Source organism: Streptomyces sp. NPDC012827 (assembly GCF_042900905.1).
Taxonomy (GTDB): domain Bacteria; phylum Actinomycetota; class Actinomycetes; order Streptomycetales; family Streptomycetaceae; genus Streptomyces; species Streptomyces gulbargensis.
On record NZ_JBIBBY010000013.1, the window covers coordinates 167,388 to 224,003 of the forward strand.

Annotated in this window: 49 protein-coding genes (2 of these 49 running past the window's edge); 13 read left to right on the forward strand and 36 right to left on the reverse strand. The window is 74.7% G+C overall.

Annotation, left to right across the window (positions count from 1 at the left end):
• On the forward strand, nt 1-1,572 hold the 3' portion of the coding sequence (locus ACFY60_RS26940; protein ID WP_388613890.1) for a PHB depolymerase family esterase. 48 nt of this gene lie to the left of the window's left edge; the window shows 1,572 of its 1,620 coding nt (coding positions 49-1,620); the start codon falls outside the window, past its left edge; its stop codon occupies nt 1,570-1,572.
• 28 nt (nt 1,573-1,600) lie between these two features.
• Here ACFY60_RS26940 and ACFY60_RS26945 read toward each other — a convergent pair whose 3' ends face one another.
• Complete coding sequence (locus tag ACFY60_RS26945; protein ID WP_388613893.1) at nt 1,601-1,915, reverse strand: CU044_2847 family protein; 315 nt, start codon at nt 1,913-1,915, stop codon at nt 1,601-1,603.
• Nucleotides 1,916-1,953: 38 nt separating this feature from the next.
• A complete protein-coding gene (locus ACFY60_RS26950; protein WP_388613896.1) occupies nt 1,954-2,439 on the reverse strand; it encodes an SRPBCC family protein in 486 nt (161 codons plus the stop codon).
• A gap of 191 nt (nt 2,440-2,630) precedes the next feature.
• Here ACFY60_RS26950 and ACFY60_RS26955 point away from each other — a divergent pair, with 191 nt between their 5' ends.
• The 4 genes from ACFY60_RS26955 (at nt 2,631) to ACFY60_RS26970 (ending at nt 5,497) form a co-directional block, all read left to right on the forward strand.
• Nucleotides 2,631-3,224, forward strand: coding sequence for a PadR family transcriptional regulator (locus tag ACFY60_RS26955; RefSeq protein ID WP_388613898.1), 594 nt, complete (start codon nt 2,631-2,633; stop codon nt 3,222-3,224).
• A gap of 61 nt (nt 3,225-3,285) precedes the next feature.
• Nucleotides 3,286-3,735 (forward strand): peroxiredoxin, encoded by a 450-nt coding sequence (locus ACFY60_RS26960; RefSeq protein WP_388613901.1) that lies wholly within the window; start codon nt 3,286-3,288, stop codon nt 3,733-3,735.
• A 44-nt stretch (nt 3,736-3,779) separates the two neighbouring features.
• Nucleotides 3,780-4,220, forward strand: coding sequence for an RrF2 family transcriptional regulator (locus ACFY60_RS26965; RefSeq protein WP_388613903.1), 441 nt, complete (start codon nt 3,780-3,782; stop codon nt 4,218-4,220).
• Nucleotides 4,221-4,309: 89 nt separating this feature from the next.
• Nucleotides 4,310-5,497, forward strand: coding sequence for a globin domain-containing protein (locus ACFY60_RS26970; protein ID WP_388613906.1), 1,188 nt, complete (start codon nt 4,310-4,312; stop codon nt 5,495-5,497).
• Between the two features lie 21 nt (nt 5,498-5,518).
• On the opposite strand, the gene ACFY60_RS26975 is transcribed toward ACFY60_RS26970, so the two are convergent.
• From ACFY60_RS26975 to ACFY60_RS27025, 11 genes are all read right to left on the reverse strand, one after another.
• Nucleotides 5,519-7,114, reverse strand: coding sequence for a helix-turn-helix domain-containing protein (locus ACFY60_RS26975; RefSeq protein ID WP_388614150.1), 1,596 nt, complete (start codon nt 7,112-7,114; stop codon nt 5,519-5,521).
• Between the two features lie 912 nt (nt 7,115-8,026).
• Complete coding sequence (locus ACFY60_RS26980) at nt 8,027-8,821, reverse strand: polysaccharide deacetylase family protein (RefSeq protein ID WP_388613909.1); 795 nt, start codon at nt 8,819-8,821, stop codon at nt 8,027-8,029.
• A 385-nt stretch (nt 8,822-9,206) separates the two neighbouring features.
• Nucleotides 9,207-9,575, reverse strand: a complete 369-nt coding sequence (locus tag ACFY60_RS26985) for a hypothetical protein (RefSeq protein ID WP_388613911.1) — start codon at nt 9,573-9,575, stop codon at nt 9,207-9,209.
• A 109-nt stretch (nt 9,576-9,684) separates the two neighbouring features.
• Nucleotides 9,685-11,232: an ATP-dependent DNA ligase gene (locus ACFY60_RS26990; protein WP_388613914.1), complete on the reverse strand. Its 1,548-nt coding sequence runs from the start codon at nt 11,230-11,232 to the stop codon at nt 9,685-9,687.
• 115 nt (nt 11,233-11,347) lie between these two features.
• Complete coding sequence (locus tag ACFY60_RS26995; protein ID WP_388613916.1) at nt 11,348-12,553, reverse strand: DUF6397 family protein; 1,206 nt, start codon at nt 12,551-12,553, stop codon at nt 11,348-11,350.
• A 165-nt stretch (nt 12,554-12,718) separates the two neighbouring features.
• Nucleotides 12,719-13,132 carry a roadblock/LC7 domain-containing protein gene (locus ACFY60_RS27000; protein ID WP_388613918.1) on the reverse strand — a complete coding sequence of 138 codons (414 nt, stop codon included), beginning with the start codon at nt 13,130-13,132 and terminating at the stop codon, nt 12,719-12,721.
• A 188-nt stretch (nt 13,133-13,320) separates the two neighbouring features.
• Nucleotides 13,321-13,935, reverse strand: coding sequence for an ATP/GTP-binding protein (locus tag ACFY60_RS27005; RefSeq protein ID WP_388613921.1), 615 nt, complete (start codon nt 13,933-13,935; stop codon nt 13,321-13,323).
• On the reverse strand, nt 13,916-14,362 hold the full coding sequence (locus ACFY60_RS27010; RefSeq protein ID WP_388613923.1) for a DUF742 domain-containing protein: 447 nt from the start codon (nt 14,360-14,362) through the stop codon (nt 13,916-13,918). The genes ACFY60_RS27005 and ACFY60_RS27010 overlap by 20 nt, the downstream gene beginning before the upstream one ends.
• A gap of 11 nt (nt 14,363-14,373) precedes the next feature.
• On the reverse strand, nt 14,374-14,811 hold the full coding sequence (locus ACFY60_RS27015; protein ID WP_388613925.1) for a roadblock/LC7 domain-containing protein: 438 nt from the start codon (nt 14,809-14,811) through the stop codon (nt 14,374-14,376).
• Nucleotides 14,808-17,894: a nitrate- and nitrite sensing domain-containing protein gene (locus tag ACFY60_RS27020; protein WP_388613928.1), complete on the reverse strand. Its 3,087-nt coding sequence runs from the start codon at nt 17,892-17,894 to the stop codon at nt 14,808-14,810. Before ACFY60_RS27020 ends, ACFY60_RS27015 begins: the two co-directional genes overlap by 4 nt.
• A 208-nt stretch (nt 17,895-18,102) precedes the next feature.
• Nucleotides 18,103-18,951 carry an MHYT domain-containing protein gene (locus ACFY60_RS27025; protein ID WP_388613929.1) on the reverse strand — a complete coding sequence of 283 codons (849 nt, stop codon included), beginning with the start codon at nt 18,949-18,951 and terminating at the stop codon, nt 18,103-18,105.
• Between the two features lie 151 nt (nt 18,952-19,102).
• Between ACFY60_RS27025 and ACFY60_RS27030 the strand changes: the two genes are divergently transcribed.
• The 3 genes from ACFY60_RS27030 (at nt 19,103) to ACFY60_RS27040 (ending at nt 21,457) form a co-directional block, all read left to right on the forward strand.
• The gene (locus ACFY60_RS27030) at nt 19,103-19,735 is read left to right on the forward strand and encodes a class I SAM-dependent methyltransferase (protein ID WP_388613932.1); all 633 of its coding nucleotides are present in this window, start codon (nt 19,103-19,105) and stop codon (nt 19,733-19,735) included.
• 350 nt (nt 19,736-20,085) lie between these two features.
• Nucleotides 20,086-20,403 carry a hypothetical protein gene (locus tag ACFY60_RS27035; protein ID WP_388614152.1) on the forward strand — a complete coding sequence of 106 codons (318 nt, stop codon included), beginning with the start codon at nt 20,086-20,088 and terminating at the stop codon, nt 20,401-20,403.
• A 145-nt stretch (nt 20,404-20,548) separates the two neighbouring features.
• Nucleotides 20,549-21,457 carry a hypothetical protein gene (locus ACFY60_RS27040; protein WP_388613934.1) on the forward strand — a complete coding sequence of 303 codons (909 nt, stop codon included), beginning with the start codon at nt 20,549-20,551 and terminating at the stop codon, nt 21,455-21,457.
• 15 nt (nt 21,458-21,472) lie between these two features.
• On the opposite strand, the gene ACFY60_RS27045 is transcribed toward ACFY60_RS27040, so the two are convergent.
• Entirely contained in the window at nt 21,473-22,018 is a 546-nt protein-coding gene (locus ACFY60_RS27045; RefSeq protein ID WP_388613936.1) for an MOSC domain-containing protein, read from the reverse strand.
• Nucleotides 22,019-22,108: 90 nt separating this feature from the next.
• On the reverse strand, nt 22,109-23,236 hold the full coding sequence (locus ACFY60_RS27050; RefSeq protein ID WP_388613938.1) for an acyl-CoA desaturase: 1,128 nt from the start codon (nt 23,234-23,236) through the stop codon (nt 22,109-22,111).
• 260 nt (nt 23,237-23,496) lie between these two features.
• Here ACFY60_RS27050 and ACFY60_RS27055 point away from each other — a divergent pair, with 260 nt between their 5' ends.
• Both ACFY60_RS27055 and ACFY60_RS27060 read left to right on the forward strand, forming a co-directional pair.
• On the forward strand, nt 23,497-26,517 hold the full coding sequence (locus ACFY60_RS27055; protein ID WP_388613941.1) for an SNF2-related protein: 3,021 nt from the start codon (nt 23,497-23,499) through the stop codon (nt 26,515-26,517).
• Entirely contained in the window at nt 26,514-27,830 is a 1,317-nt protein-coding gene (locus tag ACFY60_RS27060) for an SWF or SNF family helicase (RefSeq protein ID WP_388613943.1), read from the forward strand. The genes ACFY60_RS27055 and ACFY60_RS27060 overlap by 4 nt, the downstream gene beginning before the upstream one ends.
• A gap of 47 nt (nt 27,831-27,877) precedes the next feature.
• Here the strand turns inward: ACFY60_RS27060 and ACFY60_RS27065 are convergent, their stop codons facing one another.
• The 10 genes from ACFY60_RS27065 to ACFY60_RS27110 all read right to left on the reverse strand — a co-directional run bounded on the left by ACFY60_RS27065 (nt 27,878) and on the right by ACFY60_RS27110 (nt 39,570).
• On the reverse strand, nt 27,878-28,681 hold the full coding sequence (locus ACFY60_RS27065) for a hypothetical protein (protein ID WP_388613946.1): 804 nt from the start codon (nt 28,679-28,681) through the stop codon (nt 27,878-27,880).
• A 332-nt stretch (nt 28,682-29,013) separates the two neighbouring features.
• The gene (locus ACFY60_RS27070) at nt 29,014-29,160 is read right to left on the reverse strand and encodes a hypothetical protein (RefSeq protein ID WP_388614153.1); all 147 of its coding nucleotides are present in this window, start codon (nt 29,158-29,160) and stop codon (nt 29,014-29,016) included.
• Nucleotides 29,115-29,861 carry a pyridoxamine 5'-phosphate oxidase family protein gene (locus ACFY60_RS27075; RefSeq protein ID WP_388614155.1) on the reverse strand — a complete coding sequence of 249 codons (747 nt, stop codon included), beginning with the start codon at nt 29,859-29,861 and terminating at the stop codon, nt 29,115-29,117. Before ACFY60_RS27075 ends, ACFY60_RS27070 begins: the two co-directional genes overlap by 46 nt.
• An 89-nt stretch (nt 29,862-29,950) precedes the next feature.
• Complete coding sequence (locus ACFY60_RS27080) at nt 29,951-31,351, reverse strand: globin domain-containing protein (RefSeq protein WP_388613948.1); 1,401 nt, start codon at nt 31,349-31,351, stop codon at nt 29,951-29,953.
• A gap of 387 nt (nt 31,352-31,738) precedes the next feature.
• Nucleotides 31,739-33,154, reverse strand: coding sequence for an amidase (locus ACFY60_RS27085; protein ID WP_388613951.1), 1,416 nt, complete (start codon nt 33,152-33,154; stop codon nt 31,739-31,741).
• 108 nt (nt 33,155-33,262) lie between these two features.
• Complete coding sequence (locus ACFY60_RS27090; RefSeq protein WP_388613954.1) at nt 33,263-34,435, reverse strand: aromatic acid exporter family protein; 1,173 nt, start codon at nt 34,433-34,435, stop codon at nt 33,263-33,265.
• A gap of 212 nt (nt 34,436-34,647) precedes the next feature.
• Nucleotides 34,648-36,369 (reverse strand): PP2C family protein-serine/threonine phosphatase, encoded by a 1,722-nt coding sequence (locus tag ACFY60_RS27095; protein ID WP_388613957.1) that lies wholly within the window; start codon nt 36,367-36,369, stop codon nt 34,648-34,650.
• Nucleotides 36,370-36,519: 150 nt separating this feature from the next.
• Entirely contained in the window at nt 36,520-36,810 is a 291-nt protein-coding gene (locus ACFY60_RS27100; RefSeq protein WP_388613959.1) for a helix-turn-helix domain-containing protein, read from the reverse strand.
• Nucleotides 36,810-37,307 carry a DUF2975 domain-containing protein gene (locus ACFY60_RS27105; RefSeq protein ID WP_388613962.1) on the reverse strand — a complete coding sequence of 166 codons (498 nt, stop codon included), beginning with the start codon at nt 37,305-37,307 and terminating at the stop codon, nt 36,810-36,812. Before ACFY60_RS27105 ends, ACFY60_RS27100 begins: the two co-directional genes overlap by 1 nt.
• Nucleotides 37,308-37,398: 91 nt before the next feature.
• Nucleotides 37,399-39,570 (reverse strand): SpoIIE family protein phosphatase, encoded by a 2,172-nt coding sequence (locus tag ACFY60_RS27110; RefSeq protein WP_388614157.1) that lies wholly within the window; start codon nt 39,568-39,570, stop codon nt 37,399-37,401.
• A gap of 575 nt (nt 39,571-40,145) precedes the next feature.
• On the opposite strand from ACFY60_RS27110, the gene katG reads away from it, so the two are divergent.
• Together katG and ACFY60_RS27120 are read left to right on the forward strand one after the other, a co-directional pair.
• Nucleotides 40,146-42,335 carry a catalase/peroxidase HPI gene (gene katG, locus ACFY60_RS27115; RefSeq protein WP_388613964.1) on the forward strand — a complete coding sequence of 730 codons (2,190 nt, stop codon included), beginning with the start codon at nt 40,146-40,148 and terminating at the stop codon, nt 42,333-42,335.
• Between the two features lie 201 nt (nt 42,336-42,536).
• The gene (locus ACFY60_RS27120) at nt 42,537-43,508 is read left to right on the forward strand and encodes an adenosine kinase (protein ID WP_388613966.1); all 972 of its coding nucleotides are present in this window, start codon (nt 42,537-42,539) and stop codon (nt 43,506-43,508) included.
• On the opposite strand, the gene ACFY60_RS27125 is transcribed toward ACFY60_RS27120, so the two are convergent.
• From ACFY60_RS27125 to ACFY60_RS27160, 8 genes are all read right to left on the reverse strand, one after another.
• Complete coding sequence (locus tag ACFY60_RS27125; protein WP_388613968.1) at nt 43,489-45,012, reverse strand: SulP family inorganic anion transporter; 1,524 nt, start codon at nt 45,010-45,012, stop codon at nt 43,489-43,491. The two genes, ACFY60_RS27120 and ACFY60_RS27125, sit on opposite strands and share 20 nt — an antisense overlap.
• Before the next feature lie 14 nt (nt 45,013-45,026).
• Nucleotides 45,027-45,608: a carbonic anhydrase gene (locus ACFY60_RS27130; protein WP_388613971.1), complete on the reverse strand. Its 582-nt coding sequence runs from the start codon at nt 45,606-45,608 to the stop codon at nt 45,027-45,029.
• Nucleotides 45,609-45,678: 70 nt separating this feature from the next.
• Nucleotides 45,679-46,086, reverse strand: coding sequence for a hypothetical protein (locus ACFY60_RS27135; protein ID WP_388613973.1), 408 nt, complete (start codon nt 46,084-46,086; stop codon nt 45,679-45,681).
• Nucleotides 46,087-46,295: 209 nt separating this feature from the next.
• Complete coding sequence (locus ACFY60_RS27140; protein WP_388613975.1) at nt 46,296-47,174, reverse strand: oxygenase MpaB family protein; 879 nt, start codon at nt 47,172-47,174, stop codon at nt 46,296-46,298.
• Nucleotides 47,175-47,342: 168 nt separating this feature from the next.
• Nucleotides 47,343-47,588, reverse strand: a complete 246-nt coding sequence (locus tag ACFY60_RS27145) for a hypothetical protein (protein WP_388613978.1) — start codon at nt 47,586-47,588, stop codon at nt 47,343-47,345.
• 141 nt (nt 47,589-47,729) lie between these two features.
• A complete protein-coding gene (locus ACFY60_RS27150) occupies nt 47,730-48,830 on the reverse strand; it encodes a glutamate--cysteine ligase (RefSeq protein WP_388613981.1) in 1,101 nt (366 codons plus the stop codon).
• Between the two features lie 197 nt (nt 48,831-49,027).
• Entirely contained in the window at nt 49,028-49,855 is an 828-nt protein-coding gene (locus tag ACFY60_RS27155) for an SDR family oxidoreductase (RefSeq protein WP_388613983.1), read from the reverse strand.
• Nucleotides 49,856-49,933: 78 nt separating this feature from the next.
• Nucleotides 49,934-52,132 (reverse strand): catalase, encoded by a 2,199-nt coding sequence (locus ACFY60_RS27160; protein ID WP_388613986.1) that lies wholly within the window; start codon nt 52,130-52,132, stop codon nt 49,934-49,936.
• A gap of 306 nt (nt 52,133-52,438) precedes the next feature.
• Here ACFY60_RS27160 and ACFY60_RS27165 point away from each other — a divergent pair, with 306 nt between their 5' ends.
• Nucleotides 52,439-53,065 (forward strand): LysE family translocator, encoded by a 627-nt coding sequence (locus tag ACFY60_RS27165; RefSeq protein WP_388613988.1) that lies wholly within the window; start codon nt 52,439-52,441, stop codon nt 53,063-53,065.
• A 153-nt stretch (nt 53,066-53,218) separates the two neighbouring features.
• Here ACFY60_RS27165 and ACFY60_RS27170 read toward each other — a convergent pair whose 3' ends face one another.
• The 3 genes from ACFY60_RS27170 to ACFY60_RS27180 form a co-directional block, all read right to left on the reverse strand.
• Nucleotides 53,219-54,085, reverse strand: a complete 867-nt coding sequence (locus ACFY60_RS27170) for an RNA polymerase sigma factor SigF (RefSeq protein WP_388613991.1) — start codon at nt 54,083-54,085, stop codon at nt 53,219-53,221.
• A gap of 177 nt (nt 54,086-54,262) precedes the next feature.
• A complete protein-coding gene (locus ACFY60_RS27175; protein WP_388613994.1) occupies nt 54,263-55,987 on the reverse strand; it encodes an acyl-CoA dehydrogenase family protein in 1,725 nt (574 codons plus the stop codon).
• Between the two features lie 69 nt (nt 55,988-56,056).
• Nucleotides 56,057-56,616, reverse strand: the 3' portion of a protein-coding gene (locus ACFY60_RS27180; protein WP_388613995.1) for a PadR family transcriptional regulator. It continues 19 nt past the right edge of the window; the window shows 560 of its 579 coding nt (coding positions 20-579); the start codon falls outside the window, past its right edge; its stop codon occupies nt 56,057-56,059.

A 56,616-nucleotide genomic window follows, 5' to 3' on the forward strand; every position in this document is an offset into this window, starting at 1 on the left:
GCGCTGCTGCTGAGCGTGGCGGCCGTCCTCGCGCCGTCCGCCGGAACGGCGGGGGCCGCCGCTCCCCCGCCGGTGCCCGGCACCCTGCGGGCGTACGACGTCGGCGCCGTGTTCAGCGCGGGCGTGTCGTCCGGCGGCTACATGGCCACACAACTGCACGTGGCGTACTCCGGTACGTTCGAGGGTTCGGCGTCCTTCGCCTCGGGGCCGTACGACTGCGCGCGTGGCTCGCTGTCCACCGCGCTCAACGCCTGCATGGACACCACGCAGCCGCTGGATCCCGCGGCCCTGGAGCGGCTGACGCGGGAACGCTCGGCGCAGGGGCTGATCGATCCGGTGGAGCAGCTGGCCGGGGACCCGGTGTACGTCTTCGGCGGTGCGAACGACACGACGGTGAAGCGGCCGGTGGTGGACGCGCTGGCGGACCACTTCGGGCGGTTCGGCGCCCGCGTGCGCCACGACCGGTCCTCGGCGGCCGGGCACGCGTGGGTCACGCCGCTCGGCCCCAACGCGTGCGCGGTGACGGCGAGTCCGTACCTCAACGACTGCGGGATCGACGCGCCGGGCGCGCTGCTCGGGCATCTGCTCGGTCCGGTGGCCGCGCCGGGGTCGGGGACGGGTGGTTCGCTCATCCGGTTCGACCAGAACGCGTACGCCCCCGGTGGTTCGGCGGCGGCCCTGTCCATGGGTGCGGAAGGGTTCGCGTACGTGCCGTCGTCCTGCGCGGCCGGGGCCCGCTGCCGGCTGCTGGTCGCCCTGCACGGCTGCAAGCAGGGGTACGCGTACCAGGGGTTCGGGACGCGGTTCGTGGAGGGCGCCTACCTCAACGAGTACGCCGACACCAACGACCTGATCGTGCTCTACCCGCAGGCGGCGCCGACCGCGACCCTGGAGAACCCCAACGGGTGCTGGAACTGGTGGGGTTACCTCGGTGACCGGGCGTACGCGCGGCACGGTGGGAAGCAGATCGAGGCCGTGATGGCGATGGTGCGGGCGCTGCGCGGCGTGGGCACGCCGCCGCCCGCGCCGGGGCGGGCCGTCCTGTCCAGCGCGGACGCCGAGGACGGGTACGTGAAGGCGGCGGCCGACGGGTCGGGCGCGGTGGTCGGCACGTTGGAGGATTCGTACGGGCTCGCGGTGGGGCGGGGCGCGGACGGCCGCGTGAACCGGTCGGTGGTCTCCTTCGACACCTCCCGGATTCCGGCGGGGGCGGAGGTCGCCCGGGCCTGGCTGACGGTCGCGCGCAGCGGTGGCTCGGGCGACCCGTGGGCCTCGCCGGCGGGGAACCGGCTGCTGGTGGACGTCCGGTCGGGCTGCTTCGGCGGCTGCGCGGTCGAGGCCACGGACTGGTCGGCGCCGGCGACGGTCGCGGGCGGGGCGGAGGTGCCGGCCTTCTTCTCGGGGAGCGCGGTGTCGTCGGAGCTGTCGGCCGCGGCGGTCGCGGCGCTGAACCGGGGCGGGACCACCCAGATGCGGCTCGGGTTCGCGGCGGCTCCGGCCGGGACGGCGTACCTCTTCGTGAACCGGGACGCGCCGGTGACGCTGACGGTGGAGTACCGGACGAGCCCGTGAGGAAGTGATCCGCGGGTGGGCCGGGGGTTCAGCGGCCGGTCCTGTCCCATTCGAGGGTGACGCGGAGGCTGGCCTGGGCACTGCCCTGGACGACGAGCGCGGTGAGGCGGCCGGCGTCCAGGCAGAGCTGGCAGCCGAACTCGACGGTGGCCCGGTCGGGGGCCGCCCGGTCGAGGGCCTGTCCGATCTGTTCGGCGAAGGCGGACAGGGCCTCGGTGACGGCGGAGAGGTCGGGCAGCCGGCCGCCGAACCCCTCCAGGCCCTCGTCGGGGGCGAGGCGCCGCGCTTCCACCCGGAGCGTGGCGCCACCCGCGCCGACCTCGACCTCGGTGACGTCCGGCACGGCGACTCCTTCGGGTGGCGGGGGTGGTGAGGGGGCTGTCAGCGTGGGGGCTGCGGGAGTTCCTCGCCGGTCTCCAGGAGCGACTTCAGGCTGGAGATCAGGGCCGGCCAGCCCTCGCCGATCAGTTCGCGGATCGTGCCGCCGGGTTCCAGGTCGTCGTGGGTGACGGTGAGCCGGACCATGTCCCCCGCGGGTTCGAGGGCGAAGGTGACCTTGGACCGGCGTTCCGCCGCGAGCCGCGCGTAGACCTCGTCACCTATGCCGACGGCCTCGGCCCAGGCGGGGGTGATGGTGTGCCAGGTGTAGGAGAGGAGGCGGCCCGGCACGGCCTCGAGGACCATCTGCTCGGGGTCGGAGGTCCGCCGGCCGCCCTCGTCCCAGACCATGGCGGCGCCCGGCGTCCACTCCGTCTCGAAGGCGACGCCCCAGTACCGGCGGGTGAGCTCGGGTTCGGTGAGGGCCTTCCAGAGGTCGTCGGGCGTGGTCCGGATGTACGTGGTGTAGACGAAGGCGTCGCTGTCCATCGTGCCGTTCCTCCGGGTCTGCCCCCGCGCGCTCTGGCCTCTCCTCCCTCCTCCACAGTAGGCGGGCCCCGCCGCACGCTGCCAGCGAAGCGCCCCCGCCCGGGGGAGCGGCCGTCACCCCGGCTCCCGGGGTGGGGCCTGCGTTGAATAGGTGCGGAGGAAACTATTCAACGGACTGCTAGCGTGTCGGGATGTCGCTCAAGCACGCCGTTCTCGCCGCTCTCCTGGAGGGTGAGGCATCCGGGTACGACCTCGCCAAGATCTTCGACGTGTCCGTCGCCAACTTCTGGGCGTCGACCCCGCAGCAGCTCTACCGCGAACTGGACCGGCTCTCCGAGGCCGGACTCATCACGGCCCGGGTGGTCGAGCAGGAACGGCGTCCCAACAAGCGGATGTTCCGCCTCACGGAGGCCGGACGCGCGGACCTGTACGCGTACACGACGACGGCGCCGCGCCCGACCGCCGTCCGTGACGAGCTGATGGTGCAGGTCCAGGCGTGCGACAGCGGGGACACGGAGGCGGTCCGGGGTTTCGTGGCGGACCGGATGGAGACCGCGCGGGGCAAGCTGGCGCGGTACGAACGGCTGCGGGAGTGGCTGCTGGACGGCAGGGACGAGGAGACGTACCTGCGGGAGGCGGAGCGGGTCGGACCGTATCTGACGCTCCTGCGGGGCCGGCTCCTGGAGGAGGAGAACCTGCGGTGGGGCGAGCGGGTGCTCGCCGTCCTGGACGCCCGCGCCGCCGGCGCCCCGGCCGGGGTCCCCACCGAACGTACTCTGCGGTAACGTCTCCGGCCGGCCACCGGACTCACCGGTGCGCGGCGGGCACGGATCGGGGACGGACTGCATGAACATCGGTGACCTCGTCGAGGACTTCACCCTTCCGGACGAGACGGGGACGCCCCGTTCCCTGACGGGGCTGCTGGCCGGCGGGCCGGTCGTCCTCTTCTTCTACCCGGCGGCGCTCACTCCGGGCTGCACCGCCGAGGCCTGCCACTTCCGGGATCTGGCGGCCGAGTTCCACGCGGTGGGGGCGCGACCGGTCGGCGTCAGCGCCGACGAGGTCGACCGGCAGCGGGAGTTCGCCGAACGGCACTCGCTCGGATTCCCCCTGCTCTCCGACCCGGACGGCGCTCTGCGCGCCCGGTTCGGGGTGAAGCGCGGCTTCTCCCTCGCACCGACGAAGCGGGTGACCTTCGTGATCGGACAGGACCGGCGGGTGCGGGAAGCCGTGCGCAGCGAGCTGCGGATGAGCGCACACGCCGACCGGGCGCTCGCCGCGCTCCGCCGCCCCTGACCCAAATACGTCACCCACATTCGCCTTTGGTACGGTCGGCCCCCGTGAGGCTGACCAAATTCACCGACCTGGCGCTGCGTGCCGTGATGCGCCTGGCGGTCACCGGGCCCGAGGAGTCCGTCACCACGCGCGCGGTCGCGGAGGCGATGGACGTCCCGCACGCCCACATGGCGAAGGTGGTCACGCGCCTTCAGCATCTGGGGGTGGTGGAGGCCCGGCGCGGGCGGGGCGGCGGTCTGCTGCTGACCGAGTCCGGCCGTCGTTCGTCGGTGGGCTGGCTCGTCCGGACCCTGGAGGGCGAGGAGGAGGTCGTGGCCTGTGAGGCCGATCCGCCGTGCCCGCTGCGCGCCGCCTGCCGGCTGCGCGGAGCGTTGCGCGAGGCGCAGGAGGCCTTCCACCGGACGCTCGACCCGCTGACGGTGGCGGACCTCGTGGAATCCCCGACGGGACCCCTTCTTCTCTCCGTGACCCGCCGCCCCCTCTGAGAGCGCCGGCCCGACGCGCACCTCCTGTCCCCCTCGTCGGCGAGTGCACTCCTCAAAACACGTAGATCATCTACCTGATAGGAAGTCCGATGCTGTCCGAGCAGGCCGTCCCGGTCGTCCGCGCCACCCTGCCCGCCGTCGGCGGAGCGCTCGACCGGATCACCGAGCGGTTCTACGCGCGCCTCTTCGACGCCCACCCCGAACTGCTGCGGGACCTCTTCAACCGGGGCAACCAGGCCAACGGCGAACAGCGCCGCGCCCTCGCCGGCTCCATCGCCGCCTTCGCCGTGGCGCTGCTCGACCGGCCGGACACGCGCCCCGACGCGCTGTTGGGCCGCATCGCGCACAAGCACGCCTCGCTGGGCGTCACCTCGGAGCAGTACAAGACCGTTCACGAGCACCTCTTCGCCGCGATCGCCGAGGTCCTCGGCGACGCGGTCACCCCGGAGGTGGCCCGCGCGTGGGACGAGGTGTACTGGCTCATGGCCAACGCGCTCGTCGCCGTGGAGAGCCGGCTGTACCAGGAGGCGGGGACCACCGAGGGCGAGGTGTGGCGCACCCAGCGGATCGCCGCGCGCCGGGAGGAGACCGCCGACACCGTCTCCTTCTTCCTGGAACACCCCGACGGCTCGGCCCCGGGGGCCTTCCGTCCGGGGCAGTACGTCGGCGTGCGGGTGGCGCTTCCCGACGGCGCCCGGCAGATACGGCAGTACAGCCTCTCCTCGGCGCCCGGCCTGCCGCGGTGGCGGATCACGGTGAAGCGGGCCGGCGGCGACCCGGCGGGCGAGGTCTCCTCGTGGCTGCACGCCCACGCGCGGGCCGGTGACTCGCTGGAGGTGTCGGTTCCGTTCGGCGACCTGGTCCTGCCTGAGGGCGACGGGCCCCTGCTGTTCGCCTCCGCCGGCATCGGCAGCACCCCCTTCCTCGCGATGCTCGGCCGGCTCGCGGCCACGGGATCGACCCGGCGGGTGGTGGTCGTGCACGCGGACCGCTCCCCCGCGGCGCACGCGCACGCGGGGGAACTGCGCCGCCACGTCGGCGCGCTCCCGCACGGCTCGCTGCACCTCTGGTACGAGGAGCCGGGCGGGTCCGGGGCCCGTGCGGGCCGGGCCGACGTGCGGGCGCTGGACCTTCCGGGCGGGCTCACCGCCTACCTGTGCGGGCCGCTGCCCTTCCTGCGCGCGGTCCGCGGGGACCTGCTGGCGCTCGGCACGGCCCCGGCCGACGTGCACTACGAGGTCTTCGGCCCTGACCTGTGGCTCGGCGCGGAAGGCTGACGGCGGGAGCCGGCGCGGGTGTCAGCCCTCGTCGTCCTGGGCCGTGTACACGTCCTTGACCTTGACCTCGGTGACGCCCCGTCCCTCCGGGAAGACCCGCCGCCAGTCCCCGATGACGTGCAGCTCGTCGGTGCCCATGGCCCGCACCACGGTCAGACCCGACTCGTACGCCTTGTAGGCCTTCGTCCACAGGTTGGCGAAGGCCTGGGACCGGATGATGTGCATCCAGTCCGGGCGGTACAGCTCCCGGTTGTAGTTGGACTCGCCCATGGTGGCGACGAACTTGGAGTACATCGCCTTCACGTATTCGAGGGTGATGTCGTCCCCGGCCTCCAGGGCCTCGGCCCGGGCCTCGCGCAGTGTGGTGCGGAACTTCTCCAGGAGGTTCTCGGTCGAGCCCGAGGTGAAGGACTCGTGGATGACGGGCGGTTCGCACAGCCCGTACGCGGGCGAGGAGAGCCGCAGGAGCAATCGGAGAGTCGGCTCGGTGACCCAGAGCGGTCCCGGTTCGTCGCGGGAGCCGAGGGGGTTGGGCAGCTCGTGCTCGTGGTGCCACTCGGGCGGGGTGATGAGATGGACGCCCGCCCGGCGCCGGTCGTGGGCGCCGCCGGTGTGGTGCTCCAGCGCGCCGAGCGGCAGATGGGTCTTGAGGGCGCTGAGGTAGGCCCCGTTGATGTCGAGGGCCGTGACCTCCTGCGGTCCCGGGGGCAGGGCGGGGCGCGTCCACTTGGGTCGCGCCTCCCAGATCTCGTCCGCCCCGCGCGAGGTCTTCTTGCGGAGGATGCCGGGGAGCGGCGGGTGGGCGACGATCTCGTAGCGCGCTCCGGTGCGGCACTGGTCGAGCAGCGCCATGGCGTCCGGGATGGCGGTGCGGACGAGGTCGGCGGTGGCGGCCTCGGTGTCGCCGCCGTGCCGCTCCAGGGCGGCGCGGACGGAGTCCTGGAGGGTACCGAGCGGGGTGGGCGCCGGCTCCTGGAACGCGCGCTTGCTCGGCGTCCGGCCCGCCGCCTTTCCCGCGCGAGGGGCGGGTGCGGTCGTGGCGGTTCCGGCGGACGCGGCCGGGTTACGGCGCGGTGCCGGCCCGGCCGGGCGCGCCGGCGGGGCCGCCGGGGCGGTGGATCGCGGTCCCGCGGGGGACGCGGTGGCCGGGGCGGGGACGGCCCGGGGGGCCGACGCGGCCTCGCAGTCGGCGGGGTCGAGGTGCTGGGCGAAGCCGGCGACCTCATGGTGGGCGGGGTGTCCGCACAGGACGCACGGACGGGGCTCGGCGAGCCGTTCGCCGTCGTCCGCGGCGGGCGCCCGTTCCGGCGAGGGCCCTCCCGCCGGGGCGGGGTCGCGTTCCGGGGCGGGCGGGGCGGGGGCCGGTGCGGCGGGGATGTCCAGCTTGGCGCGGAGTCCGTCGAGCAGGTAGGCGTAGCGGGTGCGGGTCTCCCCGGAGGGTTCGCGGCCCGCTTCCCAGCCGGCGAGGGTGGTGGGGCTCACGCCGAGGGCACGCGCCACCTGGGCCTTGGTGAGCCGGGCGCTCTCCCTCAGCCGGATGCGTTCCTCGGGGGCGGGCAGCTCCGCCTCGGGGGCGACTGCCGCGAGAAGCGCGTCGACCGCGTCGAAGTCCGTCACTGCCGCCCTGCCTTCCCAACCCGCTCCACGCCGCCACCCTATCCAATGCCGCGTGCCGTGCAGGGTTGCGTCGGGGGCCTGCCGGGAGGGGTGGCGGCGTGGAGCGGTGGAGCCCGGCGGGCGAGGCCCGGACGGGGGCGTCCGGGCCTCGGCGTGGGCGGTGTCGACGGCACCACCGGCCCCGGGCCGGTGGTGCCGGTCGCCGGGGAGCGGGTCGCGGGCGACAGCGGGGCAGCCGTCGCCGTGGGCGCGGAAGGTCGCGCCCGTGGCGAGCGCGGGAGACGGCTCGCCGGGGCCGGCGCCGAGGCGGCCGGCCGGGAGGATCGGGTCTTCGCCCGGCGCACGGGCCCTGACCGGGAAGGTGAGGGGCCGCCGGGCCGGCCGCTCGGCCACGGGGCGGTGTGCGGCGGCCTTGAGGAGACGGTCCCCGGCGGTCCGGCCGGCAAAGTCCGCCGGCACGCCGGGGCCGGCGGGGGTCACGGAGGCGCAGCGGGCGGGGATCAGCGCGGAGGCGGCGGTCAGGAGGGCCCGGCGGGTGGGCGGGGTGGGGTGGTGCATGGACGCCCCTACGGTCGTGCCTGGTCAGAGGGGCCGGCGGGAGTTCTTCGCCGACCCGGGTGATCACTGCCCGAGGGAGGGTCCGTCATGCGGGGAGTCACCCGAAGGTGTCCCATGCGCCGTCGTGCGCGCCGTTCGTGCGCCGTGTGAGCCGACGGAAAAGGCCGAGCCCCGGGTGGACGGGGGGTTCCAACCGGGACTCGGCGGTGTGACGCGAGGGCGGTCACCTCGAGGGGGGACCTGGGGACCGGACCCCTTCGCAGTCACATACAGATGAACGATAAACCTTTTCCGGGTGTTCCGCGTACCGGCCACGCCCGGTGTGAGTCACCTCACGCCTTTTCGGTGGGTCTGTCAGTCCTTCTCGGGCCGGTAGACGGTGCCCGGCTCCGCGGTGCCGGGGGCCAGCAGTTCGGGCACCGTCACGAACGTGAAGCCCCGCTTCTTGAGTTCGTCGATGATGCCGGGGACAGCGGGGACGGTGCCGTCGTAGATGTCGTGCAGGAGGATGATGCCGTCCCCGTGGGCCTGGTCGAGCACCCGCTGACGTATGAGCGCGGTGTCGGTCGTCGCGTAGTCCTTGGCGGTGATGCTCCAGAGGATCTGGGCGAGCCCGAGCTCCCGGCTGACCTCGGAGACCGTGTCGTCGGTACGGCCCTGGGGCGGGCGCATGAGGGTGGGCTTGCGGCCGGTGATCCGCTCGACGGCGTCCTGGGTGCGGGACAGCTCCTCGCGCACCTCGGCCTCGTCGAGGTCGGTGAGGATCCGGTGGGTCCAGGTGTGGTTGGCGACCTCGTGACCCTCGTCCGCGATGCGCTTGACCACCTTGGGGTAGCGGTCCACGTGCTTCCTGCCGAGGAGGAAGAAGGTGGCGGGAACGTCCTTCTCCTTGAGGATGTCGAGGAGCCGGGGGGTGTCCTTGCCGGGGCCCGCGTCGAAGGTGAGGGCGATGCACTTCACCTTCTCGCAGTCGACGCGGCGCGCCGCCGAGCCCGCCTTGCCGTCCGCTCCGGCCGATTCCCGCGCGTCCTCCCGCGCGTCCTGGGGCGTGACGGCGTCGACGCCGCAGCCGCCGAGCGTCAGCATCAGTGACGCCGCGGCGAGCGCGGCGAGAGCGCCCCTGCGACGGCCCGTCCTGGATCGGAACATGTGGTACCCGCTTTCCCCGGTGGTGGCTTCGCCGGCGGCTGCCCACCGCCTGGTCAGGGCGGTGCCGTCCGGCCGCTCCCGGCACTCTACACACGGTGTATACCGGGGGCGCGGGCGGGGTGCGCCGGGGGCGCGCGAGGCGCTGTGGGGATGCGCGGGGCTGTGGTCCGGCCCGTGAGGCACACGGGCCGGGACGCGTGCGGGACTGGGGCGCGCGTGCGGGCCGGGGGCGGGGGGCGGGGCGCGTGCGGGCCGGGGAGTCGGAGACGGTCGGGGGCAGGGGCCGGACGCGTGCGGGGCCGGGGAGCGGGCCGGGGTCGGGGCGGGCGTGGAGGACCCCGGGCGGGGCCCGTCCGCTCCGCCCGGGGGCCGGGGCGCCTTCCGCTCAGCGGGAGGCGAGCAGGAGTCTGGCCTCGGTCTCCTGGTCTCCGGAGACCGACTGCAGGGACTGGATGTCGAAGCCTTCGGCGAGGACCTTCTCGACCTCGGCGACGGCGTGGTAGCCACCGGTGAGGACCGCCCCCACCTTGTCCGTGAGGTGGGGAGGCCGTACCTCCTGGCGCCGGCCGCCCGCCGTGTCGAAGGTGGCGGTCCAGACGGTCGGGACGGGTCCGGGCGCGTCGCCGGAGCCGGGAACCGTCACGTCCTCGAGCTGGTAGAAGCGGTCGAGGACGTCCAGGACCGCCTTGGCGTCCTCCCGGCAGCAGTCGCTCAGCTGCACGGTGACGTCGGTGTCGATGTGCAAGTCGTACACGGTCGCTCATCTCCTCGTGTCCCGAGGTCGCTCGTCGTGCCACGCGCCGGTCGGGGCACGTATCCAGCATCCTCCCTGACGCCCGGTCCCGCGATGTCCGGTGACCGCTTCAGCCGGTACCGGCGATCCGCTCGACGGTGTCGGCCTCGGCCGCCGGCTTGTCGGGGCGGTGGCGGACGACCCGTGCGAAGCGGAGCGTGATGCCCGCCGGATAGCGGGGGGACCGCTGCAGTCCGTCGTACGCGATCTCCACGACGAGTTCGGGCCGCACCCGCACGGTGAAGCCGTCGTCGGAGACGGCGAGTTCCCGCAGCCGCTCGGTCTGCCAGCGCAGCATCTCGTCGGTGAGCCCCTTGAACGTCTTGCCCAGCATGACGAAGCCGCCGTCCGCGTCACGGGCGCCCAGGTGGAGGTTGGAGAGCGTTCCGGTCCTGCGCCCGTGGCCTCGTTCGGCGGCGAGGACGACGAGGTCGACGGTGTGGACGGGCTTCACCTTCAGCCATGCCCGGCCGCGCCGCCCCGCCACGTAGGGGGCGTCGAGTCCTTTGACGAGGACGCCCTCGTGCCCGCGGTCGAGGGTCTCGGTGGAGAACCGCTCGGCCGCCTCGATCTGTGCGGGGTCGTCGGGGTCCGTGACCAGGATCCGCCGGACCCGCCGGGCCTCGGGGAGGAGCCGGGTGAGGACGGTGTGCCGTTCACGGCCGGGCCGGTCGATCAGGGGCTCGCCGTCCACGGCGAGGACGTCGAAGAAGACCGGCGTGAGGGGCAGCGCGGCGTGAGCGGTGGCCACGTCGGTGCGGGAACCGACGCGGGCGGCGGTGACCTGGAAGGGAAGCGGGCGGCCGGTGTCCGGATCCAGGGCGAGCACCTCCCCGTCGAGGACGAACGCGTCGGCCGGAACGGACCTGGCCGCCGCGACCACCTCGGGGAGCCGGTCGGTGATGTCGTCGAGCGAACGGGTGTGGACGCGGACCTCCTCCCCGAGCCGGTGCACCTGGATACGGACGCCGTCGAGCTTCTCCTCGACGGCGCAGGGGCCGAGCGCCGCGATCGCCGCGGCGACGGTGCCCGCGCTGTGGGCCAGCATGGGCTGGACGGGGCTGCCGACCCGCAGAGTGAACCGGGCGAGGGCTTCCGCTCCCTCCGCGAGAACGGCCTGGGCGACCAGCGGCAGGGCACCCGCGAGCATGACGGCACGCCGCAACTCGGTCGCCGGCACTCCGGCCGCCTTCGCCACCCCTTCCAGCGCGATGGCGTCGAGGGCACCCTGGCGGACCTCTCCGGAGAGGAGCCGCAGCAGGAGCTGCTGCTCGTCCAGGGTGGCGGCGGCGAAGAGGGCGCGGAGACGGCGGGTCCGCTCGGCCTGCGCCCCCGCTCCCCCGACCGCCGCAAGGCCGGTCATCGCCCGGTCCACCTCTTCGAGGGTGAGCGCGGGTTCCGCCGCGGGCGGGACGGAAGGTGGAGCGACCTCCTTGAGGGTGCTCCACCCGACGCCGATCCGTCCCTGCGGGAGCCGGCCCGACAGGTAGGCGATGACGAGCGGGCTCTCCTCGGGGCCGGCCTCGGCGAAGAGGCCCGCGAGCAGAGCCGTCTTCCGCGACCGCGCGGACGCGGCCGTCACCTCCTGGGAGACCTCGGCGACACGGGCGAGCAGCATGCGCCCATCCTGCCCGCGCCGCACCCGTGCCGCACCCCGACCGGCGCATCGCGGGGGCCGGCGGGTACGCGCCCCCCGGGACCGTCACTCCGGACCCGGGTCGCGGGTCCCGTCGTCAGGGCCAGGCCGAGGGCCGCCCCCACCCCCGCTCTCCCACCCGGGCCCTCGTCCCCCGGCGGCGCAGCAGTTCACGCAGCCGGTTTCCGGCCCGGCGCCCCGGCGGGCGGGTGCGGTCGCTCCGGCGACCCGTCGGCGATGACGCGGGAGGGGGCGGGTGGACCGGCGGGGCGCCATGGGGTTCGGCTCCCGGCCGGGCCATCGCCCGGACGGGTTCGGGCGTGGCCCCGGGCGGAGGCACGGTCCGGGGGACCGCGCCCGGGACGAGCCGCCTCGGAGGCGTCGTCGGAACCCGATCGGTCGCCGCCCACGGCAGGGACTCCGCCGGGAGCGGATCGTGCGGGCCCGCCCGCAGGGGCCCCGGCGAGGGCACCGGCCCGGGCGCGGCGGGGCCTGCGAGGGGAGCGACGGCGCGGGCCTCCGCCAGGGCGTCGGTCAGGGCGCCTCGAAGCCACAAAATCTCGTCCGCCTCGTCGGCGAGGGACAGGTGCCGCACGATGTCGCGGGCGGCCGGGGAGGCGGGGAGACCGGAGGACGACGGGGAAGGGCGCAGCCGGTCCAGGTGGGAGCGCTCGTACGGGTCGGCGACGAGCACGGGCAGCTCGTCCGGGTCGAGCAGCGAGGCGACGGCCGCGGCCCGCCCCCACGCGTCGGTGGTGGTCCGCAGGAGGAGGGAGAGCCGCCGGGACCGACAGTTCCTCGCGCGGGTGTCCTGGCCCGCCGCCAGCCGCTCACGGACGTCCGGCGGCAGCCGTCCGGTGAGCAGCTCCGGGTGGGCGCGGGCGAACTCGCCCACCTCACCGGCGAGATAGAGCCACACGACGGCGCGGTAGCGGTTCAGGTAGAAACGCACCGGACTCACATGCCCGGTCCTGGCCAGCTTGGTGAACCGCTCGGGTGTGACCGACAGGAGGGTGGCGGCCTCCCTCGTCCCCACCGCCCGGACGCGCTCCCGCAGGCCGTCCGGGAAGTCCGGGGCGCCTTTCAGCCGGTCGAGCTCGCTCATCTCGACCCTCCCGCGCTCCGGCGGCCCGGCCCCGACCGCCGCCCCGCCGCCCGCTCCCCTACCGGCGGCGGCACCTGGCGCCACCGTCCGTACCAGACCCAGTTGTGTCGCGAGGCGGAACTCGTCGCGCCTCAGCTCCAGGTGCCGTGCGGCCTGTGCCGCCGTCACCGTGCGGCTACCGCTTTCCTCACCGGCCATCGTCCCGGTCCTCCCCCGTGCGTCCGTATGTCTCGGTGGAGGGCTCCGGGCCCGATCGGCCCTTCAACCCTCCACCGGGACAGTAACGCAGCGTGACAATTCGGGGGGCGCCCTGTGGACAACCGCCTGTGGACAACCGCCGAGGCGGCGATCCGCCCGGGCCGGTCAGAACAGGTCGTCGGCCGGCCCGCCGGGATGCCGGGCGGCCACGCCGAGGTGCTCACCGACGCGGTTGACCAGGAGCGTCATCTCGTACGCCACCTGGCCGACATCCGCCTCGGCGGCGCTCAGCACGCAGAGGCAGCTGCCCTCGCCCGCCGCCGTCACGAACAGCAGCGCGTCGTCGAACTCCACCATCGTCTGCCGGGCCCGGCCCGCCTTGAAGTGCCGGCCCGCCCCGCGGGCGAGGCTGTGGAGTCCGGAGGACACGGCCGCGAGGTGCTCGGCGTCCTCCCTCGGGAGTGCACTGCTCGCGCCCGTCACCAGGCCGTCGTTGGACAGCACGAGCGCGTGCCGTATGGAGCCGACCCGCTGGGTCAGGTCGTCCAGGAGCCAGTCGAGTTCCTTGTCCAGCGCCATGTTGGTCCTCCCCCTCGATGGTGCGTCCCCCGAAGGCCGTCGACCAAGAGCCCCGTGCTCCGTGCCGTGTGCGGCGTGTCGCCCGTACCGTCGCGGTCCGCGTGTCGCGGCAAGCCTTACGCACTGTCGTGGACAGGGCAAGCATCCGGTCGGCCCCGCGCGCCACGCGGGGCGCGGGGGCCGCCGGCTCAGCCGACGCTGTTGAGGAGCCGCGCGGTGTAGGTCCGCCCCGCGTGTTCGACGAGCCGGATCAGCACCTCCTTCCCGGAGTCCCGGTCACGGGCGTCGCAGAGCACCACCGGGGTGCCCGGATCCAGGTCGAGCGCGCGGGAGACGTCGTGCGCGCCGTACGCGCGTGCGCCCGCGAAGCAGTTGACGGCCACGACGAAGGGGATGTCGCGGTGCTCGAAGTAGTCGACCGCCGGGAAACAGTGCTCCAGGCGCCGGGTGTCCGCGAGGACGACGGCCCCCAGGGCCCCGTGGGAGAGTTCGTCCCAGAGGAACCAGAAGCGGTCCTGGCCGGGGGTCCCGAAGAGGTAGAGGGAGAGGCCGGAGCGGATGGTGATGCGGCCGAAGTCCATGGCGACGGTCGTGGTGCTCTTGCGGTCCACTCCCCCGGTGTCGTCGACGAGTTCCCCGGCCCGGCTGAGCCGCTCCTCCGTGCGGAGCGGCCGGATCTCGCTCACCGCGCCCACCAGCGTGGTCTTTCCGACGCCGAAGCCTCCGGCGACCAGGATCTTCAGGGCGAGAGCGGTGGTGTCGGCGCTGCCGTCCCCGGTGCTCTCAGAGCGCTCGTAGGCCATCGATGACTTCTCTCAGGATGCGTTCGTCGGGGAGCTGCGCGGGGGGTACGGGCCTGCTGACGCGGACGAAGCCCGACTCGAGGAGGTCGCCGAGGAGGACCCGGACGACGCCGACGGGCAGGTCGGCGTCGGCGGCGAGCTCGGCGACGGACTGGGTCTCGGCCCGGCAGCGGGCGAGCAGGGACCGGTGTTCGGGGCCGAGGAGGGACTCCTCGGCGGGGCCGGGCGGGTCGTCGTCGAAGACGACCAGCGCGATGAGGTCGAACCGTACGTTGCTGGGTCCCGGTTTGGTCCGGCCCCCGGTCATCGCGTACGGGCGGACGAGCGGGCCCGCCTCGGAGTCGTACCAGTGGCGGCCCGGCGCGGCGGTGCCCTCGCCCGGCCTGTCGGCGCCGGGCGTGTCCTCGCCGGTGATGTCCTCGTTCACGGGGTCTCCGCTCAGCCGGCGGCGGGCGGTGCCGCGGTGACCCGCGGCGGGGTGTGGAGGTGCTCGCCGACGCGTTTGACGAGGCGGGCCATCTCGTAGGCGACGAGGCCGATGTCGGCGCCCGCGGAGCTGAGGACGGCGAGGCAGGAGCCGTCGCCCGCCGCGGCGACGAAGAGGAAGCCGTCGTCCATCTCGACCATGGTCTGCCGGACGCCGCCGGTCCCGAAGTGGCGTCCGGCGCCCTTGGCGAGGCTGTGGAATCCGGAGGCGATGGCGGCCAGGTGCTCGGCGTCCTCCCTGCTGAGCCCGCTGGAGGTGCCGACGGCCAGGCCGTCGCCGGAGAGGACCACGGTGTGGTGGACCTCCCTCACGCGCGTGACCAGGTCGTCGAGGAGCCAGTCGAGTTCGCCGGAGCGGTGCGGGGTGGCGGTCGTCTGATGGTCGATCATGCGTCGTCTCCTTCGGGTCGCGCGGATCGCGGGTGGGGGGCGGAGGCGCTGCCGGTCACCCGGCCGCCCGGCCGGCCGCGGTTTGCCGGGGTGTCGAGGGCGGGGGCGAGGCCGTCGCGCGGGGTGGAATCCGTGCTTCCGTGCGCGCCGGGGTTGACACCCTCGGACGGGGCGGAGGCGGGGCCCGCGTACGGGGCCGGGGCCGCGTCCCCGTAGGGGTCGGAGTACCGGTTCACGTACGGGTCGCGGCCCGGCCTCTCGTACGGGTCGGGGTCCGGGCTCTCGTACGGGTCGGGGTCCGGGCTCTCGTACGGGTCGGGGTCGGCGGCCGGAGGGCGGCTGCTGCCCGGGGTGGGGCCGCCGCCGCGCCGCCAGCCGTGGTGGTAGGCGGTCATCCGCTCCCTGACCCGTTCCGGTGTGCGCTCGAGCGCCACCGTCGCCGGGGGGACGGGCGGAGCGGCCGGGACGGGGGCCTCCCGCAGCTGCGGGACGAGGCTCGCCTGCCGTACGCGTCGGGGCAGTTCCGTTTCGGCGTCGGAGGGAGCCACCGCGGCGGGCGGGTGCTCCGGAGGCGCCGGGACGGAGGAGCCGGGCCGGCGCAGGGCCGTGACCCCGGCCGTGGCGTTCGGCCGGGCGGGGCGCGGGGAGGCGGGTTCCGGTGCGGGTGGTGCGGGGACGGCGGCGGGCCGCGGCAGGGGCCGGGGGCCCGTCCGGGGCGGCGGGGCGTCGGACGTCCCGAGGGACGGTGCCGGGTCCTGCGCGCGGGCGAAGCGGCGCGCCCCGGCGCGGCGGGCCTCCGCGTGTTCCTGTGCGGCGCGCCGGGCCTGCCCCGTACCGCCGCCCGGCTCTCCGACCCCTCCGCGGTCCGTACGCGCGCCGGCGCGGAGGCCGGCGGCCCCTTCGGGTCCCGGGGCGGGCTCGCCGGCGGTTCGGGTGGCGTCGGTGCGCCGGGCGTCGTCGCCCTCGGGCGGGACGCTCTGGAGCAGGTCCGTGGGGAGCAGGACGACGGCCGTGGTGCCGCCGTAGGGCGAGGCCCGCAGGTGGACCCTGATGTCGTGCCGGGCGGAGAGGCGGCTGACGACGAAGAGGCCGAGCCGGTCGCTGTCGAAGAGGTCGAGCGCCTCCGCCCGGGCGATGCGGGCGTTGGCCTCGGCGAGGGACGCGCCGCCCATGCCGAGTCCCCGGTCCTCGATCTCCAGGGCGTAGCCGTTGCCGACGGGTTCGCCGCTGACGCGGACCTTGGTGTGCGGCGGGGAGAACTGGGCGGCGTTCTCGATCAGTTCGGCGAGGAGGTGGGTCAGGTCGGCGACGGCGCCGCCGACGACTGCCGTCTCGGGCAGCCGGCGCACCTCCACGCGCGCGTAGTCCTCGATTTCGGAGACGGCGGCGCGGACGACGTCGGTGAGCGGGACCGGCATGCGCCAGGCGCGGCCGGGCGCGGCGCCGGACAGGATGATGAGGCTCTCGGCGTGGCGGCGCATGCGGGTGGTGAGGTGGTCCAGCCGGAACAGATCGCCGAGTTCGTCGGGATCGTCGACGCGTCGTTCCATGCTGTCGAGGAGGTTCAGCTGGCGGTGGACGAGGACCTGGCTGCGGCGGGCGAGGTTCACGAACACGCCGGAGATGCCGTCGGCGAGTTCGGCGCGTTCCACGGCCGCTTCGAGGGCGGCGCGGTGGACGGTGGTGAGGGCCTCGTGGACCTGGCCGACCTCGTCCGGGGAGTCCGGCCCGGCGGGTGCCTCGGACCTGATGTCGATCTCCTCGCCGGCGCGCAGTCGGCGTATCGCGTCGGGGAGTTCGCGTCGGGCGATGCGGAGGGCGGTGTTGCGGAGGCCGACGAGTTCCACGACGAGGCCGCGGCCGACGCGGACGGAGATGACGAGGGAGGAGGCGACGGCCACGAGACCGAGGACGACGGCCGCTCCGCCCGTGGTGAGGGCTCCTCCGGCGAACGGATCGGTGCGGTCGGCCGCGGCGGCACGCGCGTCGGACTCCACGGTGGCGAGACCGCCGCGTACGGCCGTCACGGCCGCGTCCCATTCGGCGGCGGGGACCGCCAGGGCGGCCGGGCGGCCCGGGGCGGCGGTGAGGATCCGGTCCTCGGCCCGGGTCAGTGCGGCGAGTTCGCCCCCGGCGGCGAACCGCTCCCAGACGGCCCTCTCGGCGGCGGGCAGATCGGTGGTGGCCGAGGCCGTGAGGGCACGGCGGGTATCGGCGGCGGCCGCGAAGGCACGGAGGTGCTCCGGGGCGAGGCGGCCGGTGAGCCGCGCCGCGCCGAGGAGGGCGTCCTCGCGGGCCAGCATCTCCCCGGCCCGGCCGAGCTCCAGGAGCACCCGGGCCTGCGCGCCCTGCCGGGCGTCCTGCATGCCGGTGAGGGCGCCGTGGACGGCGAACGCGGCGGAGACGGTGTCGGTGTAGGCCGCGTGGACCTGGTCCGCGTCCGCGCGGCCTGCGACGGTGGCGGCGCGAAGACGGGTGAGGCCCTCGACCGAGCCGACGAATCCGTTCACCCGGGCGGCGAGGTCGCCGGGGAGGTGGCCGGTGTCGGCGACGGTGTGCGTGGCGTCGAGCCGGAGGCGGTCGACGGCTTCGTCCGTGTGCCGGATCCGCTCCTCGAGGGCGGCGGCCCGCGCAGTCGCGGGGGCGGCCGCCTGGTGGGCGGCGGCGCGCCGTTCCGTCTGGAGCGCGGTCAGGGCGGCGGTCACCGGTTCGCGGATCTCGGCGTCGACCCGCTGGAGGCGGCGGAGGTGGGCGACGTCCTGGGCGGTGGTGACGGTGGCGAAGCCCCACAGGGCGAGGAGCGAGACGACCGGGACCATCAGGAGCGAAACGATCTTGGCACGGACGGTACGGGGCCGCAGGCGCAAGAGCCGTGGGACGCGGGGCCGGGCGACGGGGCCGGGGCCGGGGCCGGGGCCGGGGCCGGGGCCGGCGGAGGATTCCGTGGAAGCCGGGCCTCCGGAGGGCCGCTCGCGTGGTTCCCCGGCGGGCGGCCCGGCGTGGGCGCGCCGCCCGCGCGCGGCCGCCGCCGGCGGTACGGGCGGTGGCGCCCCGGCGTCCTGGGGTGTGCGCGGAGTTCGCATGGCCTCCTCGTTCCGGCTGGTTCTGTATCGGTCGTCGGTGGGGTGGGTGGGGGCCGCTCCGGGCCCCCGGCGCGTGGCTTGCGCGTCCAGGCGGCCGAGGGGGCGGTGCCGGGGCGGATGTGGGCCGGGGTCCGGGGCGAGGCCGTCAGGGACGAAGTGGTCCGGACCCGGGGGGTGGGCGGCGCTCCCGCCGCTGTCCGGTCACGGGTCAGGGCCCACCGGGGACGCCCGCGGCCTTCACCGTGCCGCCGCGGGCACGGAAGCCGGGCGGGGCGACGTCCACGGCTCGTTCGTCCGGCTCCGTGAGGAGCCCGGCGGAGGCGTACGCCGCCCGCTCGGAGGCCGTCGGGGAGAGCGCCACGAACGCGGAGGTGATGAAGAGGTAGGAGCCGAGGCCCACGGCGAGCGGGAAGATGAACTGCATGACCGTGGCCCCCGCCAGCGGAGTCGTGGACGGCACGACCTCGACCCGTACCGCGAGCATGCCGGTGTAGTGCATGCTCGTGACGGCCGCGCCCATCACCAGCGAGGCGGCGACTCCGGCCACCGGCGCGTGGATGTTGAGGGCCGCCCAGAGGGCCGCCGTGGCGGCGACGACCGCGATGAGGACCGACAGGGCCACGTACAGCGGGTCGTACGTGATCCGGCCATGGAGGTGAAGTGCCGCCATGCCCATGTAGTGCATGCTCGCCACCCCGACCCCGGTGGTCGCTCCACCGATCAGGAGTGCACGCATGCGGTCGCGTCCGTGACCGACGGCGAAGACGCCGACGCCCACGACCCCGACGGCCACGAGCAGGCTGAGGAGGGTGAGGGGGACGTCGAAGCGGATGTCGGTGCCCGTGACGCCGAAACCGAGCATCGCGACGAAGTGCATCGTCCAGATGCCGGTGCCGATGGCGGACGCGGCGGTGATGAGCCAGTTCCGCCGGGACCGGCCGGTCGCGTCGAGGGCGCGTACGGTGCAGCGCAGGCCGAGGGCCGCGCCGGTGCAGGCCATCGCGTACGACAGCACAGGTGTTAGCCAGCCGAAGGTGGCGTGGTCCAGGTGTCCCATGGCCTCGGGACGCTAGTGCGCACAAGGGGGCGCACCGGGGGCGCATTTCGAAAGCTGTTGGAATATGACAGAGAGATGATCCTGAACGATCACGCCGCGCTCGAACGTGTGCGCCGATGGTTCACTCCTCCGAGTGGGCCATCATGACGTCATGAGCGATGACCCCACACATGTCCGAGCCTTCTTCGGCGTCCGCGCGGCCGGATGGGACGGCCGTTTCCCCGACGACGGTCCGGCCTACGCGGCCGCCGTCGCCGGGCTCGGACTGCGCCCCGGTGACGCCGTGCTCGACGCCGGCTGCGGGACCGGCCGCGCCCTGCCGCCGCTGCGCGCGGCGGTCGGCCCGGGGGGAACGGTGATCGGGGCGGACCTCACGCCGGAGATGCTCGACCAGGCGGTACGGGCCGGGCGCGGCGGACCCGGTGGCCCGGCCGCCCTCCTGCTCACCGATGTGGCGCGCCTGCCTCTGCGCGACGGGGCCCTCGACGCGGTCTTCGGCGCCGGTCTCATCTCCCACCTGGCCGACCCCGCCGCCGACCTGCGCGAACTCGCCCGCGTGGTGCGGGCCGGAGGCCGGCTCGCGCTGTTCCACCCGGTCGGCCGCGCCGCCCTCGCGGCCCGTCACGGCCGCCGGATCACACCGGACGACCTCCGGGCCGAACCCCGGCTGCGCCCCCTGCTCGCCGCCGCGGGCTGGCGCCTCACGGAGTACGTGGACGAGGACGAGCGGTACCTGGCCCTCGCCGTCCGCGAGGGCCGGGGGCGCCCGGGGGCGGAGCGATGACATCGAGGGCGGGCTGAGGCGGGAGGGGCCTCCGCCGGACAGCGGACCCCAACCGACACGGGCCTCCGCCGGACACCGGACCCCACGGACATGGGCCTCTGCCCGGCGAACGGCCCGCTTCGCCGTACGGCGCCGGAACCCCGGCGGCGGGTACCTCCTCGTACCGGCGCCGGCACCCCGCCGGAAGCCGTCGGACACCGCTCCCGCCAGGGGTGTGCCGGACTCGGCGGCCTCCTCCGGCCGGCAGGAGCCGGGACTCCTCAACGCCCCCTTCTGCCCCGGCACTTCGCCACCTACCGTGGAAGTGCCGGGCAGTCGTGCCCGGGGAAAGGCGGCAGGTCGTGGCAGGCATACAGGAACGACTGCTCCCGGAGCGGCTCCGCCGGCTCCTTCCCTCCGCGCGGCGGGCCGCGGGCCCGTCCCGTCCGGCGCCCGCGCCCCGTGCCCGGCAGGGGCACAACCTGTTCGAGGCGGCGGCCGCGTACGTGGCGGCGTGCGCCGAGGACGATCAGGCGCGGGCGGAGGAGGCCGCCGGCCGGGTCTCACCGGGTGCGCTCTCCTTCGGCGTGAACGAGCTGGCCTGCCGGGCGGTCATCGCGCTCGCCCGGGAACGGAACGAATCGCCCGGAACGGTGGCCCGCTCGCTCCTCGGAGTGCGGGAGGGATGAGGGGCCGCGCGCCCCCGGGAGGCTCGCCGTCCGCCCGGATGATCTCCGCCGCCGCGCGGGACGGGTCCCGCCGGTCGCCGAAGACCTCTCGACGCGCGGGTTACTCACTGGTTAAGGTGCGCCGACGACCCGAGGGGAGGCCACCGTGGCAGGGACGGAACCGACCGCCGAGGCGGTCGCCGAGGCGGACGCCGACGCGCTGTTCGTGCTGACCGCGGCGCTGCTCACGCCCGCCCGTTTCCCGAGCGTCCTGGGCGACGACTACCCGGCCGCCTGTGCGGCACTCGGCCTGGAGCCGTACCAGGAGGGCTACGGGCTCGTCCTGGGCCAGGACGGGCTCGGGGCGCGGTGGACGGTGGTCGTGGAGGACGTGTCGCTGGTCGCGACGGCCATCTCCGCGTGGGACTGCGGCATGCCCTACGACCTCTCCCCCGACGGGGATTCCGTGGTGGCCGGACTTCCCGGCTGGCCGCTGGCGGTCGTCTCCCGCGCGCCGGGGGTTCCCGCGCCGCACGACCCGGAACCGGAGGAGGGCGATCCGCCGCCGCTCGTCCCGCCGTCCGGTGACGCGTGGGGACCGGCCCAGCGGCGGCTGGGAGCCGACGAGGTGGCGCTGCGGTGGGCGGACTGGCGGGCCGGCGTCACCACGGCCTTCGGCCCGGGCGCGGAGGACGGCCCCCGTACCGGCTCGGAGGCGGACGGCCCCGAGACGGTCCCGGACGCGGGCGGTGGGGCGCAGGGCGGTACGAGGGACGGCTCCGCGCCGGGTGTCGCTTCCCCCGATCCGTACGACGGGGTGCGGCGGGCGCTGGCCGAGTTGCGCGGCTATCTGGAGGCGCCCCCTCCGGTGGGGCGGGTGAGGTCCTCCTTCGCCACGGCGGACGCCCGCGTCCTGCGCGCGGACGGGCCGGGCTGGTCGTTCGTCGCCCGGACCGACGACATGGCCTTCGTGCTCCTGGACGACCGGCCCCGCGAGGTCTTCCCGGTGGCCCGGGGACCACGGCTCCCCTCGCTCCTGCAAGCCCTGGACGCGATCGCGATACGCCCTTCCTGACCTACGGGACGGGGGTCAGACCCGTTCGAGGGGACGGTGCGGGCCCGCCGGCAGTTCGACCCGGATCGGGTCGCCGGGACGCACCTCCCCGCCGGTCAGGACGACGCTCATGATCCCGGCCTTGCGGACGACCTCGCCGTTCTCGTCACGGCCGAGGACCTGCTTGAGCAGTCCGCTGCGGAAGCGGTCGATCTGCACGCACGGGTTGCGCAGGCCGGTGACCTCCACCACGGCCTCCTCGCCGAGGTGGAGCCGGGTGCCGGTGGGCAGCGCGAGCAGGTCGACGCCGCGGGTGGTGATGTTCTCGCCGAGGTCGCCGGGAGCCACCTCGAAGCCGGCGCCCGCGACCTCCTCGAAGAGTTCGGCGTGGATGAGGTGGACCTGACGGAGGTTCGGCTGCGTCGGGTCCTGCGCGACGCGGGACCGGTGCCTGACCGTCTCGCCCGCGTGGACGTCGCCCTCGACGCCGAGCCCGGCGAGGAGGGTGACGGCCTCCCGGTTGGGCTTGGTGAACGAGTACGTGCCGTTGCTGCTGACCGTCAGGACGATGGCGTCGCTCATGTCGGAGTCCCCTTCTCCCCTGTCCGGGGGCGCGTGCGTACCGCACCCCTCCCCCGGTTCGATGATCACCTCATGTGATCCCTTCGCACCCTACTCGCCACGGTCCGCGCGGAGCGGCGCGCCCACCTCGTGGAGATGCCCGAGGGCCTGCCGGTAGGAGTCGACGAAGCCGGTCTCGGTGTACGGGACGCCGAGTGCCCGGCAGTGGGCGCGAACGGCGGGCCGGGCGAGGCGCAGGTGGGGGCGCGGCATGCTGGGGAAGAGGTGGTGCTCGATCTGGTAGTTGAGGCCGCCGAGGAACCAGTCGGTCAGGGCGCCGCCGCGGATGTTGCGCGAGGTCAGCACCTGGCGGCGCAGATGGCCCCAGCTGTCCCCGTCGGCGTGTTCGTCGGGCCGGTCCATGCCCTTGTGGTTCGGGGCGAAGGCCAGGCCGAGGTGGACACCGAGCACCATGTGGTGGAGAAGCGCGAAGACGAGCGCCTGGGCAGGGGTGAGCAGGAACAGGAGCAGGGCCGCGCCGCCGAGGAGGTGGGCGGCGACGAGGGCTCCTTCGACGCGGCGCTCACGCGCGCTGCGCCAGGGGCCGTCCTTCGCGAGCAGGGCCTGGATGCCGTACACCTTGAGCGCGATGCCCTCCAGCGTCGTCAGTGGGAAGAACAGCCACGCCTGGTGACGCGTGAGGAAGCGGCGCAGGGCGGTGCGGCGGCCGGCGGCCTGGTGGGCGGCGAAGACCAGCACGTCGGCGGCGACGTCGGGGTCCTTGTCGAGGTGGTTGGGGTGGGCGTGGTGGCGGTTGTGCTTGTCGTTCCACCACTCCCGGCTCATGCCCAGGAGCAGGTTGGCGTGGACGAGCTGGATGATCCTGCCGGTGCGCCGGTCGGCCGTGATCTGCGCGTGGCCGGCGTCGTGGGCGACGAAGGCGGCGCGGGCGGAGAGCAGGGCGAGGGGGACGGCGAGCGGGAGGGTCCACCAGGACGGGCCGAGGAGAGCGAGCCCGGCGACGACGGCGGCGATGCCGAGGAGGTTGACCGCGATGCCGCGGGCGTACCAGCCGGGCCGGTGCTCCAGGAGCCCCTGTTCCCTGACGGCGCGCAGCAGCGGGGCGAACTCGCTGCCGCGCGCGGTGCCCGCCGCGGCGGCGGGCGGGGACGGCACGCGGGGGCCGTCCCGGGGCGGGGCGGGTGCCGGGAGCGGGGGCGGGGCGGTGGCCTGGGACATGGACGGGCTCCGGTTTCTGTGGCTGGGGTGGCGGTCCGCACCGCGGTGCGCCGTCTCCTCAGAACGTACGGACCCCGGCCCGGCCGGGGCCATGACGGCACCACCCGGCACCGGCGGGGGGCGCGCCCGGGGACGGGGGTGGGGTTCACCCCACCCCCGCCCCCGGAGTGTGGCGCGGATCACCACCCGAGTGCGCCCATGCGCGTCGCGGGTGGGGTAAGGTCGGCCGCTCCGCCCAGTAGTCAAATTTGAGGAATGCGTTGTCGCTGTCGCACGGTCCCCTCGCATCCGCCCGCGAACTCGCTTGCCACTCCGCCGTTTTCCTGCCCTCCGACCCGCCGCGCGCCGGCCTGATCGCCTTCTGGTCACCAAGCGGAGAGGCCCTGCCCGACGTACCGGTCCCGTCGCCCGCGCCGGACGCCCGCACGGACTCCCCCGCGCACGTCCCCGCGCTTCCGGCGCCGTTCACCGCCGGTGAGATCACGGTCGTGGACGGGGACGACCTGCGCCGGGTGACCGTACCCGCCCGCTTCCTCGCGGTCCGGGACGCGCTGCCGCTCCTCGCCTCCGCCCGCCTCGCCGGCGGCGCGCCGGCCGCGACCGCCTTCTGGGGAGCCGCCGCCCTCCTCGCCCTGGACCTCGTGGCCCGGGGCCTCGTCCTCCCGGGTCTGAGCCCCGGGGACCTCGACGCCTGGCGGGCCGGACCGCTCGGCCCCGGCCAGCTGGCGGAGCTGCGGACGCTCGCCGCCTCGATGCCGCCGGACGCGCACGCCGTCCCCCTGACGGCCGACGGGCCGCCGCTGCTGCCCGAACCCGAGGCGCTCCTGCGCGCCTTCGCGGACGCGGTCGCCGACACCCTCCCCCGTACCCCCGCCGCCCCGCTGGTGGCCGGCGGTCCGGCCTTCGCGGGCGAAGCCCCGCAGGCCGTCCCCGGACAGCGGGCGTGGGCCGCCGAGGTGGCGGCCGTCCACGACGCGGGCGTACGGCTGTCCCTCCGCCTCGAACTGCCCGGATTCACCGACGCGTCGCGGGAGGCACCCGCTTTCCGGGCCGTCCTCCAGGTCCACGCCGCGGCCGACCCCGCCCTCGTCGCGGACGCGGCCGACCTGTGGGCGGGCTCCGGCCGGGCCGCCGCGTCGTTCGGTCCCCGCGCCCGCATGGACGCCCTGCTCGCACTGCGCCGGGCCGCGCGGGCCTGGGCGCCGCTGTCCCCGCTGCTCGCGGCGGCCGTGCCCGACGCCGTCGAACTGGCCGACGAGGAGGTCGCGGAGCTTCTCGGGCCGGCGTCGCACGCGCTCGCCGCGGCGGGGGTCCGGGTCCACTGGCCGCGCGGACTGACGGACCGTCTCACCTCGGTGGCGGTCATCGGCCCCCCGGAAGGGGAGGGCGACGGAGCCGACGGAGCGGCCGGCCCCGGGGCGTGGGACGCGGCCGGGGAACCGTACGACCGGGCCGGTGGAGGCGACGGCGGCGCCGGGTCCGGGTCCGGACCCTCCTCCGGTCCGCCCCCGCTGCTCTCCGCCGACGCGCTGCTCGCCTTCAACTGGCGCTTCGCCGTGGGCGGCCACCGGCTCAGCCGTGCCGAGCTCGACCGGCTCGCCGAGGCGGGGCGGCCCCTGGTACGGCTCCGCGACCGGTGGGTCCTCGTCGACCCCGGCGAGGTACGGCGCGCCGTCGGCCGGCGGGACCGGAAGGTGACCCCGGTCGACGCCCTCGCGGCCGTGCTCACCGGGACCACCGAGGTCGACGGCCGGACCGTCGAGGTGGCCGCGACCGGCTGGCTGGAGCGGCTGAGGGAACGCCTCGCCGACCCGGAGGGCGGCGCGCGGGAGATCGAGCAGCCCGCCGCGCTCGCGGCCACCCTGCGCGACTACCAGCTGCGCGGCCTCAACTGGCTGCACCGCATGACCTCCCTGGGTCTCGGCGGCTGTCTCGCCGACGACATGGGCCTCGGCAAGACGATCACGGTCATCGCCCTGCACCTGCACCGGCAGACCGATCCCGCCTCGGCGGGTCCGACGCTCGTCGTCTGTCCGACGTCCCTCATGGGCAACTGGCAGCGGGAGATCGAGAAGTTCGCGCCCGGGACGCCGGTGCGCCGCTTCCACGGCACCACGCGCGACCTCGACGGCCTCACGCCCGGCACCGTCGTCCTCACCACGTACGGCACCATGCGGCTGGACGCCGAGCGGCTGGCCCGGCAGGACTGGGGGCTCGTCGTCGCGGACGAGGCCCAGCACGTCAAGAACCCCTACTCGGCGACCGCCCGGCAGCTGCGCACCCTCCGGGCACGCGCGCGCGTGGCGCTGTCCGGCACGCCGGTGGAGAACAACCTCTCCGAGCTGTGGGCGATCCTCGACTGGACGACACCGGGACTGCTCGGCTCCCTCGGCGCCTTCCGCACCCGCTTCGCCTCCGCCGTCGAGGGCGGCCGCGATCCGGCCGCCGCCGAGCGGCTCGGCGCGCTCGTCCGCCCCTTCCTCCTGCGCCGGCGCAAGTCGGACCCGGGCATCGCGCCCGAGCTGCCGCCGAAGACGGAGACCGACCGGACCGTCTCGCTCACGCCCGAGCAGGCCGGCCTGTACGAGGCGGTCGTCCGGGAGAACCTGGAGGCGATCGCCGCCGCCGAGGGCATGGAACGGCGCGGCCTGGTCGTGAAACTGCTCACCGCGCTCAAGCAGATCTGCAACCATCCCGCCCAGTACCTGAAGGAGGACGATCCGCGCATCGAGGGCCGGTCGGGCAAGCTCGAACTGCTCGACGAACTGCTCGGCACGATCCTCGCCGAAGGGGCGAGCACCCTCGTCTTCACGCAGTACGTGGCGATGGGGAGGCTTCTGCAGGCGCATCTCGCCACGCGCGGTGTGCGCACCCAGTTCCTGCACGGTGGTACGCCGGTGGCCGAGCGGGAGGCGATGGTCGCCCGCTTCCAGGACGGAGAGGTGCCGGTCTTCCTGCTCTCCCTGAAGGCGGCCGGCACGGGGCTCAACCTGACCAGGGCGGAGCACGTCGTGCACTACGACCGCTGGTGGAACCCGGCCGTGGAGGCGCAGGCCACCGACCGGGCCTACCGGATCGGTCAGGACCGGCCGGTCCAGGTCCACCGGCTGATCGCGGAGGGGACGGTCGAGGACCGGATCGCCGCGATGCTCGACCGGAAGCGCCGACTGGCCGACGCCGTGCTCGGCGGCGGCGACACGCCGCCCGAGCTGACCGAACTGACCGACGCCGAACTGGCGGAGCTCGTACGACTGCGAGAGGACGGAGGGGACGGGCGATGAGCGCGTACGGGAACGAGGGCGACGAGCGGACGTTCGCGGCGCTGCCTGCCGCGCGGGGTGCCGCGTTCGCCCGCACCTGGTGGGGCCGGGCCTGGCTGAAGGCGCTGGAGGACACGGCGCTCGACGGACAGCAGCTCAAGGCCGGGCGGCGGCACGCCCGGGCCGGGGCGGTCGGCGCGGTGTCGGTGCGGCCGGGGCGGATCACCGCGCTGGTGCAGGACCGCGACGGCACGGCGCACCGCGCCGACGTGCTGGTGCGGGAGCTCTCCGAGGAGGAGTGGGAGCGGCTGCTCGACCTGGCCGTGGACAGCGCGGGGCACGTCGCGGCGCTGCTCGAACGGGAGATGCCGCCGCACCTCGTGGAGGACGCGGCGGCGGCCGGCCTGGAATTGCTGCCGGGCATCGGCGACCTGGAACCGGAGTGCGGGTGCGAGGCGTGGGACCACTGCGCGCACACCTCGGCGCTCTGCTACCAGGTGGCGCGGCTGCTCGACGAGGACCCGTTCGTCCTGCTCCTGATGCGCGGGCGCGGGGAGCGGTCCGTCCTCGGCGAACTCCAGGCCCGGGGCACGCGCCGTGCGGCAGCGGCGGCCTCCGCGGCTGAGGGGGCGGGCCCCGCGGCCGACCCGGCCGGCCCACCCGGTGTGCCGGCCGCGGAGGCGTACGCGGCGCGGGACATCCTGCCGCCGCTGCCCGCCCCGCCGGCCGTACGCGCGGAACCGGGCGAGCCTCCGTCGCTCGACACCGGGACCGACCCGGAGCCGTGCGTCGAACCCGCCGCCCTGGAGTTCCTCGCGGCGGACGCGGCGGCCCGGGCGCACCGTCTGCTCGGGGAACTCCTCGGCGGCGCCCCCGCGGACGCCGAGGGCACGGGCGGCGTGGCGGGGCTGACGGTGGCCCAGGACGCGGCCCGCCTGGCCGCCGCCTCCCCCGCGCCGTGGGCGGCGGCGAGGCTCGCCGCCGGTTCGGGCCGGACCCGGGCGGAACTGGACCTGGCCGCGCGGGCCTGGCGGTTCGGTGGCGCGGCCGGCCTCGCCGTGCTGGAGGAGGAGTGGAACCCGGACCCGGACACCTTGGCCTCGGCCGCGGCGCGGCTGGCGCGGGCCTGGGACGACGGTGAGCGCCCGTCCCTGCGCCGGACGGGCGGCGCCCGCTGGACGGTGCCCGGCACGGACGCGCAGCTCCGCCTTGCCCCGGACGGCCGCTGGTGGCCGTACCGGAGGACCGGGACGCGCTGGGCCCCCGTGGGCCCGCCGGACCACGATCCGGCCGCCGCCTTCGGCGTGTTGGCGGGGGAGCCGGGGACGGGCTGAGGGCCGGGGCCGGCCCCGGGGGGCGGCGGCGTCCGGCCCCCGCCCGGCTATTGGAGCGGTCGTGTGAGGCGGGTCCCGGTGCCCGCGGGGGTGGCGAGACTGCAGGCCGCCCGGTCCGAGCCCAGGAGGTGGCTGGTGCGGTAGGGGTACTGGACGAAGGTGGTCCAGCGGGTGCCCACCGGCTGGAGGTCGGCCTTGTGGCGCAGGGGGAGGCGGCAGAGCGCGGTCGCCGCCTCCCGTACCGCGCGGTCGTCGGCGTACGGGCTGGGCAGGAGGGGGCGCGCGACGACCTCGGCATCGTGGGGCGTGTCGCAGGCGCGGCGGACGACGGTGCCGGGCGCGGCGCGGTCGATGTCGAAGCAGTCGCCGACCCGCAGTTCCTCGAAGGAGACGCCGCCGGCGGGTGCGGAGACGTCGGCCGGGGCGCGGTGCGTCGGGCGAGCCGGTGCGGGGGTGCCGGTCCGGGGCGCCGGTGCGGGACCGCCCTGACGCGGCCGGCCGGTCGCCGGGGCGGTCGTGGCACGGGCCGAGGCCGTGGCGGTGACGGCGGGCGACGGGGAGGGCACCAGGACGGCCCCTTCCTCGTGCGGGTCGGCGCGCCGGTCCGCCGGCGGCGGGACGGGGGCACCGGCCGTCGGCGTGTCGGCCTCCGCCCGGCCGGTGGCCGGGGCGGGCGCGTCGCCGGCCGTCGGCGGCGCGGCCGCCGGGACCCGCTCCGCCTCGCCGCCGACCGCCGTGAAGGCCGTCACGACCAGACCCGCCACGAGGATCGGGACGAGGGGAACGCCGATGCGACGCGCCCGACGGGCGGCGCGGGAGGGGGTGGCGGGTGTCGCGCCGGGGACGGACACGCCGTCAGGCGCGAAGACGCGGTGCGGCGCGTGCGGGACGGGAGGTGTCGGAGCGGAGGCGTCCGACACGCCCGGCCGGCGGCCCGGCGGCGGAGGAACGATCGGCTGGTGCGGCACAGGACCAGCGTCGCCTGTTCCCGGCCATGTGGCGAGCCATATCGGGCCGTTGACCGGGCCCTGTACCGAATCGTGACCAACTCCGGCGGCGGACGTGTCCCTCCCCCGCCGCCCGACGTGCTACGCCCTGTCCGGATCGGAGCGGCGTCCGGTGCCCGGCAGGACCCGTGCACCGGAGGGCACTCCCCGGTCCCGCCCGGCCGACACAACACCTTTCAGAGGCCGAGCCGGCGCTCCGCCGCCTCGACCGTCTGCGCGAGGAGCACGGCGATGGTCATGGGGCCGACGCCGCCGGGGACCGGGGTGCCCCGTCGGCTCAGGCGCTGTCGCTCCGGCTGAACCAGCCGCTGAAAGCGGGGGATTCCGGGTCCGGGCTGCCGCTGTCGGTGGCGGTGGCCGTGGTGCGGGGGCGCCGCTCGGCCCTCTCCAGCATCCGCTGGGCCTCGGCCCGCCACGTTCCGGCGTCGGCGCGGGGCGGCGGCAGGAAGGGCCCCCGCTCGGACGCCTCGGCCGCGGCGCCGAAGAAGTCGCCGCCCTTGCGCCGGAAGTCGTCGGTGCCCCAGGGGCGTCCCTCGCCGCGGCTCTGCCGGGGCACCTTCTGGAGGTGCGGGATGTGCTTGGCGCAGTGGACGTACGCCTCCTCGACGTCGATCTCCACCCACACCAGCGCGCGGCGGCCCGGGACGGGGTCGGCCGCCAGTCCGGGGTGGGCGCGGCGCATCTCCTCGTCGCCGACGATGCGGGCGCGGCCGTTGACGTGGAGGCCGATGCGGTCCTGGAGGAAGTCGACCATGAGGATGCCGACGTGCGGGTTCTCCTCGATGTTGCCGAGGCTGGCGTGGACGCCGTTGCCCCGGTACTCGGGGTAGGCGAGGGTCGTCTCGTCGAGGACGTGCAGGAAGCCGGGCGGCCCGGCGCGGAAGGTGTTGTCGCATTCGCCGTGCCGGTCGGCCGTGGCGAGGAAGAACATCTCCTGGCGCGCCACGAACGCGCGCATCCGGGTGTTCAGCCGGTCCAGGACCTGGTCGGCGTAGAACTTGTCGGCGCGTTCGGTGGTGCCCATGCGCTGCTGGACGTGGTGTTCGCCGTCGCTGCCGGGGCGGGTGGTGCGGACGGGCGGCGCGTAGAGGTGCCCGGTCTGTTCGAAAGTGCTCAATTGGTTGCCCCGACCAGTTCGTCGATGGAGTCGTGCCGTATGCGGTGCGCGGGAATGCCGAGGTCGACGAGGGCGTCGACGCCGCGGCGGATCATGCCGGGCGGGCCGGACAGGTAGGCGTCGTGCGCGTGCCAGGGGCCGGCCTCGCGGACGGCCCGCGGCAGACCGTCGGTGGGGAGGCCGGCGGGACCGTCGTCCACGACGGGGTGGACCGAGAGCCAGGGGTACGACTGCTTGAGGCGCAGCATGCTGTCGATGTCGTACAGGTCGTCGTCGCGGCGGGCGCCGTAGAACACGTCCACGGTCCGCCGGCGGCCGTGCCGGGCCACGTCCTCGACGAGCGCCCTGATGGGGGCGATGCCGGTGCCGCCGCCGAGGCAGAGCAGGCCGGTGTCGGTGGCGTGGTCGACGGTCATGGAACCCGAGGGCGGTCCGAGCCGGATGACGTCGCCCGGCCGCGCGCGGTGGACGAGGGCGTTGGAGACCCAGCCGGCCGGCACGGCCTTCACGTGGAAGGAGAGCAGCCCGTCGGAGCGGGGGGCGGACGCGAAGGAGTAGTGCCGCCAGACGCGCGGCCACCAGGGGGTCTCCAGGGCGGCGTACTGGCCGGCGAGGAAGGGGTACGGCTGATCGGGCCGGACCGTGACGACGGCGATGTCCGGGGTGCGCATCTCGTGCGCGACCACTTCGGCCTGCCACCAGGCGGGTGAGCGGAGCTCGTCCTCGGCGGCGGCGTCGATCATGATCTGGGAGATCGTGGTGTAGGCGCTGACCCAGGCGGCCTCGGTGCGCGGCCCCCAGGTCCCGGTGGCGTACCGGGAGAGGGCGCCGATGAGGGCCTCGCCGACGGCCGGGTAGTGCGCGGGGAGGGTGCCGTACTTCCGGTGACCGCGACCGAGCCGGGTGAGGTAGGCGGTCAGCGTGGCCGTGTCGTCGGCATGTGTGGCGGCGGTCAGCAGTGCCTTGAAGAGGCGGTCGCGCTGGGCGTCCATGGCGGCCGGGAAGAGGTCGCGCACCTCGGGGTGGCCCAGGAACAGCCGGGCGTAGAAGTAGGAGGTCACCTTGTCGGCGATGGGCTCGATCTCGGCCATCGTGCGGCGCAGGAGCGCGACGTCGGAGGTGTCCTCGGGTGCCGGGGCGGGCGGTGCGGGGGTCCGGGCCGGCGCCGGTGCCGGGGCCTGCGTAGGGGCGGGTGCGGGGCCCTGGACGGGACCGGGGGACGCCTCCCCCGCGTTCTGCCTCTGCTGGGGGACCCGGTCGGCCTGGGGGCTCCGTCCGAACCAGCCCGCGTCGCCCGGCTGGTCGGTGCGTGCCCCGTCCTGCGCCTTGGGGCCGCCGTCGAACCAGCCTCCGCCCCGACTGCCGCCGTCGGCGGACGTGGTGGTCGGACCATCCATCGTTGTGCCTCGCCTCGAACGTTTCGGTCGGTCTCGGCGCGCGGGAGACCCCGCCGCCCGATCGCCGCGTACCCATCGGGAGGGAAATGAGTCACCGCATTTTCCATCGAAGCCGGTGAGCCTGGTCACCTCCCCCGCACGATGTTCACCCGGATGAGTGAACGCGGCCGACCATACCCCGGACCCGTGACGCCCCTCGGAGGACCACGGGACCGCCGCCTGGGCATCTCGCCAGGTCAGGACGGGGTTACTGATCAGTTCGCGCGACGGCGGCTCGTTTCCCGCCCTGTCGGTCGTCGTGAATCGGCGTCAAAAACTCACCATCACATCGGAACTCCTCTATGAGATCTCCACAGGAGCTTCACATCATGACCGGCGGGGGCCGCGTCACGCGTCCTGGAGGCGCCGGAAGGGACGGTTCGCCTCCAGGGCGAAGGCCAGTTCGAGGAGCGTGCGCTCATGTCCGGGGCGGCCCGCGAACATGACGCCGACCGGCAGGCCTTCGCCGGTGGTGACCGGGGAAGGGAGCGAGATCGAGGGGGTCCCCACCACGTTGTCGACCGGGGTGAACGCGACGTACGCGAGGACGCGGGCGAGCAGGTCCGGGTACGGCACGGTCGGCGCGAGGTGCCCGAGCGGAGGGGTGGTGTGAGCCAGGACGGGGGACAGCAGGACGTCCAGGCCGCGGAAGGCCGCCGCGTAGGCCGCCTTGGTCCGCCGCAGCCGCCGCAGCACGGCCGGGGTGGAGCGCCAGTTCTCCAGGTACGTCTCGCGCAAGCCGCGGCTGAGTCCGTCCATCCGGCGCCGGTCGAAGTCGGCCCCCAGGCCGCGGCCGGTGGCGCCGAGGAGGAAGGACAGCAGGCCCCAGTAGGTGAGGAAGTCGTCGGTGAAGCGGGGGTCGATGGCGGGCGTCACCGGTTCCACGGTGTGGCCGAGCCGTTCGAGCGCCGCCACCGTCTCCGTGACGGCCGCGCGGGTGGTGGGGTCGCAGGGGACGCCGTTCGGGGAGTCGAGCAGGAACCCGACGCGCAGGCGCCGCTCCGACGGCCCCTCGACCAGACCCACCGGTGGCAGCGCCGGGTTGCGCCAGTACGTCTCCGCCGCGGCCAGGAAGGCGGCGGTGTCGCGCACCGAACGGCTCACGACGCCCTCGCAGACGATGTCCACCGGGAGCCGGCGGCTCTGTTCGTTGCTCACGAGCCGGCCGCGGGTCGGCTTCAGGCCGACGAGACCGCAGCAGGCGGCCGGGATGCGGATCGAACCGCCGCCGTCGTTGGCGTGGGCGATCGGGACCGCGCCCGCGGCGACGAGCGCGGCGGCGCCGCCGGAGGAACCGCCCGCCGAGTGGCCGGTGTTCCACGGGTTGCGGACGGGTGGGGCGGCCTCGTACTCCGTGCTCGGGCTGAAGCCGAACTCCGGCAGCCGGGTCTTGCCCAGCACCGTGACGCCGGTACCGAGGAGCTGCCGGGTGAAGGGGGCGTGCCGCCGCGCCGGCCTCGGGGTGAAGGCGGCGCTGCCGTGGCCGGTGGCCAGCCCCCGGTAGTCGGTGTTGTCCTTGACGAACGTGGGGACTCCGGCGAGAGGGCCGCCGGTCCCGGTGGCGGCGGCCGGCGCGTCGAGGAAACTGTGGACGGCGTGGAGCCGATCCTCGACCGCCCGTACGCGCTCGGCGGCGTCCCGGGCGACCTCGGCGGCGCCGACCTCACCCCGGCGCAGGGCCTCGGCGAGCCCGACGGCGTCGTGCTCCCCCAGGGCGTCGTCCCGGAAGGCGTGCACCGTGGCCCGTTCCTCGAAAACCGTCACCGCTTCCCCGCCCTCCGCCGTGTGGATGGTGCCCCATCATTCCCTACCGGCGGGTAACGCGCGAGGGTCTCCTACCGGTTCGCGGCGAGAGACCGGGAAGCGCGCCGCTCAGCTCTCCGCGGGGACGCGGGCGGGGCGCAGCGGCAGCCGGCGGCGACGCCGGCGGCGCTCGGCGCGTTCGCGGGTGTGCCGGTCGAGTTCCTCCATGAGGCGCATGCCCCGGTGCTCGGGGTCCAGTTCGTCGAGGACACGGTCGATCTCGGCGAGCATGGCCCCGTAGAGCTGCCAGTGCCCCGGTTCGCGCAGGGCGAGGGCGAGCAGGAGGGGGGCGGCGCGCTCACGGCAGGCGCGGGCGGCGCGGAGCTCGCCCGCGAGGCGGCTCTCCGCCGCCTCGGCGTCCTCGCTGCCCCGCGCGGTGACGAGGACGGCGAAGCTGACGAGGGTGTCGGCGGTGTACTGGAGGGTCTCGCGCACGGCGAGGGCGGTGTCGCGGGGCAGCAGGTCGTCGCCGTCGCGCTCCTTGGCCAGGTCGGTCAGGGTGCGGGTGAGCACGCGCAGGACGACCGCGCAGATCTCCAGGGTGTCCAGGCCGGTGCGCAGCACGATGCGGTGCAGCAGGCCCTCCTTGACGCGGGGGTTGAGCCGCAGGCTGTCCTCGGCGGTGCGCAGCGCGGCGTCCACGTCGGCCACGTCGTTGTCCAGCCGCCGGGCCTCGTGCAGGCGGGCGGCGGCCTGCTCCACGGGCGGAGCGCCGGTCAGTTCCTCGGACACGTCGAGGAGCAGCTGCCGCATGCGGCGGGCCATGTCCTCGATGGAGGCGCCGGCGGTGTCCACCCAGACGGGCGGCGCGAGCAGGAGGTTGAACAGCATGCCGACGACGGCGCCGATGAGGGTCTCCAGGACCCGGTCCCAGGCGGTGTGCGCGACCTGGGTGACGCCGAGCACGAGCATCGCGCTGATCGCGACCTCGGGGATGAACTCCTCGACCTTCACGAACCGGCCCACGACGAGCGAGGCCAGGATGACCAGGGCCAGGCTCCACCAGGAGAGGCCCACCAGCACGCTGAAGGCGATGGCGATGAGCACGCCGACGACGACCGAGTTGACCCGGCGCAGGCTGGTGGTGAGGGTCGAGTAGAGGGTGACCTGCACGACGAGCAGCGCCGTCAGGGGCGCGGTCAGGGGCGCCTGTTCGCTGCTGAGCCAGAGCGCGGCGACGTACGAGAGGGTCGCCGCCGCCGTGGACCGTAGCGTCTGGACCGCGAACGGGTCCCGTCGCATCCTCCTCACGAGATCGTCGTACCGGGCGCTCCGACTGCTGCGCTGCGTCACGTGCTCCCTCGTTCCGATCACGGTGTCCCGTCCGCTCCGAGCCTGCCATCCGCGCGGACGCCAGGGCTCCCGGCGCACCGCGCGGACTGCGCGCCTACCCCTGAACGACCGGGTCATGACCCGGGGCGGTCGCCGCGCGTGGGGCGGGTGGGACGCGGGGGTCAGTCGACGCGGATGACGAGCATGCAGGCGTCGTCCTCGTGTCCGGCCTGGTCGGGGTCGGCGAGGACGGTGTCGATGAGCTCCTGCGGCTCGCTGCCGGCGGCGCGCGTCATCGTCTCGGCGAGGCGCTCGATGCCCTTGTTGATGTCCTCGTCCCGCCGTTCCACCATGCCGTCGGTGTAGAGCAGGAGGACGTCGCCGGACCGGAGGGGGGTGGAGGTCGTCTCGTACGCGTAGCCGGGGAGGGCGCCGAGGAGCGGGCCGCGCCGGCCGGTGTGGAGCGGCCGGGCGCGGCCGTCGCGGAGCAGCAGGGGCGCGGGGTGTCCGGCGTCGGCCCAGTGGAGGGTGTGGGAGTCGTCGATGTGGCCGGCGATGACGGTGGCGGTCTGGCCGGTGGGCTCGCTGCAGATCAGTTCGTTGAGCCAGGTGGTGATCTCCCCGGCGGAGGCGCCGGTCTGGGCGAGGCCGGCGAGCGCGTGGCGCTGCTGGGACATGCGGGCCACCGCGTCGAGGCCGTGTCCGGCGGCGTCGCCGATGGCGACCAGGACCCGGCCGTCGGGCAGGAGCCGGCACTTGTACCAGTCGCCGCCGACGGCCGCGTCGGCCTCGGCGGGGCGGTAGGAGGCGGCCACGGTGAGTCCGACGGCGGCGAGGGCCTGGGAGTGCGTGGGCAGCAGGGCCTCCCGCAGCGCGTCGGCGACCCGGCGTTCGGCCTGGGTCTGGCGCCGCAGGCGGTCCGACTCGCGCTCGGTCTCGGCGAGGCGCCGGCGGCTGCGGATCTGGGGCGTGAGGTCGCGGGCGACCAGGTTCAGGGCCCAGGGCCTGCCGTCGGTGCCGGTGACGGGGCGGCCCAGCAGGTCGAGGGTCCGTACCTCCCCGAGGACGACGAACCGGATGCGGGTCCAGGCGGGCTCCTCGCCGGCGAGGACGGAGGTGAGGAACTCGGCGAGGGCCGTCAGGTCGTCCGGCAGCAGGGCGTCGCAGAGCTGTTCCAGGGACCAGGGCATGCGGACGTCGGCGTGGAAGATCCGGCAGAGCCCTTCGGACCAGGTCACCTTCCCGGACAGCAGGTCCCAGTGTCCCCACCCCATCGAGGCGAGGTACTGGGCGTCGATGGTGAGGAGTTCGGTCTGGCTCTGGACGGGGCGCCAGGTGAGCAGCACCTGTTCGCCGCAGAGCGCGGCCGAGTAGAGGAGCGGTGCGCGGTGCAGGCGGCCGAGGCGCTGCTCGGTGTAGTCGACGACCCGGCCCTCCAGCGATCCGCCGTGTGAGACGAGGTCGGCGAGCGCCGGCAGCAGCCCGCTGTTCGCGGCGCCCGGGCGCGCTTCGAGGAAGCGCTGCCCGACCTGCTGGTCGGGGGCCTCCAGCCAGTCGGCGGAGCGGACCCGGTTTCCCGCGACGATCAGGAAGTCCCGGACCCCGCGGGTCGGCTCGTCGTAGACCGGTTCGAGGAGGACGGCGGAGGCGGGGATCGCGCTGAGCGCGGAGCACGTGCCGGAGGCTCCCTTGTCGTGGGTGCTGCACAGGCAGGCGGGCCGGCCGTCACCGGAGGGCGTGGCGGCCGGGACGGCGAACGTCTGGACCGGTGAGGTGAGCTCGTCCCCCGGCGGCGGGGTGGAGGGCTGTTCCGCCGTGCGCCGGACCGACGCGCGCAGGGAGGCGACCTCCCGTCCGATGAGGTCCTTCAGTTCCTCGACGCTGTCGGGCAGCGGAAAACTCATGATCGCCTCCCTGGCGGCACACGCGGCGGGCGCCGCGCCCCCGGCGCGTGCGCGGCGTGCTGCCATGTGCGCCGCTGCCCACGCGCCGGGGGATCATGCGCGCCGGGACGGTGTCCGCGGGGCGGAGGGCCGCCGTCTCACCCGTACGGCTCAGGCCGGTCCGCCGCCCGCCGGTACGGTCGCGGCCTCGGGGTCCTCCGCCCCGGTCCCGGAGCCCTCGCCGGCGGGCGCGGGGCCGTCCGGCTCCCAGCGCAGGAGGTCGCCCGGCTGGCAGTCGAGGACCTGGCAGAGCGCGGCGAGGGTGGTGAAGCGCACCGCCTTGGCGCGGCCGTTCTTGAGGACGGCGAGGTTGGCGGGGGTGATGCCGACGCGCTCCGCGAGTTCGCCGACGGACATCTTGCGGCGGGCGAGCATCACGTCGATCTCCACGACGATCGGCATCAGATCACCTCAGCCAGCTCGTCCCGCATGCGGGCGGCCTCGATGTCCCGGGCGACGGCCTGGGCGAGCAGCACGCGCAGGACGAGGACGATCAGGGCGACGCCGAGCACCGCGAGGCTCGCTCCGCAGATCAGCAGGACGACCCCGGGTGCCACCGCCTCGCCGGGCGCGAGCAGGACCGCGAGGGCGAAGACCACGGCGGCGCCCGCGGCGAAGGCGCCGGTGATGACGTCCACGTACCGGAAGGCGGCGTGCGAGAACACCGTCCCGCGCCGGACCATCGTGACCAGCCGCCAGACGCAGACCAGGACGACCTGGGCGGTCACGACGCCCAGGACGACGATCACGAGCAGCGGGGTCCGCAGATAGGCGTACGTCGCGTTCAGCCCGTTCAGGTCGGAGGCGAGCAGCGGCACCATCACCGCCTCCACGAAGACCGATCCGGTGAACAGCAGCGCGAGCACGGCCCGCAGCGCGAGCACGGCCAACTTTCCCATCGAGACACCTTTCCATCGAGAAGCGATGTGAATCTATCGATTTTCGATAGGCATAGCAAGGGGGGGTGACCCTGTGGTGCGCGAAGGCGTCTCAGGAGGCGCGGTGCACGAGCAGCAGCGCGACGTCGTCGGCCCGGTGCGTGGCGTCCTCGACGTGGCGGATCAGCTCGTCGGCCAGCCGGTCGGGGTCGTCCGCGAACCGTGACCGGGCCAGCCGGTCCGCGAGGTCCGTCATGGCCGTGCCGAGGTCGGTGCCGGGGGCCTCGACGAGGCCGTCGGTGTAGAGGGCGAGCACGGAGCCGGGCTCCCAGGGCATCTCCGTGGTGCGGTACGTGACGTCCGGGGCGATCCCGAGGACGAGCCCCGGCTCGACGTCGAGGACGCGGGCGCCGCCGTCGGGGCCGCGCAGGAGCGGCGGCGGGTGGCCCGCGGTGGCCAGCCGGAGGCGGCCGTGGGCCAGGTCGAGCTCGGCGGTGAGGCAGCTGGTGAACCGGTCGGTGTCGAGGTCGGTGAGCAGCCGGTTGGTGCGGGCGAGGATGTCGCCGGGTGAGGCGCCCGCCGTGGCGTGGGCGTGGACGGCGGTGCGGACCTGCCCCATCAGGGCGGCGGCGGCCGTGTTGTGGCCCTGGACGTCCCCGATGACCGCGATGGCGGTGGTGGGGGTGGCGCGGACGAGGTCGTAGAAGTCCCCGCCGACGTCCATGCCGTGGCCGGCGGGCAGATAGCGGGCGGCGACCCTCACCCCCGGGGGCGGGTTCAGGGTGTGGGGCAGCAGGCCGGTCTGGAGGCTGTGGGCGAGGGACTGCTTGGCGTCGTAGAGGCGCGCGCGGGCCACGGCCTGGGCGATGAGCCCGGCCAGGGAGGTGAGCAGGGCCCGTTCGGCGGGCGGGAAGGGCCGCGGCTGCTCGTAGGAGAGGATCAGCGAGCCCACCGGCCGCCCGGAGGCGATCAGGGGGAGGAACGCCCAGGCGTTGCGGCCCTCGTACCGGGGCGCGTGCGGGTGGACGCGCAGGAGGTCGTCGACGTCCGTGAAGAAGAGGGGGACGCCCGTGGCGAGCACCTGGGCGTCGGCCACGTCCGCGGTCAGGGGCGTGTTGTCGAAGCGCTCGACGAAGTCCTGGCGGTAGCCGCGGTGGCCGACGATGCGCAGCCGTCCCTGGTCGGCGCTCATCATGACGAGGCCCCGCGGTCCGAAGGCGGGGACGATCTGGTCGGCGACGAGTTCCACGACCTCGCGGACCCCGGCCGCCTCGGCCAGGCTGGCCGCCAGGTGCATGAGGCGGTACACCGCGCCGGCGCCGACGGGCTCGGTGACCGGTTCCGGCAGCGCCCGCGCCCCGCCTCCGGCCGCTCCCGCGGCCCCGGCCACGGCCGCCGCTGCCGCGCCGGGGCTCACGGCCGCGCCGGGGGCGGGGGTCGCGTACGGCCCCCCGGGCGGCGGGCCCGCGACCTCGGTGATGTGGACGCTGACCCCGGTGGGGTCGGGATGGAGGTCGAAACGGAGCCATGTGGACGGGCGGCGGACGACGGTCACCGACGTCGGGCGGCGGGTGATCACCGCCTCCCGGTAGCAGTCCTCGAAGGCCGGATCGTCCAGCCACAGCAGCACCTCCCACGGCCGTCGGCCGAGGAGGAAGGCGGCGCCCGCGTTGACCAGCCGGGCGCCCGCGCTGTTGAGGAAGGTGACCCTCCCGTCGAGGTCGAGGGCGCAGCAGCCCACCGGCAGCCGTTCGGCGAACTCGACGGCGGCGGCCCCGAGGGCGGGGTCCGTCTCGGAGGGGCGCGCCGCGTGCACCGCGCGGGGCTCGGCGGGGAGGGACGGCGGGGGCTGCCCGGCCACGGGGGCGAGCAGGCGCGCGGCACGGCGGCAGCAGTCGTCGAGCATCGCGCGTTCCCGGTCGTCGAGCCGGGGCGGGTGCCAGACGGGCCAGAGCAGCACGATGCCGCCGTGGACCGGACCCGTGTCGCCGTCGGCGACGGGGGCGGCGGCCAGCATGAACTCGTACGGCAGGACGATGCCCACGCGGGGGTAGCGGTGGGCGATCTCCTGGCGGCTGCCGAGCCAGACGAACCGCCGGTCCCGGACGGCGTCCGCGACGGGGACGGGCGCGTCGGCCGGGACCCGTACCCACGGGGCGGCGATCTCGGGAGAGACGCCGGAGATCAGGGCGAGGCGCAGGGCGCGCTCCTGCGGCACCAGCAGGTACAGCAGGCCGATCGAGGCGCCGGTGTCCCGCATGACGTCGGCGAGGACGGCGTCCATCCGGCCGTCCTCGAACACGTCCGTGCGGACGCCGTCGGCGGAGGTCCCTGCCACGGGCCGCGCGGCTTCTCCGTCCGGGGCGTCCATGCCGCTCACTCCCCCGTCCCGGCGCGCGCGGCGCCGCACCGGCCGCCCCGCGCCGGGCCGGCGCCCTGCGGCCGGTCCCGGTCGCGGCGGGAGGGCAGGTCACGCATATTCGGACCTTACGTCGGCCCGCCCCCGGCCGCGCGACGAGCCCGCCCGCTCCGGCGTGACGGCCGAGGACCCCGCACGGGCGGGGCCTGCCCCGCCGGTGGCCGTGCGGGGAAATCCGTCACCGCCCGGCCCGGCCGGGAATGCGCGCGCCGGATCCGGGAACGCGGGCCGGGAAAAAGCACCGGGGGACGCGAGCGGCGCCCGGTGCATTCGTCCGTCGGTTCCGCGCGGCGCTCTGCGTGTTCCCGTGCGGTGCGGTCCGAGGTGCGCGACCATACGGACGCCTGGCGCGGTTCACCGCGCTCGTGAACAGCCGGACAGACGCCGTCGTCGACAAGTGGCAAGCCGAAGGAAACACCGAGACAGGAAGAAGGCCGAACGTGTCCGCCAGCGAAAGCGAGAACCCGGCGATCCCCTCCCCGACCCCCACGACGACTCGTCCCCGGACGAATCAGGACTGGTGGCCGAATCAGCTGGACCTCCAGGTGCTCCACCAACACTCCCCGCTGTCCGATCCGCTCGGCGCGGATTTCGACTACGCGAAGGAATTCGCCTCGCTCGACGTCGAGGCCCTGAAGCGGGACGTCTTCGAGGTGATGACGGCGTCCCAGGACTGGTGGCCCGCCGACTACGGTCACTACGGGCCCCTGTTCATCCGCATGAGCTGGCACTCCGCGGGGACCTACCGCATCGCCGACGGCCGGGGCGGTGCCGGGGCCGGCGCCCAGCGTTTCGCCCCGCTGAACAGCTGGCCGGACAACGCCAGTCTCGACAAGGCGCGCCGGCTGCTGTGGCCGGTCAAGCAGAAGTACGGCCAGAAGATCTCCTGGGCGGACCTCCTCGTCTTCGCGGGCAACTGCGCCATGGAGTCCATGGGGTTCAAGACCTTCGGTTTCGCCTTCGGCCGGGAGGACACCTGGGAGCCGGAGGAGATCTTCTGGGGACCGGAGGACACCTGGCTCGGTGACGAGCGGTACAGCGGCGACCGGGAACTGACCGGTCCTTTCGGTGCCGTGCAGATGGGCCTCATCTACGTCAACCCCGAGGGCCCGAACGGGAATCCCGATCCGCTGGCCGCCGCCCGGGACATCCGGGAGACCTTCGGACGGATGGCGATGAACGACGAGGAGACCGTCGCCCTCATCGCCGGCGGGCACACCTTCGGCAAGTGCCACGGCGCCGTCGACCCGCAGTACATCGGCCCCGAGCCGGAGGGCTGCCCCATGGAGCAGCAGGGCCTCGGCTGGCGGAACACGTACGGCACCGGCAAGGGCGCCGACGCGCTCACCAGCGGTCTGGAGGGTGCCTGGACCACGGATCCGACCACGTGGGACAACGGTTACCTGGACAACCTGTTCCGGTACGAGTGGGAGCTGACGACCAGTCCCGCCGGGGCGCATCAGTGGAAGCCCACGGATCCCGCCGCGCGGGACACCGTGCCCGACGCGCACGATCCGTCGAAGCGGCACGCGCCGATGATGCTGACGACGGACCTCGCGCTGAAGGTGGACCCCGTCTACGGGCCGATCACGCGGCGCTTCCACGAGAACCCGGACCAGTTCGCGGAGGCCTTCGCCAAGGCCTGGTACAAGCTGCTGCACCGTGACATGGGTCCGGTCTCGCGGTACCTCGGCCCGTGGGTGCCGGAGCCGCAGCTCTGGCAGGACCCCGTGCCGCCGGTCGATCACGAGCTCGTCGGGGAGGCGGAGATCGCCGAGCTCCAGCGGACGGTTCTCGCCTCCGGTCTGACGGTGTCCCAGCTGGTCGCCACCGCGTGGGCCTCGGCGGCGAGCTTCCGCGGCACGGACAAGCGCGGCGGCGCGAACGGCGCGCGGATCCGGCTCGCGCCTCAGAAGGACTGGGAGGTCAACGACTCGTCGGAGGTGAAGGAGACCCTCCGGGCGCTGGAGGGCATCCAGGAGGAGTTCAACGCCGCGCGGACGGACGGGAAGCGGATCTCCCTGGCCGACCTCGTCGTCCTGGGCGGCTGCGCCGCGGTGGAGGAGGCGGCGCGCGCCGCCGGGCACGAGCTCACCGTGCCGTTCGCACCGGGCCGTACCGACGCGACCCAGGAGCAGACCGACACCGAGACGTTCGCGGTCCTGGAGCCGCGGGCGGACGGCTTCCGCAACTACGTGAAGGACGGGGAGAAGCTCTCCCCCGAGACGCTCCTCCTGGACCGGGCCAACCTGCTCACCCTGACCGCCCCGGAGATGACGGCGCTGATCGGCGGCATGCGCGTGCTGGGCACCGGGTTCCGGGGGTCCTCGCACGGGATGTTCACCGACCGGCCCGGGACCCTGACGAACGACTTCTTCGTCAACCTCCTGGACATGTCGACCGAGTGGAGGACCTCGGAGAAGGAGGAGAACGTCTTCGAGGGCCGCGACCGTGCCTCCGGTGAACCGCGGTGGACGGCCACCCCCGTGGACCTCGTCTTCGGTTCCCACTCGCAGCTCCGGGCCCTCGCGGAGGTGTACGCGTCGGCCGACGGCGGCGGGCGGCTCGCCCGTGACTTCGTGGCCGCCTGGAACAAGGTGATGAACCTGGACCGGTTCGACCTGCGCTGACCGGAGGAGGGAGGGGCGTCCGCCGCGCGGAGGACGCCCCTCCCTCCTGTCCGGCCTCGCCGGGCCGATCTTGCGAAAGCTTCCGCAACTTCTTGCGGGACGGGCGCACGGCTGCTTGACTCGGCGCCGCCGCGCCGGTCCGGGGCGGTGTGGCCGAGCGGTGGGCCGGCGGGCCGGCCCCGCCGGTGGGAGGGAACGGCGATGAACGAGACGTACGACGTCCTGGTCCTCGGAGGGGCGGGGGTCGACACGATCGTGTACGTGCCCGAACTGCCCCTTCCCTGGGCGGACAGTCATCTGATCGAGCGGGGCATCGAGGCGCGGGCCGGGCAGACCGGTGACTTCGTGGCGCTCGGACTGAGCGCCCTGGGCCTGCGCACCCATCACCTGGACCTGGTGGGTGACGACCCGTTCGGTGACCTCGTCCGGGCCTTCCACCGAAACCGGGGGCTGCCCTTCACGGGAGTGCCGGCGACGGCCGGAACCAAACGGGCGGTCAACCTCGTGGGCCCGGACGGCCGCCGGCTCTCGCTGTACGACGGGAGCCGCGCGGCGCCGGAGGACCGGCTGCCCGGTGAGCTGGTCGGGTCCCTCGCGTCGTCGAGCCGGCACGCCCATGTCTCGATCACCCACGGGTGCGCGGAGGCGCTGCCCGTGCTGCGCGCCGCGGGCGTCACGATCTCGACCGACCTGCACGACTGGGACGGGGAGAATCCCCATCACGAACCGTTCGCGTACGGCGCGGATCTGGTCTTCGTCTCCTGCGCCGCGCTCGGCGATCCGGAGCGGACGATGCGCCGGATCATGGAACGGGGCCGGGCCGGGACGGTGGTCGCGACGGCGGGCGCCGAGGGCGCGTACCTGCTGACCGCCGACGGGTTCGTCCGGGTGCCGGCGGTCGCCCCGGCGGGGCCGGTGGTCGACTCCAACGGCGCGGGCGACGCCTTCGCCGCCGGGTTCCTCTTCGGCCGGCTGTCGGGTGAGGACCCGCTGCGCTGCGCCCTCTACGGGGCGGTGGCCGGCGCCTACGCGTGCACCGTCCCCGCGACGAGGACCGAGGCGATCGACCGGGCCGGGCTGCTCCGGGAGGCCGCGCGCCTGACGGCCGCCGGTCCCGGTGCCGGTGGGGCACCGGGACCGGGGGCCGGCCCGGTCAGCCCGCCGGGGCGCTGACCCGTTCCGCGCCGGGGCGCCCTGGCACGTCGTGCAGCCGGATGGCGTCCGGGCCCGCCGTGGAGTGCCGCTCGGCCCAGTTCTCCAGGGCCGTGCGGCAGGCGTGGTCGAGGTGCTGGATCCCGGAGAGGTCCAGCTCGACCGGCCGGTCCCGGGGCAGGGACTCCAGGGCGTCCAGCACCTTGGGCAGGCGCAGGAAGGTGACGTTCCCCGAGAGTCGTATGCGCACCGTGCCCGACTCGTCCTCGGAGGACTCCACCCGCAGGTGGGAGGCGTCCCAGGCGGCCTTCGCGATGGAGAGGGCGAGTCCGATGAGCACGCCCTCGAACATGTTGACCGTCACGATCGCGACGGCGGTCGCGGCGAGCACCAGGGCCTCGCCCCGGTGGGCGCGCCAGAGGGTGACGATCCCGCGGAAGGGGATCAGTTTCCAGCCGGCGTGGATGAGGACGCCCGCGAGCGCCGGCAGCGGCACGTAGGTGAGGGTGGCCGGGAGCAGGGCGGCGAACAGCAGCAGCCAGACCCCGTGCAGGACGCGGGAGGCCTTGGTCCGGGCCCCGGCCTGCACATTGGCCGAGCTGCGGACGATGACGGCCGTCATCGGCAGGGCGCCGAGGACACCGCACAGCGTGTTGCCGACGCCCTGCGCGACGAGTTCCTTGTCGTACGAGGTGCGGGGGCCGGCGTGCAGCCGGTCCACGGCCGCCGCGCTGAACAGGGACTCCGCCGAGGCGATCAGGGCGAACGCCAGGACGGTGCCGAGCACCGCCGGTTCGGCGAGGGCCGAGAGCGCGTCGGCGCCGGGCAGGTGGACGGCGTCCAGGACGGCACCCACCCGCACCGTGGCGACGGGCAGACCGAACAGCACGGTGGCCAGGGCGGCGAGGACGACCGCGACGAGGGCGCCGGGCACGGCGCGGGCGGCGCCGGGCATCCGCCGCCAGCCCACCATCACCACGATCGTCGCGACGGCGACGGCCGCCGAGGTGAGCGCGGTGCTGTCGCGGAGGGCGTCCGCGGCGGCGGCCGGCAGTCCGGTGATCTTGTCGAGGCCGGAGGCGGGGGCGGCGAGACCCGCGGCGGCGTAGACCTGTCCGACGACGATGATCAGGCCGATGCCGGCGAGCATGCCCTCGACGACCGAGAGGGAGATGGCGCGGAACCAACGTCCCCACTTCAGGGCCCCCATGCCGATCTGGAGCAGACCGGCCGCGAGGACGATGACGCCGAGGACGGCGAGGCCGAAGGCCTGGACCGCCTCCAGGACGAGCACGGTGAGGCCGGCGGCCGGTCCGGAGACCTGGAGGCTGCTGCCGCGCATGAGGCCGGTGACGATGCCTCCGACGATGCCGGTGATCAGGCCGAGTTCGGCCGGGACGCCGGAGGCGACGGCGACGCCGATGCAGAGCGGCAGGGCGACGAGGAACACCACGAGCGAGGCGGCGAAGTCGTGGCGGAGGGTGGCGGGCGCCCGGGACAGGAGGGCGGAAGGGGAGAACGGCATCCGGATCTCCCCCCTCAGAGGGTTTCGAAGGAGTCGGTCCGCGTCCGGTACTCCCGCACGGCGCCGGTGTGCACCTCGTAGTACCAGCCGCGCAGACGCAGCCGGCCTTCCGTGAGGCGCCGTTCGACGCACGGGTAGGAGCGCAGGCGGAGCAGCTGGGCGAGGACGTGGGCCCGGACGGCGTCGGCGACGGCCGGGTCCTCGGGTCGGCCGGGCACCCCGTCGGGCGCGGCGTGGGCGAGCCAGTCGCGGACGGCGGGGACACCGCTGAGGTCGTCACCCCGGACGAGGGCGCCGACGGCTCCGCAGTGGGAGTGGCCGCAGACGACGACGTCCCGGACGCCGAGGACCTCGACGGCGTACTCGATGGTGGCCGCTTCGCCGGTGGGGCGGTCGGAGGCGTACGGCGGGACGATGCTGCCCGCGGTGCGCAGTTCGAAGAGTTCGCCGGGGCGGGCCCCGGTGATGAGCGCGGGGACGACCCGCGCGTCGGAGCAGGTGATGAAGAGAGCGGTCGGTGACTGACCCTCGGCGAGCGGGGCCAACTCCTCGGTGCGGTGTCCGAACGTACGGGCGTTGTCGATGAGGGGCTGCATGGCGGTTTCCTCCTGGCGCGTCGTGGGGGACGCGTCGGACGGGCGGGACGGACGGGGGGCGGGCCGTCTCTCAGCAGCGGAACACCTGGAGCGCGGAAGGGGTGAGCGAAGGGAGGGGACCGGCCCGTGGATGGCGGCGCGGTGCGCGCGTCACGGCGGGCTCGGGCACGGCGCCGTCCCCGGTGACGGGCGGGGACGGGAAGGCGCGGAGGGCGGCGGGCCGGCCGGTGGCGCGCCGGCGGTCGCCGTCGCGGACGCCGCCGCCCCGGTGGGCGGCGGCCAGTTCGCGTTCCTCGGCCGGGGAGAGTTCGTAGGGGGCGGGGGCGAGGACGGGCTGGGCGCCGCGCAGCGGCGGCACCCCGGGCGCGGGTCCGGTCGCGGCGACGGCCGAACCGCCGCACAGGAGGGCGAGGACCAGGCCGACGAGGACGGCGACGGTCGCGCGGGACGTGCCGGAGGGGCGGGTGGACGCGGACACGGTTTCCCCTCCCCTCGGGTGGCACGGGCGCCGGAATTCACCAAAGCAAGTTCAAGAGCAGGTCAATGGAGAGTAATACGCGCATGTGAGGACTGCCGGGCAACACCCCATGAACAGAGGGGGTTTCCGACCGGAACCAGCCTCAAGTTGACGCGATCGCATCGAAAGGAGCACGCGGGGGAACGGCCGGGCGCACGGGGAAGGGACGGTCAGACGGCCGGGTGTACGGGCGGGGGCGGCACGGCCCAGCGGACGGCCGAGGTGACCGCGCGGCCACCGGCCCGGCCGAGGGGCAGCAGGAGCCGTGTGCGGTACGGCAGTTCGAGCGGGCCCCGGGCCCAGGGCGGCAGCAGCTCCACGGCCGCGGCGGCGAGGAGGGCGTACGGCGCGAGCGCGGGGGCGGGGAGGGGCGGTTCGGCGAGGAGGAAGCGGGTGGTGGCCCGGGCCTCGGGGGTGGAGCGGAGTTCCGGTCGGTACGCGGCGATCCGCGCGGTCAGTCCGGCGCGGGTGACCGGTGGGTCCTCGGCGCCGAGCCGCCGGGCGACCGAGGCCATCGAGGCGACGTACTCGTCCTGTTCCCGGGGGTCGAGCGGCCGGCGGCCGTAGCGCTGGTGCGCCCGGAGGAAGCATTCGGTCTCGGCGACGTGCACCCAGGTCAGCAGGTGCGGGTCGGAGGCGCGGTACGGGACGCCCTCACGGGTGCGTCCGTGGATCGCCGCGTGGGTCTCGCGCACCCGCGCGACGGCCCGCTCGGCGTCCTCGGCGGTGCCGAAGGAGGTGACGGCGAGGAAGGTACTGGTCCGCTGGAGCCGGCCCCAGGGGTCCGAGCGGAACCCGGAGTGCGCGGTGACGGCGGCCATGGCCGTGGGGTGCAGCGACTGGAGCAGGAGGGCCGCCAGACCGCCGACGTACATCGAGGCGTCGGCGTGGACGGTCCGCACCGGGCTTCCGGGAGGGAACCAGCGGGGTCCGGGCGTGCCGTGGATGCGGGCGCGCGTCCGGTGGGCGTCCGGCCCCGCGACGCGGTGCAGAAGGCTCTCACCGGCCCGCCCCCGCAGATCGCCGAGGAGCTGCGGCCGCCGGACCATGAGCCCAGTATGCGCCCGGGCGGGGGCCGCCCCCAAGGGTGCGGAAGGCCTCGGAAGGCGGGCGGCGGGCGTTTCCGGGCGCCGGGCCGGCGGGCGCGCGCCCCCGAGGCGTGCGGCTCGTCCGGACACCGCGGGGGCCGCCCGCCGCCCCGCCGGCCGGGCCTTCGCTCAGGAGGTCGGTTCCTGTGTGCCGTCGTCCGGGTGCGGGGCGCGCTGTTCCTCGCGGCCGAGGCCGGGACTCTGCTTCTTGGCGGTGCTGCCGTCCTCGTCCGCCGCGTCCTCCACGGAGCGGTGCTGCACGGCGTCCTCCGCCTGGCGCCGCGCCTCCTCGTCGCCGCTCTCGCCGACGGCCTGGGAGGGGGTGGTGCGCGGCGTCTCGCCGTCGTCCTCGTGGCGCGTCTCGTCCTGGGTCATGGTCTCTCCCTCGCAGGGTCGTACGGGTCGGGCGGCCGGTCCTCGCGGGTGCCCCGGCCGCCGGCGGGGCACGCCGGGCGGCTGCCCCGCGCGCCCGGTCCGAAACGGGCCGTGCCCCGGCCGGCCGAAGGGTCCGGTGGGTCAGAGTTCGCCGGTGGTGATCCGGGCGCAGGCCCGCACCACCTCGGCGAGGTCGCGGCCCTCCTCGTACAGCTCGCGCTGCCGCTGCGCACCGCCGCCGTGCGCGAGCAGGGTCTCCACGCCCTTGACGGCCGCCTCGTGGTCCCCGCTGTCCCGCAGCGCGGCCTCGGTGTGCGTGAGGAGGGCGGCGAGGGCCGTCTCGGCCGGGGTCTCGCGCATCGTCACCGGGTGGAGGAGCGGTCCCTGGAGTCCGGAGCGGGCGGCCCGCCAGGAGGCGAGGCGCAGCAGGCCGGCGGAGAAGTCGGGGACCGGTTCGCCCTCGCGCCAGGCGCGTGCGGAGGTCTCCACCAGGCCACGGGCGAGGGTCGCCACCAGGGCCGTGGTGTCGGGTTCCAGGCAGACGTCGGCGACGCGGATCTCCACGGTCGGGTAGTTGTGGGAGAGGCGGGCGTCGAAGTAGATCATGCCGGGATCACGCAGGACGCCGGTGTCCAGCATGTCGCGGACGCGCGCGTGGTAGCCCTCCGCGTTGCCGAACGGCTCGTACGGCCCGGCGGACGGCCAGCGGTTCCAGACGCGGCTCCGGTAGCTGCTGTAGCCGCTGTCCATGCCCTGCCAGAACGGGGAGTTCCCGCTGATCGCGTTGAGGAGGTAGAGCCAGGGCCGCATGCGGTCCAGGACGGCCACGCCCTCCTCGTCGGACTCCACGGAGACGTGGACGTGACAGCCGCAGGTCAGCTGTTCCTGGGTGGTGAGGCCGAACTGTTCGGCCATCCAGCGGTAGCGGCGGCCGAGGTTCCTGGACGGCTCCACCGGCAGGGGCGAGGTGGCGAGGGCGGCGACGCGGGCGCCGGCCTGCTGGGCGTGGCGTCCGGCCTCCCCGCGCCAGCGGACGATCTCCTCGCGCAGGGCGTTCATGTCGGCCAGCGGCCGTGTGGCGAACTCCAGCTGCTCCTGGTGGAGCTCCTTCTCGAAGACCTCTTCCGCGGCGTCGTCGCCCCCCGCGGCGACCGCCGCCAGGACGGCCGAGGACACCGCCAGGGGCTCCCCGGTCCGCTCGCTGACGAGCAGCAGCTCTTCTTCGACTCCTACCGTGCGCATGGTCGCTCTCCCGCCTCCGCCGGGACGGCCGGCCCGGTTGGCCGCCGTCCCGCGAAGGTCATCCCTCGTTCCTGAGCCGCTCGTGCCCGGGAAGCGGCGGGTCATGCCCGCCGGAGGTCCGGGGCACGGGCGACTTTCGTCACGTCCGGCGTCACGTCCGGCCCGGGACGCCGGGAGAGGCACGGCAGAAGCCGGTCTCAGGGCCGGCGCCAGTCGTTCCTGTCCAGGTGGGAGCCGGCCATGGGGCCCATGCGGAGCATGCCGCCGTCCACGGCCCAGGAGGCGCCGGTGACGTAGGAGGACCCGGGCCCGGCCAGGAAGGCGATGACCTCGGCGACCTCCCGCGCGTCCCCGGGACGGCCGAGCGGGATGCCGGGCCTGTCCTCGTCCCGTACGTCGGTGTCCTCCTGGCCCGTCATGGGGGTGGCGATCTCGCCGGGGGCGACGGCGTTGACGGTGATGCCGTGCTCGGCGAGCTCCAGCGCCATGACCTGGGTGAGGAGGCCGAGGCCGCCCTTGGCGGCGCAGTAGGGGCCGGAGCCCACGCGGGGCTGGTGCTCGTGCACGGAGGTGACGTTCACGATCCGGCCCCCGCCCCCCTGGTCGATCATGCGCCGGGCCGCCCGCTGGGAGCAGAGGAACGGCCCCACGAGGTCGACGTCGAGGACGTGGCGGACCGTGTCCAGGTCGAGGTCGAGGAAGGGGGTGGCGGTCCCCGTGCCGGCGTTGTTGACGAGGACGTCGATGCGGCCCAGTTCGTCGGCGAGCCGGTCGACGACGTCCGCCGCCTCGGGCAGCTGCGTCAGGTCGAGCGGGGCGACCGCGGCACGCCGGCCGAGCCGGGTCACCTCCTCCGCGGTGGCGCGGGCCCCTTCCTCGTCGGTGTGCCAGGTGATGCCGACGTCGAGGCCCGCCTCGGCGAGCCGTACGGCGGTCGCCCGGCCGATGCCGGAGTCGGACCCCGTGACGACGGCGGTGAGCGGGCGGAAGCGCCCGGGTGCGGCCTCCGGCGCGGAGTCGGTCATGGGTGTTCCTCCTTCTCCCCCGCCGCGCGGGCGGGGCTGATGGGGTCGCGGAGTTCTCGTCGCACGGTGCCGCCGTGCTCAGAGCGCGGCGGGGAACCGCTGCCAGACGCGGTGCTTGCCGAGCAGTTCGGTCAGGGTCGCGAGGACGGCGCCGGTGTCGTCGCCGAGGACCACGCCGGGGGCGTCCTCCGGCAGGCCGGCGGCCCGCAGGGCGCCGGCGGCGCCGGGGGTGCCGCCGATGGCCTTGCCGTGGCGGTAGGCCTCGTTCAGCAGGAGGGTCACGCGGGGGTCGACCGGGGGTGTGTCGGCGGGCAGGTGGCCGGCCTTGGCGTCGCGGGAGCCGCGCGCGTCGAGCCCGGGGGTGGGCGCGCCGACCAGGAACAGCGTGTCGAACTCGACGGACCGGGCCGTGGCGAAGGTGCGCCGCACCATGAGGGGAGCGCCCTCGGCGTCGAGTGTGCCGCCCGTGGGGCCGACGATCAGGGGCACCATGCCGGCCGCGTGCACGGCGTCGTGGACGGCGCGCACCGTCTCCGTGGAGGTGGTTCCGTCGGTGACGATGCCGACGGTACGTCCGTCGAGGGGCCACTCCGCGCCGAGCTGGGAGAGCGCGGGGCTCGGTTCGACGTCGGCGAAGGGCACGGTCGCGGGAGGCACGGGCAGGCCGAGTCCGGCGGCGACTCCCTCGCAGAGGACCGGGTCGATGTTGGCGAGGACCGTCAGGGCCCGCTCGCGCACCGCCTGGACGGTGCACTTGCCCAGTTCGAAGGTGTAGGCGGCGATGATGTGCTCGCGCTCGGTCGGCGTCATGCTCAGCCAGAACTGCCGGGGCTGGCTGAAGTGGTCCCCGAAGGACTCGGGGGCGACCCGCCGCTTCGCCGACTCCGGGACGGCGGCCGGAACCTCGACGTAGGCGCCCTGTTCGGCGCTCGCGAGGAAGGGGCAGCCGCCGTCGAGGGAGTTGGGCCGGTACGGGGCGATGCCCGTGTGGACGGCCGTCTGGTGCATGCCGTCGCGGTGCATGTCGTTGACCGGGGCGTGCGGCCGGTTGATCGGGATCTGGGCGAAGTTGGGGCCGCCGAGCCGGCTGATCTGGGTGTCCAGGTACGAGAAGAGACGGCCGGCGAGCAGGGGGTCGTCGGTGATGTCGATGCCCGGCACCAGGTGACCGGGGTGGAAGGCGACCTGCTCCGTCTCGGCGAAGAAGTTCTTGGGGTTCGCGTTGAGGGTGAGCAGGCCGATCGGCTGCACCGGGGCCAGTTCCTCCGGCACGATCTTCGTGGGGTCGAGCAGGTCGATGCCCTCGAAGGTCTGCTCGGGCGTGTCGGGGAAGGTCTGGATGCCGAGTTCCCACTGCGGGAAGGCGCCGGCCTCGATCGCGTCGTACAGGTCCCGGCGGTGGAAGTCGGGGTCCACCCCGCCGGCGATCTGGGCCTCTTCCCAGACCATGGAGTGCACGCCGAGCCGGGGCTTCCAGTGGAACTTCACCAGGGTGGTCCCGCCGTCCTCCGCCTCCAGGCGGAAGGTGTGCACGCCGAAGCCCTCCATCATCCGGTAGGAGCGCGGGATGCCCCGGTCGGACATGTTCCACAGGGTGTGGTGGGTGGCCTCGGTGTGGAGGGTCACGAAGTCCCAGAAGGTGTCGTGGGCGCTCTGGGCCTGGGGGATCTCGCGGTCGGGGTGGGGCTTGCCGGCGTGGATGATGTCGGGGAACTTGACCGCGTCCTGGATGAAGAAGACGGGGATGTTGTTGCCGACGAGGTCGAAGGTGCCTTCCTCCGTGTAGAACTTCGTCGCGAAGCCCCGGGTGTCCCGGACGGTGTCGGCGGAGCCGCGCGAGCCGAGGACGGTGGAGAACCGGACGAAGACCGGCGTCTCGGCGTCCGGCGCGAGGAAGGCCGCCTTCGTCACCCGGGAGGCCGTACCGTAACTGCGGAACACGCCGTGGGCCGCCGCGCCACGGGCGTGCACGACGCGCTCCGGGATGCGCTCGTGGTCGAAATGGGTGATCTTCTCGCGCAGATGGTGGTCCTGGAGCAGGACGGGGCCGCGCGCCCCGGCCTTGAGCGAGTGGTCGCTCTCGTAGAGGCGGGCGCCCTGCGCGGTGGTGAGGTAGGCGCCGCTCTGCGCCACGCGGGCGGGGTCCTCGCCGGTGGCCTGGCCGGTGGGGCTGACCGTCTCGGGGCCCTCCTGGTCCGGCGCCGGGGGCAGCGGCGTATGGGGTTCGCGGGGCTCGTGCGGCTCGGTGGGCTCGTGAGGTGCGTGGTTCGCGGTCACGGGCGTCGCTCCTGTACATAGTGGGGATCGGACGCGTCGAGCGCGCGCCGTCCGTCCGGCGGTCCGCCGCGCGGAGGATCGGATGCGCACGTGGTTCTCCGCGTGCCCGATCATGGGCGCGCCGAACATCCCGGCGCGCACTTTTTGTCCTCTCCGCACTCTCCCCTCCGGTGCCGGTGTCCGCAATCGAGAGGGCTCCGGTTCGCGGCGGGTGCGGCGGGGCGTGGACGGCCGGCGCGGGGCCCCGTCGTCAGCAGTGACATCACCGCATGGACATGACGGGCGGTGGCCCGCGAGGATGACCGCATGCTGAGCACTCTCCTCGCGTTCCTCGGCGCCTGCGCCCTCATCGCCGCCTCCCCCGGCCCGAGCACGATGCTGATCATCCGCCAGTCGCTGCGGAGCCGGCGCGCCGGTTTCCTCACCGTGCTCGGCAACGAGACCGGCGTCTTCCTCTGGGGAGTCGCCGCCGCGCTCGGTCTCACGGCGCTGCTCGCGGCGTCCCAGGTGGCGTACGACGTCCTGCGGATCGCCGGCGCCGTCGTCCTCGTCGTCTTCGGCGTCAAGGCCCTGCTGGACGCCCGGCGGGGGCGCGGGGAGGAGAAGGGGGACGGACCGGAGGAACCGGTGGCCCGGTCCGGCGGGGCGGCCTACCGCTCGGGCCTGCTGCTCAACCTGGCCAATCCGAAGGCCGCGGTCTTCGCGATGTCCTTCCTTCCGCAGTTCGTCCCCTCCGGGGTGGCCCCGCTGCCCGCCATGATCGCGCTGGCGGCCGTCTGGGCGCTCTTCGAGGTGGGGTACTACGGGATGTACGTGTGGTTCGTCGGCCGGCTGCGGGCGGTGCTGTCCCGGGCGGGCGTGCGCCGGCGCCTGGAGCAGGTCTCCGGGGGTGTCCTGCTTCTGCTGGGTGTCCGGATGGCCGTCGAGGGGTGAACCGGCGTCCCTCGTTCGCCACCGTGCTGGACACCGCCCCGCTCGGCCGGGCCACCGACCGCTTCCCGGGGAGCTGCGGCACACCCGGGCACCGGCCGCGTGCCCGCCCTCCGACGCGGACGGCGGCCGGGCGCGGGCGGGCCGGCCGCCCCGTCAGGCGTCGTCGCCGGCGAGCATGCCCTCGCGCAGCCGGGTCAGGCTGCGCGACAGGAGCCGGGAGACGTGCATCTGGGAGATGCCGAGGCGCTTTCCTATCTCGGCCTGGGTCAGTTCCTCCACGAACCGGAGGTGGAGCAGGCGCCGGTCGCGTTCGCCGAGGCGCTCGACCAGCGGGGCGAGGGTGTGGAAGTCCTCGAAGAGGCCGAGAGCCGGGTCCTCCTCGCCGATGAAGTCGGCGAGGGCGGCGTCCACGTCCTCGGAGTCGTTGCCGACGGCGGCGTCGAGGGAGGTGGAGTGGTAGCCGTTCGAGGCGATCTGCGCCTCGACCACCTCGTCCTCGGAGATGCCCATGTGCTCCGCGAGTTCGGCGACGCGGGGGGAGCGGCCCAGGCGCGAGCCGAGCGCCTCGGTGGCCCTGGCCAGCTCGACGCGGGCCTCCTGGAGACGGCGCGGGACGTGCACGGCCCAGGTCGTGTCCCGGAAGAAACGCTTGATCTCCCCCACGATGCACGGCACCGCGAACGTCGTGAACTCCACCTCGCGCGAGATGTCGAAGCGGTCGATCGCCCTGATCAGACCGACCAGGCCGACCTGCACGATGTCCTCCATGTCGTCGCCCCGGCCGCGGAAGCGCCGGGCCACGTACCGGACCAGGGACATGTTCATCTCGATGAGGGTGTTGCGGACGTACTGGTACTCCGCCGTCCCCTCCTCGCGTTCCGCGAGTTCACGGAAGAACACCTTGGACAGTTCGCGCGCATCGCGCGGTGCGACCTCGTGCGGAGCGTCGACCACGGGCAGGCCGCCGGTCGTCTCGCGCTCGGTGTCCGTCGTCGTCGCCTTCGCCACCTGGGTCCGCACGGGGACAACCTCCTGTTCATAGCCGAACGTTGGCCTGTGACGCCTCGCGTACCCCCACTTCTCCGGGGCACTCACCCTTCTTTTCGCGAAGGGTGAGTGGAGGTGTACGCGGCGGGGCCGGCCGGGACGGTGGACGTCCCGGCCGGCCCCGTCGGCCTGCCCTCGCGGGGTGACCTGTTACGGCTTCATCTCGTAGGCGCCGGAGAGGGCTTCGACGCGCTCCCAGACGCGGCCCGAGCGGGCCTCGTCGACGACCGGGCGCCGGACGGCGCCGAGGGCCCACTCCTGCTGCTGCTCGGTGGCGGAGTCCTTGCCGTGCAGCTCGACGGCGTGCGCGGAGAAGTCCCGTACGAGCACGGCGAACAGCTCGTCAAGAACGTCCGTGTCGGGCCCGGTCAGGGCGGCCTGCTCCAGGACGAGCTGGCCGTGGACGACGAGCGCGAACAGCTGGCCGACGGCGAGGAGGAGGTCGAGGTCGCGGCTCTGCTCCTCGTCCGGGGCGGCGGTGGCGACGAACGCGCAGAGGGCGTCGGCCTGCTCGCGGAAGCGCGCCACGTTGGGCAGGTGGGCGTACGCGTCGAAGGCCGGGCGCCAGTCGTGGAAGCGCACCGAGCCGAGGCCGCGGGCCGGTCCCTGGCGGAAGAGGAAGGTGTCGTCGGCGGCGTCGAGCCGGGTGGGGACGGGCTCGTAGGCGACCGGGTCGAGCAGGTGGTTGCGCATGAACTTGAGGATCAGCGCCAGGTTGACGTGGACCGTGCCCTCCAGCTTGGGCAGGCTTCGGATCTCGACGGCCGCCTGCGCGAAGTAGTTGTCCTTCTCGAAGCCCTTGGCCGCGATGACGTCCCACATGAGGTCGATGACCTTCTCGCCCTCGGTGGTGACCTTCATCTTCGTCATCGGGTTGAAGAGGAGGTAGCGGCGGTCGTCCGGTCCCGCGGTGCGGAAGTAGTCGACGGCGCGGTCGCTGAACAGCTTCATGCCGACGAGGCGGACGTAGGCGTCGGTGAGTTCGCGCCGCACGTGCGGGAAGGCGGTGACGGGGCGGCCGTACAGGATGCGGTTCTGCGCGTGGGTGACGGCCTCGTACATCGCGTGCTCGCAGATGCCGATCGAGGCGGTGCACAGGTTGAACTTGCCGACGTTGACCGTGTTGAGGGCGGCGTCGAAGGCGGCGCGCCCGGTGTGCAGGACGTCCTCGGCGGCGACCGGATAGTCCTCCAGGCGGAACTCGCTGACGTACTTGGAGGAGTCCACGACGTTCTTCACGAGGTGGTAGGCGGGGTGACGGCTGTCGGCGGCGAAGAAGACGTAGCCGTCGGGGCCCTCGACGTCGGTGCGGCGGCCGAAGACGGAGACGAGGCCGGCGGCGTTCCCGTTGCCGATGTAGTACTTGGAGCCGGTGGCGCGGAAGCCGCCCCGGCCGTCGGGCTCCAGGAGCATGTCGGTGGAGTAGATGTCGGCGCCGTGGGTCTTCTCGGAGAGACCGAAGGCGAACACCTCGCCCTGGGAGAGGAGTTCCGCGGCGCGGGCGCGGGCGGCGGCGTTGTCGCTCTGCCAGACCGGGCCGAGGCCGAGGATGGTGACCTGCCAGGCGTACCAGTAGTCGAGCCCGTAGAAGCCGAGGACCTCGTTCAGGGCGGCGATGCGGGCGGTGTCCCAGCGCTTGTCGGTCCCGTCCTCGCCGGCGGCGGAGGAGGGGGTGAGGAAGGTCGCGAACAGCCCTTCCTCCGCGGCGAAGGCGAGGAAGTCGCCGAGCCACGCGCGGGTCCGGTAGTCCTCGATGATCCGCCGCTTGCCGCGCGACTCGAACCAGTCGACGGTGGCGCGCAGCAGCCTGCGGGTCTCCGGGTCGAAGTGCGCGGGGTCGTAGGTGCGCGGGTTGAACAGCAGCGGGTCGGTCATGGCGCCGCCTTTCGGCTGGAGGTGCGGATGGAGGGGGAGGGCGGAGGGGCCCGGCCGGTGGCCCGCCGGTCAGCTGCCGGGGGCGCCGAAGCGGGCGAGGGTGGTGAGGACGTCGTCCAGCCAGGCGATCATCATGCGTTCGTAGGCGATGCCGCCGCGCAGGACGACGTGCTGGAGCTCCCGCTCGGGATCGGGGGGTCCGTCGGGGTCCGCCGCCGCCCGGGCCTCGGGGCCGGTGAAGTCGCGGACCTCTCCGGAGAGGTAGTGGGCGAGCCGGTCGGTGTGCGCCTGCCGGTGCCGCTCGACCTCGCGGATCAGGGCGGCCGGGTCGTCGAAGGCGGCACCGCGGATCTTGACGGCGAGGTCGTGCCGGACGCTTTCGGGCTCGATGGGCGCGTGCAGCCAGGCGGCGAGCGCGTCCCGTCCGGGGCCGGCGACGGAGTACTCCTTCTTGTCCGGCCTGCCCTGCTGCGGGACGTCGCGCACGTCGATCCAGCCGTCGTTCTCCATGCGCTTGAGGACGCGGTAGATCTGCTGGTGGGTGGCGGTCCAGAAGTATCCGATGGACCGCTCGAAGCGCCGGGCCAGCTCGTAGCCGGAGCCCGGCTTCTCGAGCAGGGACACGAGGA

Excerpts from the sequence above, each read along its gene's own strand:
- ACFY60_RS27050 (WP_388613938.1), bottom strand. The coding sequence starts at position 23,236 with ATGTCCCAGGCCACCGCCCCGCCCCCGCTCCCGGCACCCGCCCCGCCC.
- ACFY60_RS26970 (WP_388613906.1), top strand. The coding sequence starts at position 4,310 with ATGCTGTCCGAGCAGGCCGTCCCGGTCGTCCGCGCCACCCTGCCCGCC.
- ACFY60_RS26955 (WP_388613898.1), top strand. The coding sequence starts at position 2,631 with ATGTCGCTCAAGCACGCCGTTCTCGCCGCTCTCCTGGAGGGTGAGGCA.
- ACFY60_RS27125 (WP_388613968.1), bottom strand. The coding sequence starts at position 45,012 with ATGCCGTTCTCCCCTTCCGCCCTCCTGTCCCGGGCGCCCGCCACCCTC.
- ACFY60_RS27000 (WP_388613918.1), bottom strand. The coding sequence starts at position 13,132 with ATGGCGCTGGACAAGGAACTCGACTGGCTCCTGGACGACCTGACCCAG.
- ACFY60_RS26980 (WP_388613909.1), bottom strand. The coding sequence starts at position 8,821 with ATGTTCCGATCCAGGACGGGCCGTCGCAGGGGCGCTCTCGCCGCGCTC.
- ACFY60_RS27020 (WP_388613928.1), bottom strand. The coding sequence starts at position 17,894 with ATGCGAACTCCGCGCACACCCCAGGACGCCGGGGCGCCACCGCCCGTA.
- ACFY60_RS27140 (WP_388613975.1), bottom strand. The coding sequence starts at position 47,174 with ATGGTCCGGCGGCCGCAGCTCCTCGGCGATCTGCGGGGGCGGGCCGGT.
- ACFY60_RS27175 (WP_388613994.1), bottom strand. The coding sequence starts at position 55,987 with ATGACCGACCCGCTGCTGTTCAACCCGCGCACCTACGACCCCGCGCAC.
- ACFY60_RS27150 (WP_388613981.1), bottom strand. The coding sequence starts at position 48,830 with ATGCGCACGGTAGGAGTCGAAGAAGAGCTGCTGCTCGTCAGCGAGCGG.
- ACFY60_RS27045 (WP_388613936.1), bottom strand. The coding sequence starts at position 22,018 with ATGAGCGACGCCATCGTCCTGACGGTCAGCAGCAACGGCACGTACTCG.
- ACFY60_RS27080 (WP_388613948.1), bottom strand. The coding sequence starts at position 31,351 with ATGGATGGTCCGACCACCACGTCCGCCGACGGCGGCAGTCGGGGCGGA.
- ACFY60_RS27155 (WP_388613983.1), bottom strand. The coding sequence starts at position 49,855 with ATGACCGACTCCGCGCCGGAGGCCGCACCCGGGCGCTTCCGCCCGCTC.
- ACFY60_RS27025 (WP_388613929.1), bottom strand. The coding sequence starts at position 18,951 with ATGGGACACCTGGACCACGCCACCTTCGGCTGGCTAACACCTGTGCTG.
- ACFY60_RS26960 (WP_388613901.1), top strand. The coding sequence starts at position 3,286 with ATGAACATCGGTGACCTCGTCGAGGACTTCACCCTTCCGGACGAGACG.
- ACFY60_RS27105 (WP_388613962.1), bottom strand. The coding sequence starts at position 37,307 with ATGGGAAAGTTGGCCGTGCTCGCGCTGCGGGCCGTGCTCGCGCTGCTG.
- ACFY60_RS27100 (WP_388613959.1), bottom strand. The coding sequence starts at position 36,810 with ATGCCGATCGTCGTGGAGATCGACGTGATGCTCGCCCGCCGCAAGATG.
- ACFY60_RS27015 (WP_388613925.1), bottom strand. The coding sequence starts at position 14,811 with ATGATCGACCATCAGACGACCGCCACCCCGCACCGCTCCGGCGAACTC.
- ACFY60_RS27110 (WP_388614157.1), bottom strand. The coding sequence starts at position 39,570 with ATGGACGCCGTCCTCGCCGACGTCATGCGGGACACCGGCGCCTCGATC.
- ACFY60_RS27005 (WP_388613921.1), bottom strand. The coding sequence starts at position 13,935 with ATGGCCTACGAGCGCTCTGAGAGCACCGGGGACGGCAGCGCCGACACC.
- ACFY60_RS27095 (WP_388613957.1), bottom strand. The coding sequence starts at position 36,369 with ATGAGTTTTCCGCTGCCCGACAGCGTCGAGGAACTGAAGGACCTCATC.
- ACFY60_RS27030 (WP_388613932.1), top strand. The coding sequence starts at position 19,103 with ATGAGCGATGACCCCACACATGTCCGAGCCTTCTTCGGCGTCCGCGCG.
- ACFY60_RS27075 (WP_388614155.1), bottom strand. The coding sequence starts at position 29,861 with ATGGGCACCACCGAACGCGCCGACAAGTTCTACGCCGACCAGGTCCTG.
- ACFY60_RS26950 (WP_388613896.1), bottom strand. The coding sequence starts at position 2,439 with ATGGACAGCGACGCCTTCGTCTACACCACGTACATCCGGACCACGCCC.
- ACFY60_RS27130 (WP_388613971.1), bottom strand. The coding sequence starts at position 45,608 with ATGCAGCCCCTCATCGACAACGCCCGTACGTTCGGACACCGCACCGAG.
- ACFY60_RS27120 (WP_388613966.1), top strand. The coding sequence starts at position 42,537 with ATGAACGAGACGTACGACGTCCTGGTCCTCGGAGGGGCGGGGGTCGAC.
- ACFY60_RS27165 (WP_388613988.1), top strand. The coding sequence starts at position 52,439 with ATGCTGAGCACTCTCCTCGCGTTCCTCGGCGCCTGCGCCCTCATCGCC.
- ACFY60_RS27090 (WP_388613954.1), bottom strand. The coding sequence starts at position 34,435 with ATGCGACGGGACCCGTTCGCGGTCCAGACGCTACGGTCCACGGCGGCG.
- ACFY60_RS26995 (WP_388613916.1), bottom strand. The coding sequence starts at position 12,553 with ATGGCCGGTGAGGAAAGCGGTAGCCGCACGGTGACGGCGGCACAGGCC.
- ACFY60_RS27060 (WP_388613943.1), top strand. The coding sequence starts at position 26,514 with ATGAGCGCGTACGGGAACGAGGGCGACGAGCGGACGTTCGCGGCGCTG.
- ACFY60_RS26990 (WP_388613914.1), bottom strand. The coding sequence starts at position 11,232 with ATGCTGCTCGCCCGTGTCGCCGAGGTCTCCCAGGAGGTGACGGCCGCG.
- ACFY60_RS27145 (WP_388613978.1), bottom strand. The coding sequence starts at position 47,588 with ATGACCCAGGACGAGACGCGCCACGAGGACGACGGCGAGACGCCGCGC.